Origin of the sequence: Mesorhizobium sp. CC13, assembly GCF_039907765.1 — a bacterium.
Classification (GTDB): domain Bacteria; phylum Pseudomonadota; class Alphaproteobacteria; order Rhizobiales; family Rhizobiaceae; genus Aminobacter.
On the sequence record NZ_JARDJI010000019.1, the window covers coordinates 1 to 55,037 of the forward strand.

The window sequence follows — 55,037 nt, forward strand, 5'->3', positions numbered from 1 at the left end:
ACCAGGACCAGCTTGCCGTCCTTGTTCTTGCGGGCATTGGCGATGAACTCGGCCGAGATTTTCGCCTTGTCGTGGCCATAGGGCAGCAGATGCTCCGACGGGATGCCGATCTTCGCCCCGATCTCCTGGATCGGCTTCTTCTTGGCCTCGCGGGCAATCTGGATATCGGTCTTGTACTCGGCCATCGCGGCTCCTCCGAAAATCATGTCGCAAACAAGCGGGGCTGTGCCCGTCCTATGACCCCATAGAAGCCCGACACCGGTTTCTGCCGCCGTCTCAAAACAGCCGCCCAATGCACGGATTGCGACAGGGTCGTGCGGTCGGAGCAGGCCCTTGCGATTGCGGCGCCGTCAAGGCGCCGCACACGTAGCTGGTCGGGAGACGGCTGATCGCCGTCAGCGGTCGAGCACGCTGCGGATCTCGACGATCTGCGAGCGGGCGCGCAACAGGTTGAAACCCATCGTCGCCAGGTGCGACGGGAACAGGAAGCTCGATTCGTTGCCGTTGGAGATGATCCAGGGCTGCATGTTGAGCGCGTCGCGCATCTGCGTCTGCATGGTGTCCCACAGCGTCGCCAGGTTGCGCTCGCGGATCACCGCCGAGAAGTCCGTATGTGTCGCGCTCAGTATGCCGTAATAGGCATAGAGCTGGCCGTAGGCGAACCAGAAGCGGTCGTCGGCGCGCGGGTCGAACCAGCCGGCATCCGAGGCCTCGATCTGGCTGCGCAGGATGTCCGAGGTGGAACCCATGTCGCCGGCGATGCGGTCGAGGAACTGCAGCAGGTTGTCGGCGCGGGCATCGAAGGTCGCCTGGCACTGTTCGAGGCTGGTGTTGAAGCCGCGCAGCTTGCCGATCGCCTCGCGGTAGACGCTCGGCGTCGGGCGCGTCGGGCCGCGCATGCCGATGTACCAGGCGTCCTCGTCCCAGGCGAGCGCGGTGCGCGCGTCCTGCAGGTTCTGGTCGATGCGCGAGGTGCCGCGGGCGCGGCCGAGCGTGTCCACCAGTTCCGTGGTCGTGCGGCGCAGCACCTGGTTGATGCCGAGCTGGAAGGCGGCCTTGTTGTCGAAGAAGGGCGTGTTGCGCCAGGATACGCCGAAGAAGCCGAGCTTCGAGGCCAGCATGGAGGAGATCCAGGCATTCTGGTTGACGTTGAAGTCGATCAGATCGGCGGCCACGGCGGCGATTTCGGAGCGCTTGCAGCTCTGCGGCGCGGGCGCCGTCTGCGCGGTCGTCCCGGCTGCCGCGGCGGCCGGCTGACCGCTGCCCTCGGCGGTCCCTGTCGTGCCGGCGATCGGGTCCCCTGCAACCGCGTTGGTGGCCTGGGCGGAGGCAGAATCCGCCGCGACGCGGGTCGGATAGTCCGGATCGAAGCTCTTCCAGAACTGCGTCACGTAGAAGAAATAGGCATAGAGGCCGACGATGCCGACGACGATCAGGCCAAGCACCGCCCGCAGCGTCAGGTTGCGGTTGCCGTACCAGCGGCCGACCCACATGAAGGGCCAGAGCAGGATGCCGATGACGAGGCCGATGCCGCGTCCGATCAGCTGGAATATCCGGGTGAAGAAATTCACGATCGGATCGAGCATTGTCAAAGGTCCCCTCAGTCGGTCAGGCCGTAGAGCTGTGCGCGGAACGCCGCCTTGTCCTTGAGATATGAGTTTTTCAACGTGTCGACAACGTTGGCGCGCCAGACCTCGTTGAGACTTTCATAGTCCTTGTAGAAGCCCTGCTTGTTGAAGACGTAACGCGACACGAAGTCCGCGGGCACGAATTCCGAGATCAGCCGGTTGGTCAGCCACGCGTCCGAATGGTCGGGCTTTGCCCGCACCACCAGGAAGCGGTGCAGCGGAAACACCTCTTCAAGCCTCAACTGCCCGAACTGCGCGACCTCGCGCTTGGCGCCGTTGAGGAAGGGGAAGGTGCCGTCGCTGGTGATGGCGTCGGCGTGGCTGTGGATCCAGGTCTGCAGCCACACCTTGTCGACCTTGTTGAGATCGCGTTTCGGCTCGGCCGCGCGGATCAGCGCGCGCACCGCCATCTCGGCGCGGTGCTCGAGGTAGCCGGAGCTTTCGATCCAGGAGGCGCGCGGCAGGTCGAGCCGGCCGGTGGAGGCCAGGAACTTGAACACCTTGTCGGCATCGCGGATCGACAGGTAGCTCACCTGCCACGGCCGCGAGCGGCGGAATCCGGGGGCGGACGGATCGGATATGACGGTCGTGACGTCGCGGTCGACGAATACGTAGAGCCCGCCGAAATGGCTGGTCCAGAAGGCGTTGTGGCGGAAGATCACCTGGTCGGGAACCAGCGCGTTCTCGCGGATGTCGCCGCAGACCTTGGCGAGTTCGACCATGCGCTGCAGCATTTCGTCGTCGCGCCAGGCATCCGGCTCCTGCTTCAGCCGGTCGACGAGCTTGCCCAACTCGGCGGCCTTGCCGAGCACGTCCTCGGCCGACAGCACGCGGAACTCGACCTGGTTGATCGACAACAGGTCCTCGATGTCCTCGACCTTGGAAACCGAATCCTCGATCTCGCCGTAGATCACGTCCTTGATCGTCAGCGCGTCGATGGCGCGCTGGTTCCTCGACATGAACTCGTAGACCAACTGCGAGGTGTTGGAAAACGCCGTGTGCACCACCGGCAGGTCGATCTGCGACGGGGTCAGGATGATGAAGCGGCGGTTGACCTCGTTGGGGTCGAGATACTGGTAGTCGCCGAGTTCCTCGGCCACCTGCGGCGAAAAGCCGGTGCGGTCGATGTCGAAGCTCTGGAGCTTCGTCGGCTTGAGCCCGAACGCCGTCAGCGCCTTGTTGTAGCGCCCGATCAGATGCGGCTCGTCGACCGGCAGCAACCGACCCCAGATCAGTTCGTTGTCGCGCAGGAGGTCCATCAGGATTGCCCCTCACCCTTACCCTCTCCCCGTGAAGGACGGGGAGAGGGGGGCGTCAGCGTCGCGGCCATCCTCCTTCTCCCCGTCGTTACGGGGAGAAGGTCCGGCAGGGGATGAGGGGCGCACCAGACGGTCAATGTCGTTTTTCTCCATATCCGGCATATCCGGCAGCGGCGACAAAACGAAGGTCGGTGGCAATGATTTCCGGGTCCAGTCGACCCTCCAGTGCTGCAAGGATTGTCTCGACGACAGGCTCGCGTTCCTTCAGTACATCCACGTTCCAGAAGCGCAGGACCGACCAGCCCTCAGCCAGCATTTGATCGTCCCGTATCCTGTGGGTGTTTCCTGCGTGCTGGCTGCCGTCAACTTCCACGACCAGGCGCGATTCCCGGCATGCAAAGTCCGCGTAGTACGGTCCGATCGGAAACTGCCTGTTGAACTTGTGGCCGCCCAGTCGCCGGTCGCGAAGCTCTGCCCACAGTGCCTGTTCGGCATCGTTGTCAGCCTTGCGGAGCGAACGCGCTCTGTTGGTCTTGGCGGGTTGCGGTCCACGCATCAGATCGCCTCTCATCCTTACCCTCTCCCCGTGCAATACTGGGAGAGGGGGGCGTCAACGTTGCCGCTTCGACCTTCTCCCCGCGTGCGGGGAGAAGGTGCCGGCAGGCGGATGAGGGGCAACTGGAACTCACGCATTCCACAGCCCCTTCGCCTTCAGTTCCTCCATCTCCTTCGCCGCCCGCTCGCGCAGCCGCGCGTCGCGCAGCAGCTTGGACACCGCCGCATCGTCCGACTTGTCGGAGTAGCGGAACTCGCTGTCGGCGTAGCGGTTGATCTCCTGCATGACCATCTCCATCGAGAACGGCCCGCGCAACTCCTCGATCATCGACTTCTTCTCGTCGTAGCCCTTGTGCATGAAGGCTTCGGGCTTTTCGAACCAGTCGTCCGGCAGCTCGATGTCCATGGCGCGCATCTTGATCGCGTCGGTGACGTTCTTTATGGCGCGGCCGGTGAAGCGCGGCTCGGCCTCCTTGATCATGTGCAGGTAGGTGCCGACGTCGGCCAGCGTCTTCGGCGCGCCGTTGTCCTTCATGAAGCGCTCGTAGACCTTGATCAGCCCGTCTTCCTGCGGCTTTTGGTGCTCCTCATAGGCCTCCGAGACGGCGCGCTGGATTTCCTGGGCGGCATAGAGCTCGTGCTCGCCCAGCGGGATCTTGTGGTTCTTGCCGGCCAACAGGACGAAGATGTCGATGTAGTCGTCGCGGGTCTGCGGCCCGTCGACGAGCCAGCGGGCGCCGGCGCGCTGGCGCAGCGCGTCGTCGACGTTCTCGGGGTAGTTGGAGAACATGCCGAAGGAGCAGTTGCCGCGCACCACGGTGCCGGCGCCGGCAAACGCATCCATCAGCACGCCGGTGATTTCCTGCTGGCCGGCGGACGCCCGGTCGTCGGAGCGCTTGGCCGCCACCTGGTCGATGTCGTCGATGGTGCCGAAGCCGATAGCGCGCGGGTTGAGCACGTTGTTGATGAACTGGCGGCAGTTCTGGCCCGACTTGCCCTGGTAGGACGAGATCTGGTCGACGCCGAAATTCTCGTAGGCGAAGGGATAGCCCGCGACCTGGCAATAGCCGTTGACCAGGCCGGCGATCATCTGGATCAGCGTGGTCTTGCCGGTGCCGGGGGCACCGTCCCCGATGAAGGTGAACAAGAACCCGCCGAGCTCGACGAACGGGTTCATCTCCCTGTCGAAGTCGTAGGCCATCAGCATCTTGGCGAGCCTGACCGACTGGAACTTGGCGATGTGGTTGCCGACGACCTCCTCGGGCTTCTTGAAGGTCATCACCAGCGGCTTCGACTTCCTGCCGGGCGCCACGTCGAAACCGTCGAGGGTGAAGTCGTCGGCGTCGATGCGGATGTGGGCGTTCTCGAAGGCGCCGAGCCCGTCGAAGCGGCCCTTGCGCTGCAGCAGGCCTTCGATGGCCGTGCGGGCGAAGGCGCGGGCGCGGGTCATCAGGTCGGCGTCGTCCTTGGTGCCCGACAGCGCCCGGTCGAGCCCGGCGATCAGCGACTTCACCGCGTCCTGCGGCGTATCGAACAGGAAGTCGGGCTCGGCGATGTCGTTTGACGCCTCGCCGTCGCTGTCGATCAGCTGGGCCAGATAGGAGGCGAGCGAAAACGCCGCGACATAGGCCGACGCCGACAGAAGCTTCTTGAAGTGCCCGGCCTCGTCGCCCTCGAGCGGGCTGCGCGCGTTCTTGGCCTGCAGCGCCTCGAGGTCGGTCGAGCGCGCGAACACGTCGGAGACGGCGAGCGCCACCGCGATGCCGCGGCGGGCACGGTAGAGCAGCGTGTGCTGCGAAATCGACAGCAGCTGGTCGTCGGGGCGGATGGCTGCGACGGTCTTCTGCAGCTCGACCTCGCGCGTCTTGCGGATCGAGCCGGTCGAGACCGTCGAGACGAAACGCCTGTTGGTGCCGGCAAGGGCCGTGCCCGACTGGCCGGAGCTGTCCTCCAGCACGACGATGCGGGTGATGAAGCTCTGCGCGGTTGAGCGATGCTTTTCGATGTCGGCTTCGGAAATCGTGGTCAGGCCGGTGTCCATCAGATTTCTCCCCGTGTCGAAACGTGCATCCTGTGAGAGCTTCCCCCACTCCGCCTCGCTGCGCGAGGCACCTCTCCCCCCTCCGGAGGGAGAGGAAGGGCGGCAAAGGCGCCGCTGTTCTTTCCTCTCCCCCGTCGAACGGGGGAGAGGTGTCGAGGCGAAGCCGAGACGGAGCGGGGGTCGATCATGCGTCCCTCATACATCCGATATCACCTGTCCCTTCGACAGGATGTGCACCTTGTAGCCGTCGAAGATCTTCTGCGCCTCGCCGGCGGCATAGAGCGCCTGGTAGGCCTCGTGCGGGATCAGCGCGTGCTTCTCGTAGCTCGACACGCCCTGGCGCGTCGCCTCGAGGTCGTCGGTGTTGATGTAGAACTCCTGCGTCGCCTTCTCGCTGGAGAACAGGCCCCTGCGGCCGGGTTTCTCGGCCTTGGAATAGACTTCCTGGATGGTCCAGGTGAGCAGCCAGGCGTTCTCCGCCTTGCGCACCTTGGACAGCACCTCGGCAACCGTCGAGTTGTGCTCGGTGATGCCGGCCGAATAGAACGGCCCGAGCACCAGGCGCCGGAGCTGCTTGGGGTGCAGCTCCTCGAAATCCTTGTCGAGATTGGTCGCCACCGTCAGCGGCGACAGCGTGTAGGCCGAGTTCTTCTCGGTGAAATCGTCGAAGCGATGCGCCAGGTCGGGGTTGAGCAGGCCGTCGACGGGCAGGGGGATATCGACCTTGTCGTTGAACTTGCCATTGCGATCGACCAGCTGGTCGATCATCGCCTCGGACGAATCCTCGACGGTCGCCATGTAGATCAGCGGCAGGTTGGCGGTGCCGTCGAAGCTGCCCCAGTGCACCAGGTAGTAGGGACGCCCGGTGTTGGGGTTGACCGAGACCTTGGCCGTCTGCGCCAGGATGAAGGGCGAGAAGGTTACGCCGTCCTTGACGTCCTCGAGATAGAGCCGTTCGGCCATCGAGCGCTGCAGCGCCTCGGGGAACTCCTTGTGGCGCAGGATGAAGTCGGCCATCTCCTCGCGCAACTCGCCGGGCGGCGGGATGCTGGCGAGCCGCTGCGCCGCGGACCTGCGGTCGTTCTCCAGTTCGAGCACGTTCTGGAACACCGGGAAGCCGCTTTCGGCGCGGCTGATCTTGAAGGTCTCCATGAAGCCCAGCCGGTTGCGCCAGCAGGCGAAGGATTTCTCCAGCCGGGAGATGTATTCGGCGGCGACCTTGGCGACGATGCCGTGCCGGTAGAGCGGCGAACGGTCGTCGCGCATGAAGATCTCGAGCCCGCTCAACGCCGCCTTGATGGCGTCGAAATAGCGGACCGCCGGGTCGTCGGTGGGGGTCATGCTGCCGTGCCTGCTGTGCTTGCGTTCCTTCCCACCCCCCTCTGTCCTGCCGGATGGCCTTCAGTACGGCCTCGGCCAATCTTCGGCGTTCGAGGGTGGGCGAGGCGGAGGCTACAGCTGATCTCCCCCCTTGCGGGGGAGATGTCCGGCAGGACAGAGGGGGGTGTCATAGAGCGCGAAGCTTCGTCTATGATGCCGCCTACGACTGCACGTAGTCCGAAGCGTTGTGCTTCTTCAACACTTCCTCGAAGCGGCGGGCGAAGGCGTCGTCGGCCAGCTTCTTGCGGCGCTGGATGTCGGCGGTCGCCACCATGTTCTTCTCGTGCAGTTCGAGCAGGTCGCCGATGTGCTTCTGGGCGGCGGCACCGATGCCGGCCATCGTCTCCTCGGCCGTGTTGTCGACCTTCGAGCCCAGCGTGTTGATCTTGTGGGCCACGTCCTGCTGGGCCGCCGTCTTCAGCGAATCCTCCAGCGCCTTGTAGAGCACGATGCGCTGCTCGGTATCGATGGTCAGCTTGTTGATCAGCGTATTCTGGGCCGCGATCTGGTTGTTGAGCGAATCGACGAAGGTCTGGAACATCGAGGTGTAGCGTTCGAGCGTCTGGCTCTCGGCCAGCAGTTCCTGCTCCTTGGCCTGCTTCTCGTTGTATTCGGTGGCGAGCTTGGAGCGCTCGGATTCGAGGTCGGTGCGCTCCTTCTGGCTGGTCGAGGCGGCAATCTTGTTCTCGATGTCGAGCAGCAGAGGGTTCAACTCCTCGATGCGCTTCTGGGTTGCCTCGAGGTTGGCCATCGTCGTCTTGCGGCGTTCGATCACCTGCGAAAGGCTGGTCTCCGAGGTCTTGTAGCGCTGGTCGAGCACCGCCTTCTGCGCCTTGAGGATGCCGACGATGGTGTCCGACTTGGTGAGCAGCTCCTGCAGATTGCCGGCCAGCGACATGTTGCGGACGCGCTCGGTGCGCATGCGCTGCTTGCTCTCGTCGGAGAAGATGCCGACGAAGCTCTCCCAGCCGGTGAAGCTCTTCATGTTCTCGAACTCGGCGCCGAACACGTTGGTGGCGTCCTCGAGGCCGATGATCAGGTCGGCGATGTTCGATTCCATCACCTTCTGCTGCTTCATCACGTCCTGGATGCGGGCGTTCTCGATGTCGAAATCGGAGGCGCCGATCTTCTCGTCGGTCTTGGCGATCTTGTCCAGCACCGTGCCGGACTGCTCGATCTTGCTGCGCATCTCCTCCACGACCTGCTTGGTCTTGGCGATCTCGGCATCGAAGTTCTGCAGCGTTGCCATTGAGTTCCTCCGGTCTCGAATACAGGGCACTGGCGGGGAATATATGTGGCGTATCTATCGATTGAAAGACGACACGCAGAATTCAGTTTTCATTGACGGCGCGCCGCAATCTTAACCAACTGCACCTTGATTTCCGCTATTGCCCGGTTGCCGAGGCGCTTCTGGGAGGTGCGCCCCGCGGCAGGTCCAATTCAGGCGCGTCATGAAGCTCGACTTCCCAACCCTCTACCTCGTCATCCTGCTGAACTCGCTGACGCTCACCGTCATCTGGGGGGCGATCGCATTTGTCCACGCCAACATTTTCGCCGCCAGGCACTGGCTGGGCGCATGCATCCTCACCACCATTGGCGGCGGGCTGCTCGCCATGCAGGGCGACGGCTTCAATCTGGCACTGGCCGTTGCCGGCAATGCGCTGGTCATCTTCGGTTTCGGCCTGGTCTGGATCGGCGTAAGGAGCTTCCATGGCAGGCCCGGCGGCTGGTGGACGAGCGCCCTGGTCACACTGATCGCGGTTTTGGTCCTGGCCGTCGTCCGCGACAGTTCCGAGGCGCGCAACGTCGTCTATGCCACCGGGCAGATCGTGCTCGTGTCATTGGCCGCGGTGCATCTGCTGTTTCGCGAAGAGCGCAGCCTCGGCGCCTGGGTGGCGGCGCTCGCCATGATCGTCGGCATGCTCGGGCAGGGCGCCGAGGCGGTCATGAACCTGATGCGCATCGCAGGCGTGCTCTCGGACGCTTCCTACTACGATTTCGCCGCCTTCTGCCTGCTGACCATCATCTTCGGCGCGGTGGTATGGAATTTCGGCTTCGTGCTCCTGGCGATCGATCGGCTGCGCAGCGAACTGGCGGTGCTGGCCGTCGCCGACGAGCTGACCGGCCTCCCCAACCGCCGCCGCTTCATGGAAGCCGCCGCGGCGGAGGCGTTGCGGGCCGACCGCACCGGCCGGCCGTTCTCGCTGTTGATGCTCGACCTCGACGACTTCAAGTCGATCAACGACCGGCGCGGCCATGCTGCCGGCGACGCGGCGCTCGAACATTTCGCCGGAACCGCCGCCGCCCTGATGCCGCCGCAGGCTATGCTGGCCCGCCTCGGAGGCGACGAATTCTGCGCGCTCCTGCCCGAGACGTCGGCCGGGGAGGCGGAGGCAGTCGCGGGTGCGCTGGTGCAGCGCTTCCGCGCGGCGGCTTTCGGCTGGAGGGGGGAGGCCGTTCCGCTGACGGTCAGCATCGGGGTCGCCGAGTGGCTTCCGGCCAATGGCACTGCTCTCGCGACCGTCATCGAGGCCGCCGATGCCGCGCTCTACGAGGCCAAGAAGCGTGGCCGCAACGGGTATGCCGTCTTCCGACCAGTGCCCAAGGTCGCCTCGAACAGCAACCAGGCGGCCGGCCAGGCCGAGCCCGCGGATGCCGCAAAGCGCCTCATCTGCCAATGAAGCCGACGAGGTCGTCGGGCTGGGCCCGGCCCATCTCCTCTTCCCAGTGCCTCCGGCACAGAGACACGTAGACGTCCTTGCCGATCGCCACCTGTTCGCCCTGCTTGGCCACCTTGCCGTCGGGTCCGAGCCGCACGACCATGGTGGCCTTGCGGCCGCAGCGGCAGATGGTGCGCACTTCGCGCAGGTCGTCGGCGATGGCGAGCAGCGCCCGCGAGCCGGAAAACAGGTTGCCCTGGAAGTCGGTGCGCAGGCCGTAGCACATCACCGGGATGCCGAGCCGGTCGGCGACCCGCGCCAGCTGCCACACCTGCTCTTCTTCCAGGAACTGCGCCTCGTCGACGAAGACGCAGTGCACCGTCGCATGGTCGTGGTGTTCGGCGATTCGGGCATAGAGGTCGTCGCCGTCGCGGAACATCCCGGCTCCCGCCTCCAGCCCGATGCGCGACGAAATGTAACCCGTGTCGCCCTTGCGGTAGTGGCCGGCCACGAACAGCATCGTGTTCATGCCGCGCTCGCGGTAGTTGTAGGACGCCTGCAGGAGCATCGTCGTCTTGCCGGCATTCATGGTCGCGTAGTGGAAGTAGAGCTTGGCCATGGCGTCCTTCTATGCCGAACCTTCCCGACGCGGGGAGGGAAGACTTTCTCCGTCCACCGCAAAAAACCGGATTCATGTCGCGGATGGCACAGCCGGCGGCGTCTGTCGTTGGGTCATGTCACTTGAATCCAAAGAAAAATGGTGTTTGGCTCGCGACCAAGACCAACAACCATACGCGTCGCCAACTATAATACCGATTGGGAGATTCTACATGTTGCGCATCAAATCACTCGCCGCCGCGATCGGCGTGTCGGCGGTTCTTGTTTCGGGTGTCGCCTTCGCCGGCGATGCGGAAAGCTGCAAGGTCGTGCGTCTGTCGGACGTCGGCTGGACCGACATCCAGGCCACGACTGGCGTGGCCTCGGTACTGCTCACCGCGCTCGGCTACGAGCCGCAGGTGATCCAGCTGTCCGTGCCCGTCACCTACGCCTCGCTCAAGAACAACGATCTCGACGTCTTCCTCGGCAACTGGATGCCGTCGATGACCAACGACATCAAGGACTACACTGCCGAAGGCTCGGTCGAGACCATCAGCCAGAACCTCGAAGGCGCCGGTTACGGCCTCGTCGTGCCGACCTACGTCGCCGAAGGCGGCGTCAAGACGCTCACCGACCTCGGCAAGTTCAAGGACAAGTTCGACGGCAAGATCTACGGCATCGAGGCCGGCAACGACGGCAACCGCATCATCCTCGACATGATCTCGAAGACCGAGAACAACCTCGGCGGCTTCGAACTGGTCGAATCTTCCGAGGCCGGCATGCTGACCCAGGCCGAGCAGGCGATGAAGGACAACCAGTGGATCGTCTTCCTCGGCTGGACGCCGCATCCGGTCATGGGCGAGATGAAGATCACCTATCTCGACGGCATGGGCGACAGCGGCTTCGGCGCGGCCACCGTGCACACCAACGTGCGCAAGGGCTACCTGCAGGAGTGCCCGAACGTCGGCAAGTTCATCTCCAACTTGAAGTTCGACCTGTCCATGGAAAACACCATGATGGATGCGATCCTCAAGGGCGGAAATGCCAATGACGTCGCCAAGGACTGGCTGAAGGCCAATCCGGACGCAGCGACCAAGTGGCTGGACGGCGTCACCACCTTCGACGGCGGCGACGCTGCTGCCGCGGTGAAGACGGCTCTGGGAAGCTGATCCGGCATCTTGCCGACCAAGTGAAGCGATTGAGGGCAGCAATGCGAGAAATGGCTGCCCTTTTTCGTATCTTTGATCGACGGGTGAGCGCCGGTGGCGACCGGCCGCCGAAAAGGAGAGGGGAGAGATGGATCCTATTTCGCAATTTCTGGCCGCCTACAAGATTCCGATCGGGGCCTGGGGCAAGGCCTTCTTCACCTTCCTGACGGACAACTTCAACGCCATCCTGCGTGGCTTCTCCAACGGCCTCAACTTCCTGCTCGACGGACTGGTCGACACGTTGCTCCTGCTGCCGCCGGTACTTGTCGCCGTGCTCATTGCCGGGCTGGCATGGTACCTGCAGCGCTCGCGCGCGCTGGCCGTCGGCGTGCTGCTCGGCCTGCTCTTCATCATCAACCAGGGCCTGTGGAAGCAGACCGTCGAGACTTTGGTGCTCGTGGTCGCCGCCTCCGCCGCGTCGATGGCCATCGGCGTGCCGCTCGGCATCTGGGCCGCGCACAACCCCAAGGTCTACCGCGTGCTCCTGCCGGTGCTCGACCTGATGCAGACGCTGCCGACCTTCGTCTATCTCATACCGGTGCTCACCCTGTTCGGCCTCGGCAACGCGCCGGGCCTCATCGTCACCATCATCTTCGTCATCCCTACCGCGGTGCGCCTCACCCATCTCGGCGTCGTCTCGGTGCCGACATCGATCATCGAGGCCGGCCAGGCCTTCGGCGCCACCAAGCGCCAGCTTCTGTGGAAGGTCGAGCTGCCGGCCGCACTCCCCACCATCATGGCCGGGCTCACCCAGTGCATCATGCTGTCGCTGTCGATGGTGGTGTTCGCCGCCCTCATCGGCGCCGGCGGCCTCGGCACCGAAATCAACCGCGCGCTCGGATCGCGCAGGATCGACCTCGGGCTCGAGGCGGGCCTGGCCATCGTGGTGCTCGCCATCGTGCTCGACCGCATGACCCGCATCGGCGTGGGAGGCAAGAAATGACCGTTGCCGTCGATTTCAAGAATGTCGACATCGTTTTCGGCTCCGATGCCGCCGCCTCGCTCGCCATGATCGATGCCGGCGCAAGCCGCGCCGAGATTCTGGAGAAGACCGGAAACGTGCTCGGCTGCGCCGGCGCCAATCTCACCGTCAACGAGGGCGAGATATCGGTGCTGATGGGCCTGTCGGGCTCCGGCAAGTCCACGCTGCTCAGGGCGGTCAACCGCCTCAACATCGTCTCGCGCGGCCAGGTCATGGTCAAGGACGGCGACAAGATGGTCGACGTGGTCAGCTGTAACGAGGCGACGCTCCGCCGGCTGCGCCAGCACCAGGTGGCCATGGTGTTCCAGCAGTTTGGGCTCCTGCCCTGGCGCACGGTCGAGGAGAATGTCGGCTTCGGCCTCGAACTCGCCGGCATGCCGGAGGCCGAGCGCAAGGCGCGCGTCGGCAAGCAGCTCGATCTGGTCAACCTGACGCCGTGGGCGAAGAAATATGCGCACGAGCTGTCGGGCGGCATGCAGCAGCGTGTCGGCCTCGCCCGCGCCTTCGCCACCGAGGCGCCGATCCTGCTCATGGACGAGCCGTTCTCGGCGCTCGACCCGCTGATCCGCACCAAGCTGCAGGACGAGCTGCTGCTGCTGCAGAAGAAGCTCAAGAAGACCATCATCTTCGTCAGCCACGATCTCGAGGAGGCGCTCAAGATCGGCAGCCACATCACCATCATGGAGGGCGGCCGCATCGTCCAGACCGGCGCGCCCGAGGACATCGTGCTGCGTCCGGCCAATGACTATGTCCGCGACTTCATCGCCAACGTGAACCCGCTCTCGGTGCTGACCGCCTGGAACGTCATGCGCGACCGCCGCGACCTCGAGGATGCCGGCGACGGCTGGCTGTGGCTCGACCGGCGCAAGACGACGCGCTTCAAGATCGACGGGCAGGGGATGGTGACGGCGGCGGAACGCAACGGCAAGCCGGCCATCTGGGTTTCCTGCGACGAGATCGACGGCCAGCCCGAGGACGTGGCGCAGGTGTTCTGGGCCAAGCCCGGCACCTCGCTCAAGCTGGTCATGCTCGCCATGCACCGCTCGCAGACCTCGCCGGTGGCACTCTTCGACGACCAGTCGCGCTTCGTCGGCGCCATCGGCGTCCGCGACGTCTTGAGCGCGGTGCTCAGGCGCTAGTCTGGACATCGCGACGACCGGTCCGCCCGAACCCAGGCGGGCGGCCGGTCAAATCGTCGTGACCTCGACGCATTGCGCATGATTCCGACATGCGGCCGGGCTAATCCGGCGGCATGAATCGCCGTCATTTCCTCGCCCTTGCGGGCATGCTTCCTTTCGCGCCTCCGGCGTTCTCCCAGCAGCAGGCACCGTCATCCACGCCGCGGCCGCTGCCGACCTTGCTCGACGAGGCGGCAAGGCTGGAAAACCTCAAGGCGGTCATCGTCGCCCGCGGCGGCGAGGTGCTGGCCGAACGCGGCTATCGCGGCAACTCGCCGGATACGTCCACCAACATCAAGTCTGCGTCCAAGACGGTGGTGTCGCTGCTGGTCGGCATCGCCATCGACCGCAAGGTCCTCGACGGCGTCGACGAGAGGATCGCGCCGATCCTCGCCCGCGACCTGCCGGAGAAGCCCGATCCGCGCCTCGGCCGGATCACCGTCGGCAACCTCCTGTCGATGCAGGCCGGGCTCGACCGCACGTCGGGTCCCAACTACGGCCGCTGGGTCTCCAGCCACAACTGGGTCCGCTTCGTGCTGGCCCAGCCCTTCGTCGACGAGCCGGGCGGCGGCATGCTCTATTCCACCGGCTCCTCGCACCTGCTCTCGGCCATCCTCACCCGCAAGACGGGCCGCCCGACGCTCGAGCTCGCCCGCGACTGGCTGGCGCCGCTCAAGGGGTTCCGCATCGGCGGCTGGGACCGCGACCCGCAGGGCATCTATCTCGGCGGTAACCAGATGGCCATGAGCACCCGCTCGCTGCTGGCCTTCGGCGAGCTCTACCGCAACGGCGGCACCACGCCGGAGGGCGGCCGGATCGTCTCGCCCGGATGGATCGAGGCGTCCTGGATGCCGCGCACCACCTCGGTCTTCAACGGCGACGGCTATGGCTACGGATGGTTCCTACGCCGCATCGGCGGCGAGGAGGTGCGCTATGCCTGGGGCTACGGCGGCCAGATGCTCTATATCGTGCCGTCGCTCGGCCTCACCGTCGCAATGACCTCCGACGACGGCAATCCGTCGGCGCAGTCCGGCTATCGCGACCAGCTGCACGACCTCCTGGCCAACGTCGTTGCCTCCGTGCGGGATGGCGGCGGCGTGCCGCCCGCCGCGCGCGACGGCTGACGGGCCGGCCGCGCCGCCTCTCGATGCCCCCGGGCCGCTAGCGCAATTCCAGGAAAAGTGCGCAGCGGTTTTCCGTTCGGAATTGCGCAAAAACAAAGAGATAGAGCGTTTTCCGCGATTCGAAGAAAAGCGGAAATGCTCTAAGGCTCGCCGAGCGCCGCATCCAGGAGGTCGGCATAGGGCCGGACCATGTCGAGATACTGCCGGCCTTGCTGGCGCAGCGCCCGCGTCTCGGCCCGTTCCTCCTCGAACATTTCCCGCATCGCCGCCTTCTGTTCGGCCGTCAGCGTCGAGCTGGCCTCGAGCCTCGCCTCGATGTCGGCAAAGCGGCCCTCGAACTCAGCCTCCGGGATGGTCGCCAGATAGCCGCTGAACGTGGCGTCCAGCGCCTCCTTCCAGCTCTCGCGGCTGAAACCGGCCTTCTCGATGCGACCCTCGCTGTCCTGGTCGCGGTCGAACCATTCGTCGGCCGCCCCCTCGTCATAGGCGAGGCTGCCCAGTTCCGGCTGCAGTTCGCCGAGCAGCCGGGTCACCGCGCCGGCCTCTTCCTCTGTCAGGGCCGCGGCCGGCGAAACCAGGGCACCGAAGGCCAGGACTGCCGCAAATAGTCCGGCTGCGAGCCGGCATCCTGCCGCGACCGTCATCCCATGCACTCCGCCTGCATCGCTTTGTCGGCGTCGCCCTGCGCCTTGGCCTGCACCAGCGAACCGCCGACCGAGGCGGCCTGCGCGGCGATCGCCCCGCCACGGCCGCCGAAGCCCCCGAAGCCGCCGACCATCGACAGGGCGCCGCCAAGCATCGCGGCATTCGTCTGCGCCTGGGTCGCCTTGCGCATGGCTTCCTCGCAATTTGCGGCGGCTGTCTGCCGTGTCGTCGCCGGCGCCTTCGCGCTCGTCCTTGACGACGCCTTGGCCGCCTGGCCGGGGCTGGAAGTCGTCGCAGTCTGGGTGCACGCGGCGGCGAGGCCGCAAAGAATCAACAGGATTGTCCGTTTCATGCTTCGCTCTCGATTTGAATGAAGGTTGGCCGCGCCGGACAGGAACGCGTGGACCGCCGGCTCTGCCCAGCCGGCGGTCCGTTCGTGGCGATCTCGGTCATCGTCTTGCGGGAGCCCCCCCGTCGATCCCATGCACCGGTCCGCCACGCCGCCGCTCTACGACGGGCGGGCCAAGGCCGTCTTGGCCGAGGACGAACGGATGCGGACTGGGGCGAACCCGCGGCGGAATTTACTGCCGGCCGAGCGCGGCCGCACGGACGTCCCTGGGCGTCGCGCCGAAGCGCCGGCGGAAGACGCGGTTGAAATGGGACAGGTCGCCGAAGCCGGCGTCGAAGGCGATCGCCGAGACGGTCGCCGTTCGGGGGCTGGAGCCTTGCAACGCCTTCAGCGCGAGGTCGAGGCGCGAATCGCGGAGGAACTCGGAAAAGGTCAGCCCCTCCTGGCCGAACAGGCGCTGGATGTAGCGCGGGGTCACCCCCTGGCGCCGGGCAACGCCCGCAATCCCGAGCGCTGGGTCGGTCAAATGGCGCAGGATGTCGGTCTTCACCAGTTCGAGCCGTGCGCCGGCCAGGCTCGGCCGTGCCTGCTCGGCAGCGGCGGCGCTGCCGCCCTGCAGGGCCAGTGCCGCGAGGTCGTAGAGATGGTTGCCCGCCAGCCGGCGCCCGGCCTCGCCGTCCGGAGCGGCCGCGCGCAACAGATCGGCGTAGCCCGACAGCAGGGCGGCACCCGCCGCACCCGAGGAGATGTGGTGAAAGGCCTGCATGCGTACGCGCGGGGCCAGGGTCGCAAGCCGTGCCTCGTCGAGCGAGACGACCTTGAGCAGCGTCGCGGGCAGGGCGAAGGCCATGGGCGTGGCCTCGTTGACGAGGGTGATGTCGCCGGCCCGGATGACGAGCGGGCTCCTGCCCTCGATCGCCACCTCGTAGTCCGAGGTGTGGATGGTCATGAGATAGTCCTGCCGGCCGTCGACAGCCAGCAGGTCCCTGGGGCGCTCGCCGGCAACCGCCGAATAGCAGGCGGTGCCCACCGTCGTGCGCGAATCGAGGAAATAGGCCGCGAGGTCGAAGGTGAAGGTCTCGCTGTCCATCGGCCTGAAGCGCAGTCCGGCGACATGGCGGGCGACGAAGTCGTGCAGATAGGGCAGGCGGTCGCGTGCCGGGACGTCGCGTGTCGACAGGCGCTGCATCGGGGCCGATCCATTTGAAGCCGGTCGCCCCACCTGCGACCTATGCGGGAATTATTGCAACCATGCACGATATGCGGGTTGTCGCCCTTATCCGCGCAAACGGCCTTTTGGTCAACCGGGGCTGTGGAGGGGAACGGCAACCTCTAAGGAAGCATGCAGCGTGAGCGAACATCAAATGAAGCGTCGCCAGTCATGGGCGCGGCATGTGCATCCTTCCTGCTTTGGTAGAGTTCAATTGTACCTAGACCTTGCAAAGCCAAGTTTCGGGTACTTTGATTCAATGCGCGACAGATCGCTTGATTGGCGGAATCAGAGAAGCTTCGCTGAAGCTAAGTTCGTCAACCGTATCATGGCAGTGACAGATTGAGATCATTCATTGCCTGTTGGTGCTTTGTTGTCGATCATGTAGACACAGGAGAGACAACTTTCTGGTGCATGGTATTGCAAAGATACACGCATTGTGTTTCCCTAAGTTGACAGTCTTGGGAGGGGCTATGCGTGCGATTTCTGGATCTGCAGCCGTTTTTGCTGCGGCTGTACTTATTGCCGGCTGCGCCGGTAGTGCAAGGACCGTAAACGGCAACGCTACGGGCGGAAACGTCAGGGCAGACGTGGACATAAGGAACTGTGTAGGTGTCTATGCCCCGGCCAATTGCACGCCGGAGGCAGCCAAGGCGGCTGAGCAACCTGCTGCCGAAGAAAAGACCCAATGAGGTCGCCTCGCGTCCTCCTGCTGGGCTGCTCGCTCCTCGTAGGATGCACGGCTGGGGATGCGAGGTCGGTAAACGGAAATGCACGGGGCGGGGACTTCGTCGTCTCGCCAAATATTACCGTGGTTCAGAACCCAGGCATGCAGGTCGGCTACGCTTGTGTGAACCCCTACGGCCAGCCGATGTGTACGGGATCGGCAACCCCGATAAACACGCCATGCTACTGTGCAACGCCGATGGGGGCGGTGTGGGGCGTGGTTCGCTGAACCCGGGCAACGGATACAGCTCCGCGGGCACACCCGGTGGCGTGCCCGCGGGCGGGGTCGTCAGTTGGCGGCAAGCGCCGTGGCGATGGCGTCCTTGAGCACCAGCCGGCGCTTGCGCAGCGATGCCTCATGATCCGCGCTGACCGGTTCGATCCTGGTCTCGGCCCGGTGGATCCGGTCGTTCACCTCGTCATATTCCGCGAGCGCGCGTGCGAAGGTCTCGTCCTGCGCCTTGAGCGCGTGGATGGCTTCTAGCTTGCCGGGGAATTCCTCGCCGAGCGTGTGGGGCGTGTTCGACATTCGTCGTCTCCTTGCGTTATGTCGAATCAAGCCTAGACGGTCCGATCGGCCCCGGACTTGACCGAGGTCAAGGTTCGAGTGACTGGCGGTTAGGGCGTCGCAATCGAACAGGCTACAGCTTGAGGAACGCCTCGAAACCGCCATAGATCATGCGCCTGCCATCGAAGGGCCACGACTCTGGATCGCTCTTCAGGCGCGGGTCGGCCATCACCTTTTTCATGATCTCGTCGCGCTCCTCGCGCGAGCGATAGGCGGCCCAGGAAAAGACAACGATCTCGTCCTCCTTGGCCTGTACCGCGCGCGGGAACGACGTCACCTCGCCATAGGGTACGTCGTCGGCAAGGCATTCGACATAGTCGATCGCGCCGTGTTCCTTCCACACCTCGCCGGCCGTCCTGGCCATGGCCTTGTAGGCCTCGATGTTGCTCTTCGGCACTGCGAGCACGAATCCGTCGACATAGGTCATCTTGTTCTCCTCGTGGTTTGGACTTGGCTTCCCAAGGACGAACGGCAGGGCGGGAATCCGACAATGGTCCCTCGAATTTTCGCCGCGCGCCCCGGCGGCTGTTCAATGAACGAGCGGCGAAGCGGTTCCCATGCGTTGCGCGCGGCGCTCGCCGATCCCATAATATTTGCATGAGCGCATGAGGCACGAGCGCCATGCCCGCAACGATCACCGTTCCGCGCACGCAGACCCGCCCCAAGACCGAGCGGCCCCGGCTGCACAAGGTCATTCTCGTCAACGACGACTATACGCCGCGCGAGTTCGTCGTCACGGTGCTGAAGGGCGAGTTCCGGATGAGCGAGGACCAGGCCTATCGGGTGATGATCACCGCCCACCGGCGCGGCGTCTGCGTGGTCGCGGTGTTCACAAGGGACGTCGCCGAGACCAAGGCCACCCGCGCTACCGAGGCCGGCCGCGCCAAGGGCTATCCGCTGCAGTTCACCACCGAGCCGGAGGAGTAGGGGGCGTGCAGTCCCATCGACGCACGCCTCGTGTTGGGCGCGTTGAAAGATACCCCCACCCCTGCCCCTCCCCACAAGGGGGAGGGGATCGGGTCTCGCCTGACCTCGGCGTCGGGCTTCAACTGCCCCAGCACTTCGTCATGCTGAGGAACTGTCCTCATGGCGCAGCGGTCAGGAGTTCCCCTCCCCCTTGTGGGGAGGGGTCAGGGGTGGGGGTATGAAGCCGGCGGAGTTGGAAAAATCCGGGCTTAGTGCGCGAAGCTGGCGCAGGCCAGCTACCGTCCCTCACGATACCACATGGCTCCGAGCGCCAGAAGCAGCAGGCCGAGGCCGAGGAAGCCGCCGAACAGGGGCACCCGCGACACCGATTTCAGCACGCTGTCGTCGGTGGTGCGGAAGCCGATCCAGTCGCGCCCCGAGGCATCGGCCGAGCCGCGCACCGGCACCACGTTGGGCAGCGCGATGCCGTCGCCCATGATGCCCGACGAGGCCAGTCGGCGCACGTCGCCGCCGGTCGCCTCCGCCGCCGGCCGCAGCACGTTTTCGGTGGACACCACGTCGGCGAATTCCGGCGCGTTGACGGGGCCGACATGGGCGAGCGCGGTCAGATCGCCGTTGCCGACCTGGTAGAGCCCGATCTCGCTGGTCTCGACGCTGCCCGAGAAGATCCCCGGCTCGCTCTGGGTGAGCGGCACGTCCAGCGTCTTGCCGGAAGGGGTGATGACGCGGGCCGAGCCGGCCTCGTCGCGCATCGTCTGGCGGCGGATGTCGAGCACCATGCCGCGGCCCTCCGCCGTCAGCCGCTCTTCCTCGAGCTCGGGCTCCTTCATCAGCCAGTGGGCTATGCGGCGGTAGAGGGCCACGTGCGGGCCGCCGCCCTCGAAGCCGCGTGCCCAGAGCCAGCCCTGGTCGGACAGGAACATGCCGACGCGACCTTCGCCCTTGCGGTCGAGCAGGAGCAGCGGCTTGTCGTCGGCGCCCTTCATCACCACCTCGCCCTCCGGCTGCTCGATGCCGATCTGGCGGAACCAGCGGCTCCAGCGCGGCGGCTCCTGCGCCGAACCTTCCAGGCCGCGGGTCACCGGGTGGCGCTTTCCGAGCTCGGTCAGGCGCGGGTAGAACGCCTTCTCGATCACCTCGCCGTTCGGCATGGCGGGCAGGGCGGAGATCAGCGGCGTGCGCGCGATCGACTGGTCGCCGGCATATTCGGGGCCGGCCGCGATCAGCAGCGCGCCGCCCTTTTCGACGTATTCGGCGATGTAGTCGTAATAGAGGATCGGCAGCACGTCGCGGTGCTGGTAGCGGTCGAAGATGATCAGGTCGAAGTCGTTGATGCGCTCGACGAACAGCTCGCGCGTCGGAAACGCGATCAGCGACAGCTCGTTGATCGGCGTGCCGTCCTGCTTCTCCGGCGGGCGCAGGATGGTGAAGTGCACGAGGTCGACCGAGGCGTCCGACTTCAAGAGGTTTCGCCAGGTCCGCTCGCCGGCATGCGGTTCGCCCGAAACCAGCAGCACGCGCAGGTTCTCGCGGATGCCGTCGACCAGCGCGATCGCCCGGTTGTTGGTGTCGGTCAGCTCGCCCTCGACGGGGTCGATGGCAAGCTCGACGATGTTGCGGCCGGCGCTCGGCACGGTGATCTGGAGCGGCATCTCCTGGCCGACGAAGGCGCGCTCGACGGCGACCTGCTGCCCGTTGATCGACACGCGCACGTCGACCTCGCCGGCCGCGCCGCCGGTGTCGATCACCCGGTAGGTCATGTCGAGCGGCTTGCCGACGATGCCGAAGCGCGGTGCGCTCTCGAAGCGGATGCGGCGGTCGCGTTCGTGCGCCTGGCCGGTGATGAGCGCGTGCAGCGGCGCGCCGATGGCAGGCGCGCCCGGAACGTCGTGCACCTGGCCGTCGGTCACCATGACGGCGCCGCCGATGCGCGAGGGCGGCACGTCGCGGAAGGCGCTTTCGAGCGCCGTGAACAGCCGCGTCTGGGTCCTGTCGTCGGCGGCATCGGCGCGTCCTGCCTCCACCACCCGCACCTCGAACTGGCGGAAGCGCGCCAGCCGTTCCTTCAGCCCCTCGACGGCCGCATTCGTCTGCGCGTTACGTTCGCCGATGTCCTGGCTCTGGCTGCGGTCGACGACGATCGCCACCACGCTCTTCAGCGGCTCGCGTTCCTCGTCGAGCAGCACCGGGTTGACCAGCGCCGCGGCCAGGGCGGCGACGGCGACGAGGCGCATCCAGGCACCGCGCTGGCGGGACCAGAGGCCGGCGAGCGCGAGCAGCGCCAGCGGCACGAACAGGACCGCCAGAAGCGGCCACGCCAGCAGCGGTTCGAAGGTTGCGGACCAGTTCACGAGCAAAGCTCCGAACTATGGCTGTTGCCCCTCATCCGCCTGCCGGCACCTTCTCCCCGCCGGCGGGGAGAAGGATGAAGCTCCAGCGTTGATGCCCGCCGCTTCCCGCTTGTGGGGAAAGGGTAGGGGTGAGGGGCAGTTTTTCCAGTGGTGCGCATCACTGCCCCAACCTTTCGAGCAGCACGGGCACGTGCACCTGGTCGGATTTGTAGTTGCCGGTCAGCATGTACATCATGATGTTGACCCCGGCGCGGAGCGCGTAGACGCGCTGCATGGGATCCGACGGCACGGTCGGCAGCAGCGGCTCGCCGCTCTCGTCGATCGCCCAGGCGCCGGCGAAATCGTTGGCGGTGATCATGATCGGGGTCACGCCGTCGCCGGTGCGCACCGGCCGGCCCTCGGCGTTCGAGGCTTCGAGCGAAGCCTCCACCCACAGCGGGCTGCCGTTGAAGCGGCCCGGAAACTCCGGAAGGATGAAGAAAGCCTTGGTCAGCACGTGGTCCGGCGGCACCGGTTCGAGCGGCGGCACGTTGAGGTTGGCGAGGATGTCGCGCAGGCGTTCGGTGGCGGGGCTCGCCGAATCGGCGCCGATGCCGTTGGCGAACTGGTCGCGGGTGTCGAACAGCACGGTCCCGCCCTGCTTCATATAGGCGTCGAGGCGGGCGATCGCCGCCTCGCTGGGCATCGGGGCCGCCGGATCGATCGGCCAGTAGATCAGCGGATAGAAGGCCAGTTCGTCCTTGGCGAGGTCTACGCCGGCCGGCTCGCCCGGCTCCAGCGCGGTCTTCTCGATCAGGAAGCGCGTCAGTCCGGCGATGCCGGCGCGGCTGACCGCGTCGACCGAGGCCTCGCCGGTAATGACATAGGCGATGCGGGTCTTGGAGATCGCCTCGACTGCTTCCTGGTCGCCCGGCTTGGAATCATCGGCCCGTGCCAGGCCGGGCTGCATGAGCACGGCACCGAGCGCGAGCAGCAAGGCTGCCGCGGTGCCGGTCATCCTGGCGCCTCGGCCGCCACGGCGCGAGAACATGCCGCCCATCCACAGGACCGCCAGCGTGTCGAGCACCATCAGCGCAAGCGCCGCGGCGACCAGCGTGCCTTTGAGGTCGCGCGATTCGTCGAAGGCGTAGCGGATTCCGGTCACCGGCACGCTGACTTCGGGCCGCACCAGCGGCTTGAGCGTGCTGTCCGTCTCGAGCAGGTTGTGGGCGAGCACGCCCTCCGCGGTGCCGTAGAGGCCGGGCGGGTTCTCGATCGTCACCGGCACGGCGCCGCGGCCGGCGACCAGCGGCCGCGCGTCCGGCGTCGGCGGAACCAGCCTGCCGTCGGCGGCGATCATGCGGTAGGGGGCGAGCGAGGCCGGCTGGCCCTCGACGCCTGCGGCGGCGGTCCCCTGGTTGCGCGACAGCTGCACGATGCGGCGCAGCATCTCGACGAAGCTGCCTGAGATCGGCAGGTTCGACCAGGTCGCCTGCGGCGCGATGTGGAACAGCGCCAGCGTCCCCTTGCCGCGGCGCGCGCCGGTCACCAGCGGCGTGCCGTCGGCGAGATTGGCCCAGGTGCTCTGCGCGAGGTCCGGCGTCGGCTCGGCCAGCACCTGCCGGCTCACCGTCACCTCGTTGGGGGGCGAGAGATCCGCGAAGGGGCCGGTTGGCGGGAAGTCGGAGACCGGCTGCGGCGCGGTCCAGGACAGCGCCCCGCCGAGCGAGCGTTCGCCGAGCCGCAGCCGCACCGGCAACAGCTCCTCGTCGTTGCCGGCGGCGGCCAGCCGCGAACCGGCGAAGCGCACCAGCGTGCCGCCCTCGTTCAGCCAGGCGACCAGCTTCTCGCGGGCGGCGGGCGGAATGGTGCCGACATCGGCCATGATGATCATCGCCGGCTTCTGCTCGATCAGCTGCGGGATCGCTTCGGCGAGGTCCGACGTCGACGGCTCGATCAGGTCGGCGAAGGGCTCGATGGCCCGGCGGATGTAATAGAGCGGCGCCAGGAGCGGCTGCGATTCCTCGGAATCCGCCTGCGACAGGAGCCCGACGCGGCGGCGCTTTGAGCTGTCGTCGAGCACCCGCACCGCGCCTGCCTGGGGCTGGCCGTCGAGGGCGATGGAGGCGAAGTCGTTGCGCAGTTCGAAGGGCACCGCCATCGTGCCCTTGGCTACCGTCGCGCCGGGGGCGAAGGAAAGCGTGGCGTCGGCGATGCGCCGGCCCTTGTCGTCGAAGGCGCCGGCGGTGACCGCGCCCGGCGCCGGGCCGCCCGGTGCGCGGATGGCGGTCAGGGCGAAGCCGTCCATCTCGTTTTCGGCCGCCGTCAGGCCGGCGACGTCAATCCGGTCGGGCGAAGCCCATAGCAGGTTTGCCGGGTTCTGCCCAAGCAGCGCGGCGAAGGCCTGCTCGTCGCCCTCGCTGGCCAGGCCGTCGTCGAGGATGGCGAGGCTGGCGCCGGGCAGCGTGGCGAGCACGCCGGCGACGCGGGCAAAGACGGCCCGACGGTTGGTGGGTATCGGCCGGGGCTCTGCGGCGCGCAGCCGGTCGAGTGCCGCCTGGGCGTCGAAGGGGCCGACCTCGGCGTTCGGCTTCTCGGCGGTCAGCGCCAGCACCACGGGCTGGCCGGCTGCACCCGCATCGGCGATCAGCCTTTCGGCGGTGGCGACGCGGAGCTTCCAGTCGGGCGCGCTCGCCCAGCCATTGTCCAACACCAGCGCCAGGGCCGTGCCGCCGGTCGGCAGCCTCTCGCGCGGGTTGAAGATCGGCTCGGCCAGCGCCAGCACCACCAGCGCCGCCATCAGCAGGCGCAGCAGCGTCAGCCACCACGGGCTGCGGTGCGGCGTCTCTTCCTTCCTGAACACCCGCGCCAGGATCTTCAGCGGCGGGAAGATCTCCGCCTGCGGCTTGGGCGGGGTCAGCCTGAGCAGCCACCAGATCACGGGCAGCGCGAGCAGGCCCCACAGCACCGCCGGTGCGGCGAAGGAGAGCGGTAGCCAGCTCATCGGCGGCCTCCCGGCCCGTGGCCCTCTGCGGTCATCGCCATATGGACGTGCACCAGCGCCTCCGAGGCCAGCCGGTCGGTGTGGTTGACCGTGTAGCTCCAGCCGAGCCGCTTGCACCAGGTGCCAAGCTCGTGCCGGCGCGCCTGGTAGAGGTTGCGGTAGTCGGTGGCGAGCTGCTCGGCCCGCCCGGCGGTCAGCTTGTCGCCGGTCTCGGGGTCGGTGAACTCGGTGCGCCCGGAATAGGGGAAGGTCTCCTCGGCCGGATCGGCCACCTCGACCAGGTGCGCGCGCGCGCCATGGCGCGCCAGCGTGTCGAGCCAGGCCATCGTCTCCTCGGCCGGGTCGAGGAAGTCGCCGACGAGGATGACGTCGGAGAAGCGGCGGATGCCGGCGAGGTCCGGCCGCGCCGGCATGCCGATCGCCTGCGACAGCTGCGAGGCGAGCCGCTCGGCGCCGTTGCGCGCCGAGAACGGGTCGGTCAGGCCGGGCCAGGCGATGCGCTCGCCGCTGCGCGACAAAAGCTCGGCCAGCGCCAGGATCAGCACCAGCGCGCGCGATTCCTTCGACACCGAGGCGGTCTTCGACCTGTAGAGCATCGACGGCGAGAGGTCCGCCCAGAGCCAGACGGTGTGAGCCGCCTCCCATTCGCGGTCGCGCACATAGGTGTGGTCGTCGCGGGCCGAGCGGCGCCAGTCGATGCGGGCCATGGATTCGCCCTGCACGTAGGGGCGGAACTGCCAGAAATTCTCGCCGATGCCGCGCTTCTTGCGGCCGTGCCAGCCGGCGATCACGGTGTTGACGATGCGGCGGGCCTCGACCAGAAGGTCGGGTACCAGCGAGGCGCGCAGCCGCCCGCGCGCGAGCGCGTCGCTCGTCGCGACTGGTGCGGATGCCTCGCCGATGCGTGCCATCACACGTCCTTGGCCAGCCTTGCGATTACGTCGCGCACGCTCATGCCTTCGGCGCGGGCGGCAAAGGTCAGCGCCATGCGATGCTGCAGCACGGGCTCCGCCAGTGCCTTGATGTCGTCGATCGACGGTGCCAGCCGCCCGTCATAGAGCGCGCGGGCGCGGGCGCACAGCGTCAGCGCCTGGCTGGCGCGGGGGCCCGGCCCCCACGACACGTGCTTGTCGGTGTCTGAATTGCCCTGGCCGGGACGGGCCGAGCGCACCAGCTTCAGGATCGCCTCGACCACGCTTTCGGGCACCGGCATGCGGCGGATCAGCCTCTGGATATCCTTGAGCCGTTCCGGATCGAGCACGTTCTGCGCCCTGGCGTCTTCGATGCCCGTCGTTTCGAGCAGGATGCGCCGCTCGGCCTCGATGTCGGGGTAGAGGATGTCGATCTGCATGAGGAAGCGGTCGAGCTGCGCCTCGGGCAGGGGATAGGTGCCTTCCTGCTCGAGCGGGTTCTGCGTCGCCAGCACGTGGAACGGCGCGGGCAGGTCGTGCCGCTCGCCGGCCACCGTCACGTGGTATTCCTGCATCGCCTGCAGCAGCGCCGACTGGGTGCGCGGGCTGGCGCGGTTGATCTCGTCGGCCATCAGGAGCTGGGCGAAGATCGGGCCGGAAATGAAGCGGAAGGAGCGCTTGCCCTGATCGTCCTGCTCCATCACCTCGGAGCCGAGGATGTCGGACGGCATCAGGTCCGGGGTGAACTGGATGCGGCGGGCGTCGAGCCCGAGCACCACGCCCAGCGTCTCGACCAGCTTGGTCTTGGCGAGACCGGGCACGCCCACCAGCAGCGCATGGCCGCCGGCGAGCAGCGCCACCAGCGCGCGCTCGACCACGCTTTCCTGGCCGAAGATGACGCGGCCGACGCCCTGGCGCACTTTCGATATGTCGGCCAGCGCGCGCTCGGCCGCGGCGATCATGTCGCGTTCGCTGACAGCTGTTTCCTTGATCATCACGCTCATGCGGGGCCCGATCCTTCTACTCGCGCATCGATCCCAGAATCGCTTCCGACAGCGGAAGGAAGCATGCGCCAACTCAAACTATCGAAGTGCCAGGCTCAAGACCATCCGCCCCTTCGGTCTACCGCGCCGTCCGTTCGGACGTGGCGCCTGCCGCCCAATCCCCGAAGGTCAAACGTCCTGGGCGTCGCAACTCCCGACTCGCACCTTGGTGAGGTCTTCATGTTCAACTTAAATCACACGCCTATGCTGACAAGCGCAACAACAGTGACTATTTCGTGACCATGACCGCCGACCTGGACCATAGCCGCGAGGCCATCGCCGAGACCGGGCTCGCCCGGGCCGGGGACACAGCCGGGCTCGAGGCGCTGATTTCGCGCGCAGCCCGCGCCGGCAAGGGCCTGCCGCCGGTGGAGCGCTGGGATCCTGATTTCTGCGGCGATCTCGACATGGAAATCCGCGCCGACGGCACCTGGTTCTATCTCGGCACCCCGATCGGCCGGGCGCCGCTGGTGCAGCTCTTTTCCACCGTCTTGCGCAAGGACGCCGACGGCAAGACCTATCTGGTCACCCCGGTCGAGCGCGTCGGCATCCGCGTCGTCGATGCGCCCTTCGTCGCCGTCGAGATGAACGTCACGGGCGAGGGCGCCGGCCAGGTGCTCACCTTCCGCACCAATGTCGGCGACGTCGTCGAGGCCGGCCCCGGCCATCCGCTGCGCTTCGTCGACGAGCCGGAGACCGGCGGGCTCAAGCCCTATCTCCTGGTGCGCGGCCGGCTCGAGGCGCTGGTGGCGCGGCCGGTGATGTACGAGATGGCGGGCATCGGCGAACGCATCGACATCGGCGGCGAGGCGATGTTCGCGGTCCGCTCGAAGGGCGAGATCTATCCGGTCATGCCCTGGGAGCGGCTGGAGCGGTTGAGCGCGTGATGGTCCATGCCCCTGCAGCGCATTATTCGGCGCAGGATTTCCGCCAGCGCGCCGCCCAGGAGCATCTCAACGATGCTGCTGCCGACTATGGCGATCACACGCTCAATCCCGGCCTGCGCGAGGTCTTCGTCCACGACCGGCTGCGCGACGCAGCGGTGCTGATCCCCGTCGTCGACCATGGCGATGCCTCGACGGTCATCCTCACCAAGCGCGCCGACAAGCTGAAGAGCCATTCCGGCCAGATCGCCTTTCCCGGCGGCCGCATCGATCCGGGCGACGTATCGCCCGAAGCCGCCGCGCTGCGCGAGACGGTCGAGGAGATCGGGCTGACGTCCGAATTCATCGACGTGATCGGCCGGCTTCCCGACTATGTCACCGGCTCGGGCTATCGCATCGCGCCGGTGCTCGGCATCGTCCGTCCCGGCTTCGAGCTCGCGCTCAACGCCGACGAGGTCGACGACGCCTTCGAGGTGCCGCTCGGCTTCCTGATGGACCCGCTCAACCACAACCGCGCCAGCCGCGTCTGGCAGGACCAGGAACGCTTCTTCTACGCCATGCCCTACGAGGAGCGCTACATCTGGGGCGTCACCGCCGGCATCATCAGGGCGCTTTATGAAAGGCTCTACGCGTGAGCGCTTCGATCGCCGGCAAGGCCGGCTGGCTGGCCGATTCCCATCTGCAGAAGCTGCTTGCGGCGCTCGAAGCCGACGGCGAGGAGGCGCGGGTCGCCGGCGGCGCCGTGCGCAACGCGCTGCTCGGCGAAGCGGTCGCCGACGTCGACATCGCGACCACCAATCTGCCCGCGCAAACGGTGCTTCGCGCCGAGGGGGCGGGTTTCAGGACGGTGCCGACGGGAGCCGAGCACGGCACCATCACCGTGATCGCCGGCGGCCGGCCGTTCGAGGTCACCACGCTGCGCGCCGACGTCGAGACCGACGGCCGCCGCGCCAAGGTCGTCTTCGGCCGCGACTGGAAGCTCGACGCCGAGCGGCGCGACTTCACCATCAACGCGCTCTACGCCCGGGCCGACGGCACGGTGGTCGATCTCGTCGGCGGCCTTGCCGACCTCGAGAGCCGCACGCTGCGCTTCATCGGCGACGCCGAGACGCGCATCCGCGAGGACTATCTGCGCATCCTGCGCTTCTTCCGCTTCTTCGCCTGGTACGGCTCGGGACGGCCCGATGCCGAGGGGCTCAAGGCCTGCGCCCGCCTCAAGGACGGGCTTTCCCGGCTTTCGGCCGAGCGCGTCTGGTCGGAGCTGAAGAAGATGCTCTCGGCACCCGACCCGTCGCGCGCGCTCCTCTGGATGCGCCAGGTCGGCGTGCTGACGGCAGTGCTTCCCGAAACCGAGAAGTGGGGCATCGACGCCATCCACGCGCTGGTCCGCACCGAGGCCGATCTCGGCTGGCCGGCCGATCCGCTGCTCAGGCTGGCGGCGATCGTGCCGCCGGATGCGGCGCGGATGAAGGCGCTGGGCGAGAGGCTCAGGCTGTCCAACGCCGAAACGGAGCGGCTGGTGCAGTGGGCCTCGACGTCCAGGGTCGAGCCGACCGTCACCGAGGGCGGGCTTGCCAAGCGGCTCTACCGCGGCGACCTCCAGGGCCATGCCGATCGGCTCCGCCTCGACCTGGCTGCGGCGCGCGGGCGCGCCGTGCAGGACGACAAGGCAATGGTCGAGGCCGGCGGCTATTTTCGCCTGCTCGCATTCGCCGGCAAATGGCAAAAGCCGCAGTTTCCGTTGCGCGGCGGCGACGTCGCGCCGCTTGGGGTCGAGGGCGCGCGCCTTGGCGCGCTGCTCAAGGCGCTGGAGGCGGAATGGGTCGAGGGCGGGTTCCTGATGGAGCGCGACGCGCTGCTCGAACGCGCCGCGGAATTGGCCAAGGCCTGAGGCGTCAGGCCGCGTCAGGCACTTTCTCGATGCGCGAGCGGATCGCTTCGATCATCGTCTCGCGGATGACGGTTTCGCCATGCGTCTCGCGCATGTGCTCGGCCACGCGGCGCATGATCTCGGCTTCGTCCTCGTGGCGGGTATGCCATTGGCAGCCGGGGACCAGCGACCCGCATTGAAATTCTTTCATCGGAGGTCTCCTTTCCTCGCGTCCTCGCTCTGTTCGGCGCGAACTATAACACGCGAGGCGGCGATTGGTTGCCCGGCTCGCCGGAACGGCGACAAATCGCCGTGAAGAGGCCGGTAAACCTGGCAAAAGCAAAGCGTTTTCAGATGCTTGCACCAAGTCGCCGACAATATGATTCCGCTGGCTCGGGCGATGCACGAAAAAGGGGCGGAACAACCCGTTCCGCCCCCCTTTGGCATGCTTTCGCCGCAGCGGCGCTACTTGAGGATCTTGACGACCTCTGCAACCTTGTCCTTGCCGCTCGTGTCCCAGGTCACCGCGACCTTCTCGCCGGCCTTCAGCCCGGGGTCCTTGAACTTCTTGGACAGGACATAAGTCGAGCCGTCGTCCAGCACCAGGCTCATGGCCTTCATGTCGAAGGTCTTGATCGTTCCGTTGGTGTGCTGGGCCGAGGCTGCGAAGGCGAGGGCGGAGGAGGCGAGGACGGCAGCTGCTGCTGCCGGGACAAGAAGCTTGCGCATGGCAATGCTCTCCGGAGGTGCGGGCACCATTTGGGCCTGGTGCCCGCCTGGGTGTTGGGCCGTCCGGTCACGTCGGGTCGCGGCTCTGGAGTGTAGGGAGCCGCCGGCGTTTCCCGGCCCGGCGATAGAGATAAACCTGCCCCCGGCCGGGAGTATTAGACGAAAAAGATATTTATTCGCAGTCGGTTAGCCACAATCTTCGCCGAAATCGCACATTGTGGCGTCGATTGTGGCGGCGGGGGGATGCAGCCAAAAGTCGCATCCACCGGCATGTCCTACCGGTCGAATTTCGCCGGCTTCTTCTTCGGCTTGAACTTCTTCGCCGGTCCGTCGCCCTTCGGCTTGTCGCTCCAGGGCTTCTCGCCGCGAGGCTTGTCGAAGCCGCCCTTGTCGGTGCCGCGCTTGTCGAACCTGTCGCCCGAACGCTTGTCGAAGGGCGCCTTCTCGAAGGCCTTCTTCTTGAACGGCGGTTTGGCAGACGGATCGAACTGGCCCTTGCGATGCGGTTTCTTCGGGCCGCGCGGTGCCTCAGGCGCCGGCGGTCCGTCGACGCGGCGGATGGTGACACCCTTCTCCAGCGTGCCCTGTTCCTCGACCGCCCGTGCAAAGGCGTCGGCGCGCTCGCTGATCACCTCGAAATGCGAATCCGTGTCGAAGATGCGGATCGAGCCGATTTCGCGCTTGGTGACGCGGCCGGCCTTGCAGATCAGCGGCAGCAGCCAGCGTGGCTCGGCGCGGTGCTTGCGGCCGACCGAGACCGAGAACCAGACGCCGCTCTCGAAGCGGTTGTCGGGACGCTCCGCCTTGGCCGCGTCGAAAGTGGGCGCTGGGCCGTCGGACAGTTCTTCCGCGGCCGGGCGCAACGTTGCCTGCTGGCGCAGCCAGGCGAGCGCCAGCGTCTCGGGCGAATGTGCTGCGAGCAGTTCGGCCACCTGTGCGGCCTCGTCCTCGGCCGCGGCTTCGATGCCGGCAAGCTCGGCCAGCATGCGTTCATGGTTGCGCGCGTCGATCTCCGCCGGGCCGGGCGCGGCTTGCGTCTCGGCCTGGAGCTTGGCGATCTTCAGGAGGCGCGCTGCGCTGCCGCGGCGATGGAACGGCACGATCAGGGCGCAGACGCCCTTGCGTCCCGCGCGGCCGGTGCGGCCCGATCGGTGCAGCAGCGTCTCGGGGTTCGACGGCAGGTCGGCGTGGATGACCAGGTCGAGATTGGGCAGGTCGATGCCGCGCGCGGCGACGTCGGTCGCCACGCAGACACGCGCGCGGCCGTCGCGCATCGCCTGCAGCGCATTGTTGCGCTCGGCCTGGCTCAGCTCGCCCGACAGCGCCACCACGTGGAAGCCGCGGTTGGCGAGACGCGCCGCCAGATGCTTCACCGCCTCGCGGGTCGAGCAGAACACCATGGTGCTCGGCGCGTCGAAGAAGAGCAGCGAGTTGATGATGGCGTTCTCGCGGTCGGCGGGCGCCACCAGGATGGTGCGGTATTCGATGTCGTCGTGCTGGCGGCTCTCGCCGGCGGCGGTGATGCGCAGCGCATCGCGCTGGAAGCGCTTTGCCAGCTGGGCGATCTGCGGGGGAACGGTGGCCGAGAACAAAAGCGTGCGGCGCTCTTCGGGCGCTGCCGCCAGGATGAATTCGAGGTCCTCGCGGAAGCCGAGGTCGAGCATCTCGTCGGCCTCGTCCAGCACCACGGCGCGGAGCGAGGCGATGTCGAGCGAGCCGCGGGTGATGTGGTCGCGCAGGCGGCCCGGCGTGCCGACGACGATGTCGGCGCCTTCATCCAGCGCCCGGCGTTCCTTGCGCATGTCCATGCCGCCGACGCAGGAAGCGATGCGCGCGCCGGTGCCGGCATAGAGCCATTCGAACTCGCGGCGCACCTGGATGGCGAGCTCGCGCGTCGGCGCGATGATGACGGCACTCGGGGCGCTGCCCGGCTCGAAGCGTTCGCGGCCCGCAAGCAGCGTCGGCGCGATCGCGATGCCGAAGGCCACCGTCTTGCCCGAGCCGGTCTGGGCCGAGACCAGCAGGTCGACGTCGGCTGCCTCCGGGGCCAGTACCGCCGTCTGCACCGCGGTCAGCGTTTCGTAGCCACGCGCGGCGAGTGCCCCGGCCAGCGCCGGAACCATGTTGTCGAAAATCGTCACCGAATTCTTCCAATGAGAGCAAGGCCCGTCTCATGGGGAGGGCCAAGGAAAGGGCGCTCTCTAAAGGCTCGCCGCCGCCGCGTCAATGCGAAGCGCACCTATGCAGCGTTGCGCCGCAGCATTCGTGCCCGCATCTCCTTGGGGTCGTCATAGATCAGGTCGATCAGCGTCCGCGCCACCGCATCCGGTTCGGTGCGGCGCTGTTCCCAGTTCTGCAGGGTAGCGACAGGGATGCCGAGCAGGGTGGAGAAATCGCCCTGGCTCATCTCCAGCAGTCCGCGCACGAGCTTCAGCTTGGCGGCCGCATCGAGTGCGCGTGTCTTCGCTTCTGTCCAGTCGCGGCTGTCGGCATCATCGACCATATCTGGCTATCTCCCGGTCGTTGGCCTTCCGCACCGAAATGATGTGGAAGACCGTATCGCGCATCGTGAACACGCAGACATAGAGCCGCGCCTCGACATAGCCGAAGGTGACGAAGCGATCCTCGCCATAGTCTTGCCGGTCATCGAGGAAGGTGGTGACCTTGTTGCGGATCACCTCCGCCCCGAGTGCCAGCGAGAAGCCTCGCTCGGCCCGGGTCCATTCGTCCTTGCCTGGGTCGAACGAAATCTTCATGCGGCATCCGTCGGCTGCCGCATATATACGCTTTCAGCGTAGTCGACGCAACGCGCTGCTTACGGCCACCTGACCTCAGGCGGCAGGCTCGACAGGATCGAGGCGATGTTGCCGCCGGTCTTGAGCCCGAAGATCGTGCCCCGGTCGTAGAGCAGGTTGAACTCGACATAGCGGCCGCGGCGCACCAGCTGCTCGTCGCGGTCGGCGTCGGTCCAGTTCGAGTTGAAGTTCTGGCGGACCAGGTGCTGGTAGGCGACGAGGAAGGCGCGGCCGACATCCTGCACGAAGCGGAAGTCGGCGTCCCAGCCGCCCTTTTCCTCGGGCGAATGCTGCCAGTCGAAGAAGATGCCGCCGGTGCCGCGCGGCTCGTTGCGGTGCGGCAGGAAGAAATACTCGTCGCACCAGTCCTTGTACTTCTGGTAGTCGGCGACGCCGGCGTGTTTGCCGCAGGCGAACTGCATGGCCTTGTGGAACGCCACCGTGTCGGTGTCCTCCTGGGTGCGCCGGCGGTCGAGCACCGGCGTGAGATCAGCGCCTCCACCGAACCACCAGCGCGAGGTGGCGACCATGCGCGTGTTCATGTGTACGGCCGGCACGTTGGGGTTCTGCGGATGGGCGATCAGCGAGATGCCGGAGGCCCAGAAGCGCGGGTCTTCCTCGGCGCCGGGCATCTGCTTGCGGAACTCGGGCGAGAACTCGCCATGCACGGTCGAAGTGTGCACGCCCACCTTCTCGAACACGCGGCCGTGCATCATCGACATGACGCCGCCGCCGCCCTTGCCTTCGTCGCGCTGCCACGGCGTGCGCTCGAAGCGGCCGGGCGCCCAGCTCGCCAGCGGTCCCTGCACTTCGTCTTCCAGCGTCTCGAAGGTCTGGCAGATGCGATCGCGAAGTTCCTCGAACCAGGCGCGGGCGCGCAGTTTGCGGTCTTCTATGTCGGCCGGAAGTCCAACCGGTATTTCTGGGCGCTGCAATTTGGGCTCCGCACAAATGACTCGTAATTTTCCGGCGCGATCCCTAATCTCCTTCTCGACAGGGTCAAGGAGTTCTTTATGGGCACCCCGACCAGACCGCCGCTGGACGACCTCAGGAAGCGGCTGCAGCGCAGCCGCGCCGAACGTGCCGGCAAGCCGCGCGACGGGTTCCTGCGCGAGACGTTCGTGCTGCCGCGCAACGATGCGCGGGCCAAGGCGCAGGAGTGGTTCACCCGCTGGCCGAAGCAGGCCTACTGGACCGAGATCGAAAGCTGGTTCGAGCGCCCCGGCGACGTCATCGAATTCACCATCCGCCGCCTGCCGACGTCCGACTAGCAAGTCTTCAGGTGAGGCCGGCACTCGAATGCAGGCTCCGTTCCGGTTCCCGGAACCCAGCATTCCCAGTTCGACCTGGCTTGAATCTCGACACGCCCTAGTCCTTCACGATCAGCCTTCTCGGTCCCGGGCCCTGGCGCGCCAGCCTGTCCTCGCGGTTGCGCAGCGGGCACCTGTCGATCGACATGCAGCCGCAGCCGATGCAGTCGGTCAGCCCGTCGCGCAGCTTCTTCAGCTGCTCGATGCGGTGGTCGAGGTCGTGCCGCCAAGCCGTTGAAAGCAGACTCCAATCCTCGCGCGTCGGCGTGCGCCCGTCGGGCAGGGTGGCAAGGGTGGCCGCGATGTCGGCGAGCGATATGCCGACCTCCTGCGCGATGCGGATAACGGCCACGCGGCGCAGCACGTCGCGCGAATATCGGCGCTGGTTGCCCGCCGTGCGGTGGCTGTGGATCAGCCCGCGCGTCTCGTAGAAATGCAGCGCCGACACCGCCACGCCGCTGCGCCGCGCCACCTCGCCGACAGTCAGTTCCTGGCCCATGGAAATTCCCGCTTGACCTCAAGTTTAGTTGAGGTTGTACGGAATAGGCCATGACGTTGCAAGAGAAGGAAATCGAGCATGGCGACATACTGGAACCGGAGTTCATGCGGCGGGGCGCCGGGCGATCTTGCCGCGCTGGCCGCCAGGCTGGGGGCGCTGGTCTCAGCCGATCTGGCGCAGCGCTTCGCCTGCCACCATCGCGGCAGCCAGCGCGACGTTGAGGCTGCGGCCGCCGCCGGGCATCGGGATGATCAGCCGCTGGTCGGCGAGATCGTGGACGTGGTCGGGCACGCCGGCCGATTCGCGGCCGAGCAGGACGACGTCGCCGGTGCGGAAGCTGAAATCCGCATAGGGCAGGGCGGCTTTGGTCGACATCAGTATCAGGCGGCGGCCTTCGCCTTGGCGCCAGTGCTCGAAGCGGTCGAAGTCGACGTGCCGGGTCAGGGCCGCCATTTCGAGATAATCCATGCCGGCGCGCCTGAGCGCCCGGTCGGAGATATCGAAGCCGGCGGGCTCGATCAGGTCGACGCCGAGCCCTAGGCAGGCGGCCATGCGGAGAATGGTGCCGGTGTTTCCGGCGATGTCCGGCTGGTAGAGGGCGATGCGCAGCTTCTCGTTCATTTGGCCTTCCTAATCTGTGGCTGCAGGGCAACAGCAAGTTCCGCCAAAGAAGAAAGTGAACGGGCTCATGTGGCGTTCTGTCGCGAATGGGAGTATACGGCCGCCATTGTCAACTCGAACCGAAGGAGGAGGGCATGGGACACATGATGGCCATAGACATTCACCGCCCCCTCTGTGGGCGACGAACTGCCTGAGCGGCGGCCCGGTTCGACGACATTCCTGACATATACAGGCATCCTCGCATCGCGATCCGCCGAATTCCTGTTCCGGTTTTCGAAGGACAATTCCGATGTTTGCCAACATCTTCAACGGGCAGGTAGCCCGTAGCCAACACGACTCTGCAAGTCCGGTCAGGCCGAACGCGCTCGCTGAAGCGAAGCATGCGGCCTGGGCGCTGTCGATGGGCGAAGTCCCGCAGGCGCCGGCCGCGCCGCGGCGTCCGCATCGAGGCATGCTGCCCGACGTCGACATGTCGCGGGCGGTGCCCGACCCCAACCACCGGCCGCTGCTCAAGCGGCTGGCAAGGCTGATCGGTCGGCTCGCCGGCCGGTCGGGGGCGGCCCGGCCTGCTGCCAGGACGATGTCAGGAGGCAACCGCTGAGGATTCGCCGAATCCTCAGCGGCCACCTACATTCGGGTGGCCGTACCAGCGGCCCTCCGACGCACACACCCCACGCGGATCCGCCGCGTTCCACATACCGAATGAGAGACTGAAATGTTCCGCTGGTTTGAAAACAGACTGAATCCGTTTCCGGCCGAGGAACCGGTCGAGCCGCCGAAGACGCTTGTCGCCTTCTGCCTTCACTACACCAGAGGCGCGTGGCCCTACATCATCGTTGCGGCGCTGCTGACCTCGCTGATCGCGCTCGCCGAAGTGTGGATGTTCGGCTTCCTCGGCAACATCGTCGACTGGCTGTCGGCCCAGAACCGCGAGACCTTCCTCGAGAACGAAGGCTGGAAGCTGGCCGGCATGGCCTTCATCGTCATGGTCATCCTGCCGGGCATGGTGGTGCTGCAGTCGCTGGTCAACCAGCAGACGCTGATGGGCAACTATCCGATGCGCATCCGCTGGCAGGTGCACCGCTACCTGCTCAAGCAGTCGATGAGCTTCTACCAGGACGAGTTTGCCGGCCGCATCGCCACCAAGCTGATGCAGACCGCGCTCGCCGTGCGCGAATGCGTGGTCAAGCTGATCGACGTGCTCAACTACGTCATCGTCTATTTCATCGGCGTGCTGATCATCGTCGGCTCGGCCGACCTGCGCCTTGCAGCGCCGCTGGTCGTCTGGCTCGTCAGCTACGTGCTTCTGCTGCGCTATTTCGTGCCGCGCCTGGGCAAGCTCGCCGAAGAGCAGGCTGATGCGCGCTCGACCATGACCGGCCGCGTCGTCGACAGCTACACCAACATCCAGACGGTCAAGCTGTTCTCGCATTCGCGTCGCGAGGCATCCTTCGCCAGGGAAGGCATGTCGCTGTTCATGGGCACCGTCTACCGGTCGATGCGGCTGGTGACGTCGCTCTACGGCGCGCTCTACCTGCTCAACTCGACGCTGCTCCTGTCGGTCGGCATCCTGTCGATCTGGCTGTGGCTCGACCAGGTCGTCACCATCGGCGCGGTTGCCGTGGTGCTCGGCCTCGTCCTGCGTCTCTGGGGCATGTCGCAGTGGATCATGTGGGAGGTCTCGGGCCTGTTCGAGAGCATCGGCACCGTCCAGGATGGCATCACCTCGATCTCGATGCCGCGCCTGGTCGAGGACCAGCCCGACGCCAAGGCAATCGTCGTCGACAAGGGCGCCATCTCGTTCGACGGCATCGGCTTCCACTATGGCAAGCGCAAGGGCGTGATCGAACAGCTCACCCTCGACGTCAAGCCGGGCGAGAAGGTCGGCATCGTCGGCCGCTCGGGCGCCGGCAAGTCGACGCTGGTCAATCTCTTGCTGCGCTTCTACGACCTCGAGAAGGGCCGCATCCTGATCGACGGGCAGGACATCGCCAAGGTCACGCAGGACAGCCTGCGCGCCCAGATCGGCATGGTCACGCAGGATACGTCGCTGCTGCACCGCTCGGTCGCCGACAACATCCTCTATGGCCGTCCCGACGCATCCGAGGCGATGATGATCGAGGCGGCGCGGCGTGCCGAAGCGCTCGACTTCATCAGCGCCCTGGCCGACCCCAAGGGGCGAAAAGGCTTCGAGGCGCATGTCGGCGAGCGCGGCGTCAAGTTGTCGGGCGGCCAGCGCCAGCGCATCGCGATCGCCCGCGTCATGCTCAAGGACGCGCCGATCCTGATCCTCGACGAGGCGACCTCGGCGCTCGACAGCGAGGTCGAGGCGGCGATCCAGGAAAACCTCTATCGCCTGATGGAGGGCAAGACAGTCATCGCCATCGCCCACCGGCTCTCCACCATCGCGGCGATGGACCGCCTTGTGGTCATGGACAAGGGCCGCATCGTCGAGCAGGGCAGCCATGACGAGCTGGTCGCCAAAGGCGGGCTCTATGCCTCGCTGTGGCAGCGCCAGTCCGGCGGCTTCCTGCTCGAAGAGGCCGATGGCATCGAGGCCCAGGCGGCGGAGTAGGGAGCGAAACGCCGAGGTCTCCCTCCCTCTTGTGGGGAAGGATTGAGGGTGGGGGTGCCCCTTTCACGCGCCGTCTCCAATTGCGCCTGTGACATACTGCCTGCGTGTACTGATCACCCCCACCCCTGACCCCTCCCCACAAGGGGGAGGGGGACTTTGCCGCGCGGCTGCCCAACGCCGAACATCAACGGTCTTGGTGTCGCCCGTCGGTGAAGTCGCCTCCTCCCCCTTGTGGGGAGGGATTGAGGGTGGGGGTGCGGGCGTGGGGTACGACGACAGGACAGGATGGGCCGCAACCGGTTGCCTTCGAATTGCTTCGATCCCAAAATGCCGAGTCTTTACCGGTGGATGGCCCAGCGTGCTCATGAACAGAATCTACGACTGGTTCGAGAACTGGGTCTTTCCCTTCCGGGAACCGAAGAACCTCCGCCCGCCGTCGACCGTGCGCGGCTTCCTCTGGCACTATGTCGGCCAGGCGCGGCTCGCCTTCTTCGCCATGCTGGTCATCGGCGGCATCGCCCCGCTGGTCGAGGCGGGGCTGTTCTATTTCGTCGGCCGGCTCGTCGACATCCTCGACCAGATGCCCGCCGACCGCAGCTGGGCCTCGCTCTGGGCCCATGCCGGCCCTGAGCTTTTGTTCATGGCGACGACCGTGCTCGTCATCCGCACCGTCATCGTCGGGCTCTCCGCGCTGGTCGACGAGCAGACGATCACGCCCGGCTTCTACAACCTCGTGCGCTGGCAGGCCCACCGCCACGTCTCGCGTCAGTCCTATTCGTTCTTCCAGAACGACTTCGCCGGCCGCATCGCGACAAAAGTCTGGCAGGCGGGGCAGGCGACCGGCGACCTGATGGAGAGCTTCATCGAGGTCGTCTGGTTCATGCTCGTCTACACCGTCACCACGCTCGCGGTCGTTGCCGGCCTCGACTGGCGGCTGGCGGCGCTGGTGGTGGTCTGGATCGTCGCCTTCGGCTTCCTCGCCAGGCGCTACCTGCCCACCATCCGCAAGCATGCCGAGGCGACCGCCGAAGCCGGCTCGATGATCAACGGCCGCATCGTCGACAGCTATTCCAACATCCAGACGCTCAAGCTCTTCGCCTCCGACGGCGACGACCGCTACATCCGCTCCGGCTTCGACATCTATCTCGGTGCGCTCAGGCCCTTCACCCGCAAGCTCACCGGCGTGCGCATGGCGCTCACCGCGCTTTCGGGCGTCATGATCACGCTGATCGGCTGGTATTCGATCCAGCTCTGGGTCGAGGGCGCGATCTCTGTCGGCGCCGTCGCCTTCACGCTTTCCCTGGTGCTGCGCCTCAACATGCTCCTCGGCCGCCTGATGATGCAGCTCAACGGCATCCTCCGGAACCTCGGCGTGCTCGAAAACTCCAAGGCGCTGATCTCCCAGCCGCTGGGGCTCACCGACAGGCCCGGCGCCGGCGAACTCGCGGTCGAGGGCGGTGAGATCAAGGTCGACCGCGTCGTCTTCCACTATGGCAAGGGCGGCGGCGTGCTCGACGGCATCGAGCTCACGGTCAGGCCGGGCGAGAAGGTCGGCATCGTCGGCCCCTCGGGCGCCGGCAAGACCACGCTCGCCAACCTCATCCTGCGCCTCTACGATCTCGAGGGCGGGCGCATTCTCGTCGACGGCCAGGATGTCTCATTCGTCACGCAGGATTCGCTGCGCAGCCAGATCGGCGTGGTCAGCCAGGACACGGCACTCTTCCACCGCTCGCTGCGCGACAACATCAAGCTCGGCAAGCCCGACGCCTCCGATGCCGAAGTCTTCGCCGCCGCCCGCAAGGCGGAGGCCCACGAATTCATCGGCGCGCTCCAGGACAATCGCGGCCGCGCCGGCTACGACGCCTATGTCGGCGAGCGCGGCGTCAAGCTCTCGGGCGGCCAGCGCCAGCGCATCGCCATCGCCCGCGTCTTCCTCAAGGACGCGCCGATCCTCATCCTCGACGAGGCGACGTCGGCGCTCGACAGCGACATCGAGGCTGCGATCCAGGAAAACCTCACGGCCCTCATGCAGGGCAAGACCGTGCTCGCCATCGCCCACCGGCTCTCCACCATCGCCGCGCTCGACCGGCTGGTCGTGCTCGATCGCGGCCGCATCGTGGAACAAGGAACGCACGAGGAGCTTCTTGCTCTCGACGGGCTCTATGCGCGGCTGTGGAAGCGCCAGTCCGGCGGTTTCCTGTTCCACGAGGAAAGCCCCCTCGAAGAGACGAGGCCGGCGTGATGAGGGCAATGATGGTGCTACGTACCTGTCTTTGTCGCGCGGGCCATCGACCCCACGAGGGCAGGCCAGGTGCATATGGGTGCTTTGACGGGCTTGAGCGGCCCTGTACCCCCACCCCTAACCCCTCCCCACAAGGGGGAGGGGGACCATTTCGTCGCTTTTGCCACCAAAATCGCCGAAGATTGGCGCTGGCCGGCCATGCCTCCGGGTCTCCCTCCCCCTTGTGGGGAGGGGTTGGGGGTGGGGGTAATTTCATATGCGGTTGGCCTGCCCTCAGGGAGGGAGATCGGCGGTTGCAGCTTTCACTCAATACGGGGCCATCCCGATGACCCCCGATCCGTTCCAGGAACGCCTCTGGCGCCGCTTCGAGGGCGCCATCGACCCGTTCCAGGACACCGACCGCGAGGTGCTGCCGGAAAGCGCCTGGGCCTTCATCCTCTATTTCGCCCGGCAGGCGAAGGGGCCGTTCATCCTTCTCCTGATCACCGGCTTCCTCGCGGGCGCGGTCGACGCCGCGCTCTACTGGTCGGTGGGCTGGCTCATCGACCTGCTCGATTCCAGCTCGCCGCAGCGGCTGTTCACCGACCACTGGCCGGCGCTCGCGGGCCTGCTCGTGCTGATCCTGGTGGTCCGCACCGTCGTGATCGTCGGTTCGGCGGTGGTCGAGCAGCAGATCGTGGTGCCCGGCTTCTTCTCCATGGTGCGCTGGCAGGCGTTCCGGCGCGTCATCGAGCAGCCCTACGACTTCTACCAGAACGACTTCGCCGGCCGCATCGCCACCAAGATCATGCAGGGCGGCGAGGCCGTCGGCGACTTCATGGTCAGCGTGCTGCAGACGATGTGGGGCTTCCTCACCTTCGTGTTCCTGTCGGTCACCATCCTGGTCTCGCTCGACCCGCTGATGGGCGCCGTGGTGGGGCTGTGGTTCGCGGGCTACGCCTCGATCATCTATTACCTGTTGCCGCGCATGCGCCAGGCCGGCCGCGCCACCGCCGACCAGCGCTCGATCTTCAACGGCCGGCTCGTCGACGCCTTCACCAACATCATGGCGGTCAAGCTGTTCGACAGCGGCAGGCACGAGCATGCCTATGTCCGCGACGGGCTCGAGAGCTACCTCGGCGCCGTCGTCCGGCTGACGCGCTCGATCACCACGGTGCGTTCGACGGTCGCGCTGCTCAACGGCTTCATGATGGCGGCGGTGGCCGCCATCTGCCTCGTCAACTGGAGCCAGGGCCAGATATCCACCGGCGCGATCGCCGCGGCGCTGGGCCTGGTCTTCCGCCTCAACCAGATGTCGGGCTGGATGATGTTCAACATCAACGGGCTGGTGCGCAACTACGCCACCGTGCAGGACGCCACCCGCACCATCTCCGTCCGCCCGGCGATCCGCGACGCGGCCGATGCCCGGCTGCTGCCGCGCGCCATGGGCGACATCGTGTTCGAGAACGTCTCCTTCCACTACGGCAAGGGCGGCGGGGTGATCGACAGTCTCGACCTGCATATCCGCCCGGGCGAGCGCGTCGCGCTGGTCGGGCCGTCGGGCGCCGGCAAGACCACCATCGTCAACCTCGCGCTGCGGCTGTTCGACGTCGAGGCCGGCCGCATCCTGATCGATGGTCAGGACGTGCGCTCGGTCACCCAGGCGTCGCTGCGCGCCCAGTTCGGGGTCGTCAGCCAGGAGGCGATGCTGATGCACCGCTCGATTTCCGACAATATCGGCTACGGCCGGGCAGGGGCCTCGCAGGCCGAGATCGTCGAGGCGGCGAAACGCGCCGCCGCCCATGATTTCATCGTCGGCGTGGCCGATCCGCGCGGCCGCCGCGGCTACGACGCCCATGTCGGCGAGCGCGGCGTGAAACTCTCGGGCGGCCAGCGCCAGCGCGTGGCGATCGCGCGCATGATGCTCAAGGACGCACCGATCCTCATCCTCGACGAGGCGACCTCGGCGCTCGACAGCGAGGTCGAGGCGGCGATCCAGGAAAATCTCTACAAGCTGATGGAGGGCAAGACCGTGATCGCCATCGCCCACCGGCTGTCGACCATCGCGGCGTTGGACCGGCTGATCGTGCTCGACGAGGGGCGCATCGTCGAGGAGGGCAGCCACGATGCGCTCATCGCCAAGGGCGGGCTCTATTCGCAATTGTGGAAGCGCCAATCCGGCGGGTTCCTCGCCGATCGCCTCGCGGCGGAGTAGGATCGCCTCATGTCCGTGCGCCCGCCCAGCCTCTTTTCCAGCCGCCAGGAGCAGAGCCTCAACGTGCTCGACTACGAGCTCCTGGCCGAGAAGGCGGCAGCTCTCGGCCGGGCCGGCGAACGGGTCGGCGAGGCACTCGCCAGGCTCGACGCCCATTCGGGCGATGCCGAGTCGCGCCGCGGCCTGGTCAAGGCCGCCGCCGACGCCGTCTACGGCTATTTCGTCCAGCGCGAGCTCTGCGGCTACCGGCGCCACGACGACGCCATCCGCCACTACGGCATCCCGCGCGAGGTGCTGGCGCGACTCGGCGCGGCGTGAACGGCGCAGGGGAAAACCTTGCTGGCACTGGAGGGGGTGGCGGCCGATGCCGTCGCGCAGCTGCAGCCAAGGCTGCGCAAAGATGCGAAAAAAGGCCGGAAACCGCCCGATTGCCGGGGTTTTCCACGAATATCACCATCCCCGCGACAATCTGCCCACGTCGCCTGTCTTGTCTGGACAAAAACTGGCTTCACGCATAAACCGAACTCCAAATGCCGGAGGAATTTCGCTAGCCTGGTTGCCATGCGCTGTCGGGCCAGCGGCGTTGAGCGGGGACACGTGCTCGGCCTCCGGTGGAATTGAGGCAGAAGGATCAGGTCCCGTGAGCGCAACCGATACGAGCGAGCCCAATCGCCGCGATTTTCTCTATGTGGCCACCGGCATGGCCGGCGTGGTCGGCGCTGGCGCCGTGGCGTGGCCCTTCATCGACCAGATGCGCCCGGACGCTTCGACCCTGGCCGCTTCCTCGATCGAGGTTGACGTCTCGTCGGTCACGCCGGGCATGTCGCTGACGGTCAAGTGGCGCGGCAAGCCGGTCTTCATCCGCAACCGTACGCCCGAAGAGATCAAGGCCGCCCAGGAAGTGCCGCTCGCCGATCTCAAGGATCCGGTCGCGCGCAACGCCAACGTCGCGCCGGACGCCCAGGCGACCGACCTCGACCGTTCCGCCGGCAAGGACAAGGAAAACTGGCTGGTCATGGTCGGCGTGTGCACCCATCTGGGCTGCGTGCCGCTCGGCCAGCAGGGCGATTTCGGCGGCTGGTTCTGCCCGTGCCACGGCTCGCACTACGATACCGCCGGCCGCATCCGCAAAGGGCCGGCGCCGGAAAATCTCGCAATTCCGACATTCCAGTTCATTTCCGATTCCATGGTCCGGATAGGCTGAGGCAGGGGGACTTATTTCCATGAGCGGACACTCGACCTATTCGCCCAAGACCGGCATCGGCCGCTGGTTCGATGCGCGCATGCCGCTGCCGCGGCTGGTGCACGATTCCTTCGTGTCGTACCCGGTCCCGCGCAATCTGAACTACGCCTACACCTTCGGCGGCATCCTTTCGATCATGCTGGGCGTGCAGATCCTGACCGGCATCGTGCTCGCCATGCACTACGCCTCGGACACCTCGCTCGCCTTCCAGTCGGTCGAGAAGATCGTGCGCGACGTCAATTCCGGCTGGCTGCTGCGCTACCTGCACTCCAACGGCGCGTCGTTCTTCTTCATCGCCGTCTACGTCCATATCATGCGCGGCCTCTACTACGGTTCCTACAAGGCGCCGCGTGAGCTGCTCTGGATCCTCGGCTGCATCATCTACCTGCTGATGATGGCCACCGGCTTCATGGGCTACGTGCTGCCGTGGGGTCAGATGTCCTTCTGGGGCGCGACCGTCATTACCGGCTTCTTCACCGCCATCCCGCTGGTCGGCGACTGGATCCAGCAGCTGCTGCTCGGCGGCTTCGCCGTCGACAACCCGACGCTGAACCGCTTCTTTGCGCTGCACTACCTGCTGCCGTTCATGATCGCGGGCGTCGTCATCCTGCACGTCTGGGCGCTGCACGTGACCGGCCAGACCAACCCGACCGGCATCGAGGTCAAGTCGAAGACCGACACCGTCGCCTTCACGCCCTACGCGACCATCAAGGACGCGTTCGCGATGATCGTGTTCCTCGCCGCCTTCGCCTACTTCGTGTTCTACATCCCGAACTATCTCGGCCACCCCGACAACTACATCATGGCCGACTCGCTGAAGACGCCGGCGCACATCGTTCCGGAATGGTACTTCCTGCCGTTCTACGCGATCCTGCGCGCCGTCACCTTCAACATCGGGCCGATCGACTCGAAGCTCGGCGGCGTGCTCGCCATGTTCGGCGCCATCGCGGTGCTGTTCGTGGTGCCGTGGCTCGACACCTCGAAGGTGCGCTCGGCCGTCTACCGTCCGTGGTACAAGCTGTTCTTCTGGCTCTTCGTCGCCAACGCCATCTTCCTCGGCTGGCTCGGCTCGAAGCCCGCGGAAGGCATCTACATCCCGCTGATGCAGATCTCGACGCTGTACTACTTCGCGTTCTTCCTGATCGTCATGCCGGTGCTCGGCCTCATCGAGACGCCGCGCCGCCTGCCGAACTCGATCACCGAAGCGGTGCTCGAGAAGAACAAGGGCGGTTCGGCCCATCCGGCCGGTGCCACCGCAGCGCCCGAAACCCGCGGCTGAGCCAACGAGAATCTGAGAGGGATTTTTCGAATGAACAAGATTCTCAAAGGCCTGGCTGCCATCGGCCTGCTGCTCGCCGCAACCACCGGCGCAGCGCTGGCTCAGGAGAACGCGCCCGCGACCCAGCCGCACGACATGTCCAAGATGGGCGCCGGCAGCACGGGCGGCATGGCCGGCATGGCCGGCATGGAGGCCCCGTCGGAGCACAATCTCGCGGAGCCGACGCACTTCCCGATCAACGCTCCCAAGGAGATGGACTGGTCGTTCGCGGGACCGTTCGGCACCTACGACAAGGCCCAGCTGCAGCGCGGCCTGAAGATCTACAAGGAAGTCTGCGCGGCCTGCCACTCGATGAACCTGGTGGCCTTCCGCACGCTCGAGGACCTCGGCTACACCGAGGCGCAGGTCAAGGCCTTCGCCGCCGAGTACGAGGTCCAGGACGGTCCGAACTCCGACGGCGAGATGTTCACCCGCAAGGCGCTGCCGGGCGACCGCTTCCCGTCGCCGTTCCCGAACAGTGCCGCTGCGGCCGCCGCCAACAACGGCGCGGTGCCGCCGGACTTCTCGCTGATCGCCAAGGCGCGCGGCGTCATCCGCGGCTTCCCGACCTTCGTCTTTGACATCTTCACCCAGTATGCCGAAGGCGGTCCTGACTACATCCACGCGCTGCTGACCAGCTACGACCAGCAGCCGCCGGCCGGCATGGAGATCCCGGAAGGCACGCACTACAATCCGGCCTTCATCGCCGGCAAGTCGCTCGCCATGGCCAAGCCGCTCTCGGACGGCCAGGTGACCTACGAGGACGGTACGCCCGAGACGGTCGACCAGTATGCCAAGGACGTTGCGGCGTTCCTGATGTGGGCGGCCGAGCCGCACCTGCCGGAGCGCAAGCAGACCGGCTTCCAGGTTCTGCTGTTCCTGGCGCTGTTCGGCGGCCTGCTCTATGCGACCAAGCGCAAGGTGTGGGCGAACGTCGCGCACTGAGCGGGTGTGATTGCCAAGAAATGAAAGGGCGCTGCGAGGCGCCCTTTTCTTTTTATGCGCTGATCATCTTGCCGATCGCTTCCGTCAGCCGGTCCTGATCGCCGCCTGACAATGTTCCGAGGCGGCCGATGATGAGGTCGTCGGCGACGGTGAACAGCTTCATTCGGGCAACGCACTGGGTTCGCAATCCGGCGTCGGCGAAGTCGATGATCGGCAGGTCGCTCGGCCATTTCGTGTTGCTGGCCGTCGTGACCATCGTGGTCAGTGAATGGCCATGCGCACGATTGAAGGAGCCGTTGCTTAGGATGATTGCCGGACGCTGCTTCTGGCCGCGCTTTTCGGTGAAGGGGAAGTTGACCAGGATGATGTCAAATCGGTCGTAGGTCACCGAAGGCCTCTTCGTCCTCAGCTGAGTACCATTCATCGAAGGTCATGTCGGCGAGACGCAGCAAGGCATCCGTGTCGTCGTCGGGCCAGGTCAGTTGAACTTTCTGGCCACGCCGTTCCTGCAGGCGCTTCCATACCGTGGCCATGGCGCCGACCGGCTTCAGCCCGAGTGTCGGGCGTCCGTCCGCACCACTTCTCATCCTGGCCCATTTGCCGACGATGCCGTCGACCGAAAGGCTGATCGTCTCTTCGGGAGCAAGGCTGACTACGGTTTCGTACAGGGCCGGGCTTGCCTTCAAGTGCTTTGCCCAGATCACATCGTCCTTGATCTCGATAAGCATGGCTGCCTCCAGATATCGCGGAATGCCGAGGTGAGGATATGGGTGGGGTGGGGGTGGCGTCAAGCATTCGCTCCGGGACGACTTTTCATCCCCTGAGCGAGCATCTAGAAGAAGAGAACTCTTCACAAGGCGCCCCATGAACACCTCTCTCGAACAGACGTTGCTTTCGTCGATCCGCACCATCCCGGACTATCCTCGTCCCGGTGTCATGTTCCGCGACATCACGACCTTGCTCGGCGATGCGCGCGCCTTCCGCCGCGCCATTGACGAACTCGTCCACCCGCATGCGGGATCGAAGATCGACAAGATCGCCGGCATCGAGGCGCGCGGCTTCATCCTCGGCGGCGCCATTGCCCACCAGATGTCCGCCGGCTTCGTGCCGATCCGCAAGAAGGGCAAGCTGCCGCACGAGACGGTGCGCATCGCCTACAGCCTGGAATACGGCCTGGACGAGATGGAGATGCACAAGGACGCCGTCGCGCCCGGCGAAAGGGTCATCCTGGTCGACGACCTGATCGCCACGGGCGGCACGGCGGAGGCTGCGGTGAAGCTCCTGCGCCAGATGGGGGCCGACATCGTCGCGGCCTGCTTCGTCATCGATCTTCCCGACCTCGGCGGCCGCAGGAAGCTCGAGGCGCTCGGCGTCGAGGTCCGCACCCTCATCGCCTACGAGGGGCACTGAGGGGCGGCCGCCGAAGCTGCAATCTCCCCCCTTGTGGGGGAGATGCCCGGCAGGGCAGAGGGGGGGTGGGAAGGAATGAAACGGTACCTTCCTGAAAGAGAAGGACCCGCCGCTACCCGGCCTTCACCAGCACAGCGCTGTCGAACTCGATGACCTTGTCGCCGGTGCTGTCGAAGCCCTCCGAGTGCAGGGTGAGGATGCGCCATCCGGGGCGCGATGCCAGCGGCCGGAGATCCTGCGCCATGCGCGTGAAGGTGACGGTTTCGCCGGCATAGACCGGCTTGAGCCATTTGAGGTTCTTGAAGCCCGGCGAGGGGCCGAATTCGGGCGCCGGGCCCCGGCCCGCCCACGCCTCGCCGCGGAAGGCGAGGTTGAGCTTCATCCACACCGCGGTGGTGTGCCAGCCCGAGGCGCAGAGGCGGCCGAAGACGCTGTTGCGGGCGGCCTCCTCGTCGACATGGAACGGCTGCGGATCGTATTTGCGGGCGAACGCCTTGATCGCCTCGGACTCGAAGAGGTAGCTGCCGAGGGTGATCGTCCTGCCGATGCCGAAATAGTCCTCGAGGGTCATGCCGCGGCCGCCTCCCGGGTCAGGAACATGCAGGTGTTCTGGAATTCGAACACCATTTCTCCCTTCTGGTTCGCGAGTTCCGCCCGCCAGGTGACGAAGCCGATGCCCGGCCGCGTCCTGGACAAACGGCTGGACAGGACCGTCAGCCGGCCGGCGAGCACGTCGCCGGCGAGCACCGGCTTCTTCCACTTCACGAAGTCGACGCCCGGCGCGCCCTGCGAGGTCGAATTGAGCAGGAAGGCATCGCACAGCATGCGCATGAACATGGCGCAGGTGTGCCAGCCCGATGCCGAGAGCCCGCCGAGGATGCTCGCCTTGCCGGCCTCCTCGTCGAGGTGGAAGGGCTGGGCGTCGAACTCGCTGGCGAATTCGACGATCTCGCCGGCCTCGACGGTCTTGGTCCCGAGGTCGATCTCGACGCCCTCGGCGAAGTCCTCGAAAGCCCATTTTCTGGCGGTCATCGGCATTCCTGTTCAAGCTTGTACGATCCACCATGGACCGGCCCGGCATGCCGCACAAGGCCTGTCAGGGGCCGGCCGGGGGAGATCGATTGGCTCAGAGCCACCACCGGAACGGCACTATGCCGAGACCACCATCGGCCCGCGCGCCATCGGGTAGCCGAGCATCCACCTCGGCTCCGGCATGGGCCGGCCAGCGGCCAAACAAAAGCGCGCGACTGGTCGAGCCAGCCGCGCGCTGATGGATCGCCTCCCGATGCGTCGCCGCATCGGCACCGGGATCAATAGTTGCCGTTGTAGTAGCGGTCGTCGCAGCGGTCGACATAGATGCTGCCGTCCGGCGCGCGGTAGCGGCACATCTCTTCGCCGCGCCGCACTTCGCCACCTTGCCGGGGCGCCGTCGACGAGCCGACCACCGCGCCGAGCAGGGCGCCGCTGGCGGCGCCGATCACGGTGCTCTTGGTGTTGCCGCCGATGGCCTGGCCGACCAGCGCTCCGCCGGCCGCGCCGACGAGGGCGCCCGTCCCGGCACCCTGCTGCTGCGGCGTCTGTGCACAGGCTGCCAGCGTCACGAGCAGCGCGGTAGCGAGAGCTATTCCATTGAATTTCACGATCAAATCCTCTCCTTGAGTCCCTATGGCTCAAATGCCGGCGCATTGCGGCGGAACATGGGCGGTCTCCCAGCCCCGCGGGCGTGGGCCACGAAGGGTGCCGCGCAAAGTGGATGGACCTCGCAACAAAAAAGGCCGGGCTAACCCGACCTTTCTCTACATCTCGACATCCAGTGCCAGTACATCCGTGGTCAAAGGAGGAGACGATCTGCAATCTCCATGACGGTGTATATGGGGATGGTTAACGAATGTTTAAAGGGGCGACGCCGGCCTGTCCAAGGCTGTTCCGGCCGCCGGCGGCAGAATTTGCCGGCCCCTGCTTGACCGCTGCCGACGCATCCGCGCCGCCCCGAGACCGGTCTCGGGGCACGCAGCTTGCGCAACCAGCCTGCCAAGGCCTCAGGTGTTGAACTTGAACAGCATCACGTCGCCGTCCTGGACGACGTATTCCTTGCCTTCGTCACGCGCCTTGCCTGCCTCCTTGGCCGCCACCTCGCCGCCGAGGGTGACGAAATCGTTGTAGGCGATCGTCTGGGCGCGGATGAAGCCTCGTTCGAAGTCGGTGTGGATCACGCCTGCCGCCTGCGGCGCCTTGGCGCCCTTGTGGACGGTCCAGGCGCGCGTCTCCTTCGGACCGACGGTGAAGTAGGTGATGAGGTGCAAGAGCTCGTAGCCGGCGCGGATCAGCTTATCGAGGCCCGGCTCGTCGAGGCCCATGTCGGCGAGGAATTCCTGCGCCTCTTCGTCGGGCAGCTGTGCCACCTCGGCCTCGATGGCAGCCGAGATGATGACCACTCCGGCGCCCTGCGCCTCGGCCATCTTCTGCACGGCTACGGTGTGCTCGTTGCCGGTCGCGGCATCGCCCTCGGCGACGTTGCAGACGTAGAGCACCGGATGCGAGGTCAGAAGGTTCAGTCCCTGCAGGATGGCGAGGTCCTCGGCGGCGATGCCCTTGAGCAGCAGGCGCGCCGGCTTGCCGTCCTGCAGAAGCGCGAGCGCCTGCTCCATCATCGGCAGCACCGTGGAGGCTTCCTTGTCCTTGCCCTGGGCGCGCTTGCGGATCTGGACGATGCGGCGCTCGAGGCTCTCGAGGTCGGCGAGCATCAGTTCGGTCTCGACGGTCTCGGCGTCGGCAACGGGATCGATGCGGCCCTCGACGTGGGTGATGTCGTCGTCCTCGAAGCAGCGCAGCACGTGCACGATGGCGTCGACCTCGCGGATGTTGGCGAGGAACTGGTTGCCCAGGCCTTCGCCCTTCGAGGCGCCGCGGACGAGGCCGGCGATGTCGACGAAGGAGATGCGGGTCGGGATGATCTCCTTCGACTTGGCGGTCGACGCGAGCAGCTTGAGGCGCGGATCGGGAACCGCCACCTCACCGGTGTTCGGCTCGATGGTGCAGAACGGATAGTTGGCCGCCTGAGCGGCAGCCGTGCGCGTCAGCGCGTTGAAAAGCGTCGATTTGCCAACGTTGGGCAGGCCAACGATGCCGCATTTGAAACCCATGGTCTTGTAGTCCTATCGGGAGTTCAGAATTTGCTCAGGGCTATGGGCGAAAGGGTTGACGATCGTCAAGCCTTCGATGGTCTGGCCGTCCTGCAAATCCTCGGAAAGGAAGAAACTGCAAGCGAGTTCGCTTGCGGAAGCCAGTAGCAGGCAGTCCCACCACGAATATCCGAATTCGGAATGAATGTCGCGGGCGCGGTGGACGGCCCAGTATGTCAGCGGACTGTCCCCGAGTTCGGAGAATGCATCGACCACGACATAGGCGGCTTCTACCGTTCCGAACCACTTCTTGCGAAGCAACACATACGTCAGCTCGTTCAGCACCTGCAGATTGATGCAAGCCGAGCGTCGCCCTGCAAGCTCGTTGAGCCAATGCTTGGCGAGGCGCTCCTTGTCACCGCTTTGGCGGTCATGGGAGTAGAGCAGCACATTGGAGTCGATGAAGAACCTAGCGCCTTGCATTGCGCTCGTCCGCAGTGGGCATGCGGCCGTTTTCCATCACGCTCCACTTGGGCCCACTGAAGATGCGTTCAAGGGCCTCCAGTTGACGATTTCGTTCTGCTTGTGCTGCTGCGGCGCGGTCGTTTTCGACTTTTTCGCGCGCCGCGTCCGCAAGATAGCGCGACACGCTCTTGCCAGCCCTTGCCGCCTCGACCCGCGTCTGCACGAGCAGGTCATCATCCATCGAGATGGTAACATTTTTCATGGCACGATCTCACGAACTCACGAACTTCGTGTAAGGAAGATAGTGCGGGAGGCCTTTGGTCGCAATGGCGGTCTGCGCTCCGCGACCGGCAGGCGGGAGTGCCCTCACTCCTTGCCGAGCAGCTTCTTCAGCATTGCGGCCATCGGACCGGTCTCGGGAACCTTGACCGCCGGCTGGCTGGGGCGGGCCTGGCGGATGTGGCTCTGGGCCTTTGGCGCCTGTGCCTTGGGGGCCTTCGGCGGCGGCCGGTCGTCGTCGCCAGTCGGTTGAAGCGTGTCGCGCAGTCCGACGGTCACCTTGTTCATGAAGCCGCTGTCGTCGCCCTTGGCGACGAAGCCGGCATTGTCGGCGATGGCGTCGAGCAGCGCCTCGAGCCAGGCCTTGTCGGCCTTGGCGAAGTCGCCGAGCACATGGCCGTGCACCATCTCCTTGACGCCCGGATGGCCGATGCCGATGCGGACGCGGCGATAGTCCTTGCCGACATGCTGGTCGAGCGAGCGGATGCCGTTGTGGCCGCCGGCGCCGCCGCCCACCTTGACGCGCACCTTGCCGGCGACGAGGTCGAGCTCGTCATAGAAGACGGTGAGATCGGAAGGCGCGAGCTTGTAGAAGCGCATGGCTTCGCCGACCGACTGGCCGGACAGGTTCATGAAGGTCTGCGGCTTGATCAGGATGATCTTTTCGCCGGCGATGTTGCCTTCGGCGACCAGCGCCTTGAACTTTTTCGTCCAGGGCGAAAACGAATGGCGGCGGGCAATTGCGTCCGCCGCCATGAAGCCGACATTGTGCCGGTTGTTCTGGTATTGCGCACCCGGATTGCCGAGACCTGCAAACAGCAGCATGTTCGGGTCCTCCGGAAGTGCTGCCGATTATGCCTCGGCGGTAGCCTCGGCTGCGCCTTCTTCCGACTTCGATGCCGAGGTGCCGGCGATCGTGGCGACGGTGAAATCGCGGTCGGAGATGACGGGCTTCGCACCCTTCGGCAGCTTGACGGCCGAGATGTGGATCGAATCGCCGATGTCGGTGCCGTCGAGGTCGACGGTGATGAACTCGGGGATCGCGTTGGCCGGGCAGTGCAGCTCGACTTCGTGACGGACGATGTTCAGCGTGCCGCCGCGCTTGATGCCGGGCGACTTCTCTTCGTTGATGAAGTGAACCGGAACCTGGACGTTGACTTCGGTGTTTGCGCCGACGCGCAGGAAGTCGACGTGCATCGGGAAGTCACGGACCGGATCGAGCTGGTAGTCCTTCGGCAGGACCTTGATCTTCTTGCCGTCGACGTCGATCGTCGCCACGGTGGTCAGGAAGCCGCCGCCATGGATCTTGTAGAAGACGTCCTTGTAGGACAGGGCGATGGCCAGGGGAGGCTGCTTGTCGCCGTAGATGACTGCAGGCACTTTGCCGTTGCGGCGAACTTCACGGGCGGACCCCTTACCGACCAGTTCGCGTGCTTCGGCCTTGAGCTCGTAAGTTTCGCTCATGGCATTTCCTTTCGGTTGTATGGAGCGCCTACGGTTGGCTTGACGCCATGTCCGTAAACGTCGAAAGCCGCCGGATCGGGCGGCCTTCCGCCGCGTTGCCTCCAAGGGTGTCTACGCGGGTGGCGGCTCTATAACGGAAGGTGGCAAAAAGTGCAACCGTCGGGGCAGTCCGGGGCTGGCTCCGTCTTGGCGCCGCCGTGGCTGCTCGCGCAGGCGCTGCCGAGCCTGTATCACGCCGCTCGAAACTTTCGCGAGCCTAATGTCAGCCATGTCAGACCTTTTCCCGCTCGACTTTCCGGCAGGCACCATCCTGGTGCTGGTCGTGGCCGCCTTCGTCGCCGGCTGCGCGCGCGGTTTCTCGGGCTTCGGCGGCGCGCTGATCTTCGTGCCGGTGGCAAGCTCGCTGATCGGCGCCAAGCTTGCGGTGCCGCTGCTCCTGATCGTCGACCTGGTGCTGACCCCGGGGCTGATCCCCAAGGCCTGGCACAATGCCGACCGAACCAATGTCGGCGTCATGGCGCTTGGCGCGGCCGTCGGCGTGCCGACCGGCACCTACCTGCTCACCCATGTCGACGGGGTGGTGATCCGCTGGGCCATCGTCGCCATCGTGGCGGCGCTGCTCGCGCTCTTGATGTCGGGCTGGCGCTATCACGGCCGGCCCCATGCCAGCCTGACCGCGGCCGTCGGTATGACTTCGGGGCTGTTTTCGGGGGCTGCCCAGGTCGGCGGGCCGCCCGTCGTCGCCTACTGGCTCGGCGGCGCTATCCAGCCGCAGACGGTGCGGGCCAACATCGTGCTCTACTTCGCGATCTCGAGCGTGCTGTCGATCTCGAGCTACCTCGTTGCCGGGCTGCTGACCTGGGAGACGGTAGGGCTGTCGCTGACGATCGGGCCGACCTTCGCCCTCGGCCTCTACATCGGCTCGCGCCTGTTCAGCCGCGCCAACGAGGCCACGTTCCGCCGCATCTGCTACGGCCTCATCGCAACTGCGGCGATCATCGGCCTGCCGGTTCTGGACGGCGTGCTGCGGTAGCGCGTTGCCAGACGACGTAACTCTTTTCGTTGAAGCCCGGGCCGCTTTCAAATAGAATTCGCAGATCGGGGGCATGGTGGACTCCCCGTGAGGCCAGGTGGCCCAAGTTCCGCCTTCGCACCCTTGCGCGGAGGAAAGACCATGCCCCGTATGATTTCATCTGAAAACCTGATCCGCCTCATGGGCACCGATCGCTGCCCGCTGATCGTCGACGTGCGCCGGGAGGCCGTGTTTGCGGCCGCGCCGACGAGGATCGCCGGCGCTCTGTGGCGTAATCACATGAAGGTAGACGAGTGGCTGCCGCAGCTGCCTCGGCACAGCACGATCGTCGTCTATTGCGCACACGGCCACAATGTCAGCGAGATCGCGCTTGCCCGCCTGCTCGCCGCCGGCGCCGACGCGGTCATGCTCGAAGGCGGCATCGATGCCTGGCTGGCTGCCGGCGGCCCCGTCGTGGCGCGCGAGGCGCCCGGCCTCGAAACGGGCCTGCCGCGGCCGAGCGTCTGGGTCACGCGGGCGCGGCCGAAGATCGACCGCATCGCCTGTCCGTGGCTCATCCGCCGCTTCATCGATCCGCTGGCGGTCTTCCACTTCGTCACGGCCGAGTGGGTCAAGGACATCGCCGACGAGACGGGCGCCATTCCTTTCGACATCAAGGACGTGCACTACTCGCATCGGGGCGACGAATGCACCTTCGACACGCTGATCTCGGAATTCGGCCTGACCGATCCGGCCCTGCTACAGCTGGCGCGAATCGTGCGCGGGGCCGATACTGCGCGGTCTGATCTCGAACCGCAGGCGGCGGGACTGCTTGCCATATCGCTCGGCCTTTCGGCCATCGAAGAAGACGACCTCGTCCAGCTGGAAAAAGGCATGCCGATCTACGATGCGCTCTATGGCTGGTGCCGTTATGCGACGGCCGAAACCCACAACTGGCCAGCAAAGGCGATCTGACATGGACACCACGCCGACCGCGGCGGCGTATCCCTCGTTCGGGGAGGCGACACGGACCTTCGCCAAGATCGGGCTCCTGTCCTTCGGCGGGCCGGCCGGCCAGATCGCCCTGATGCACAAGATCCTGGTCGACGAGAAGCGCTGGCTCGACGAGCCGCGCTTCCTGCATGCGCTCAACTACTGCATGCTCCTGCCCGGGCCGGAGGCGATGCAGCTCGCCACCTATGCCGGCTGGCTGCTGCACGGCGTGCGGGGAGGGCTCGTCGCCGGCCTGCTGTTCGTCCTGCCGGGTGCCGTGGTCATCACCGCACTCTCGGCGATCTACCTCACGGTCGGCCACGTCACGCTGGTGCAGGGGCTGCTCTTCGGCCTCAAGGCTGCGGTGCTTGCCGTCGTGCTCGAGGCGCTGATCAAGGTGTCGAAGCGTGCGCTGAAGAACGGCTTCATGGTGGCGCTCGCGGTCGCGGCCTTCGTCGCCATCGCGTTCCTCAAGCTGCCGTTCCCGCTGATCATCTTCGCGGCGGCGGTGGTCGGCGCGCTGATGCACCTGGCGGGCCTCGGCAACAGCGGAATCGCGAAGTCGGAAACCGACGCCGACGCCGGATACGTCATGCCGGAATGGACCAGGCCGAGCGCGCGGCGCTTCGTCACGACGCTCACCGTGTGGCTCGCCATCTGGCTGCTGCCGCTGGCGCTGCTCTGGCAGTTCCTCGGCGCGGGCCACGTCTTCACGGCGGAGGCGGTATTCTTCTCCAAGATG

General features: G+C 66.2%; 57 protein-coding genes (1 of these 57 running past the window's edge). 22 read left to right on the forward strand and 35 right to left on the reverse strand.

Annotation, left to right across the window (positions count from 1 at the left end; genetic code table 11):
- The 7 genes from PV773_RS20480 to PV773_RS20510 form a co-directional block, all read right to left on the reverse strand.
- The coding region (locus PV773_RS20480) for a formate--tetrahydrofolate ligase (protein WP_347968137.1) at window positions 1–185 on the reverse strand (185 nt) is incomplete at its 3' end.
- Between the two features lie 210 nt (window positions 186–395).
- Window positions 396–1,586 (reverse strand): DUF2333 family protein, encoded by a 1,191-nt coding sequence (locus tag PV773_RS20485; RefSeq protein ID WP_347968138.1) that lies wholly within the window; start codon window positions 1,584–1,586, stop codon window positions 396–398.
- Between the two features lie 14 nt (window positions 1,587–1,600).
- On the reverse strand, window positions 1,601–2,887 hold the full coding sequence (locus tag PV773_RS20490) for a DUF6638 family protein (protein WP_347968139.1): 1,287 nt from the start codon (window positions 2,885–2,887) through the stop codon (window positions 1,601–1,603).
- Window positions 2,888–3,020: 133 nt separating this feature from the next.
- Window positions 3,021–3,443 carry a DUF559 domain-containing protein gene (locus PV773_RS20495; RefSeq protein ID WP_347968230.1) on the reverse strand — a complete coding sequence of 141 codons (423 nt, stop codon included), beginning with the start codon at window positions 3,441–3,443 and terminating at the stop codon, window positions 3,021–3,023.
- A gap of 129 nt (window positions 3,444–3,572) precedes the next feature.
- Window positions 3,573–5,483 carry an AAA family ATPase gene (locus PV773_RS20500; protein WP_347968140.1) on the reverse strand — a complete coding sequence of 637 codons (1,911 nt, stop codon included), beginning with the start codon at window positions 5,481–5,483 and terminating at the stop codon, window positions 3,573–3,575.
- Between the two features lie 195 nt (window positions 5,484–5,678).
- Window positions 5,679–6,824 carry a hypothetical protein gene (locus PV773_RS20505; protein ID WP_347968141.1) on the reverse strand — a complete coding sequence of 382 codons (1,146 nt, stop codon included), beginning with the start codon at window positions 6,822–6,824 and terminating at the stop codon, window positions 5,679–5,681.
- A gap of 199 nt (window positions 6,825–7,023) precedes the next feature.
- Window positions 7,024–8,112 carry a hypothetical protein gene (locus tag PV773_RS20510; protein WP_340038363.1) on the reverse strand — a complete coding sequence of 363 codons (1,089 nt, stop codon included), beginning with the start codon at window positions 8,110–8,112 and terminating at the stop codon, window positions 7,024–7,026.
- A gap of 202 nt (window positions 8,113–8,314) precedes the next feature.
- On the opposite strand from PV773_RS20510, the gene PV773_RS20515 reads away from it, so the two are divergent.
- The gene (locus PV773_RS20515; protein WP_347968142.1) at window positions 8,315–9,544 is read left to right on the forward strand and encodes a GGDEF domain-containing protein; all 1,230 of its coding nucleotides are present in this window, start codon (window positions 8,315–8,317) and stop codon (window positions 9,542–9,544) included.
- Here PV773_RS20515 and PV773_RS20520 read toward each other — a convergent pair.
- Window positions 9,531–10,142, reverse strand: a complete 612-nt coding sequence (locus PV773_RS20520) for a thymidine kinase (RefSeq protein ID WP_347968143.1) — start codon at window positions 10,140–10,142, stop codon at window positions 9,531–9,533. The genes PV773_RS20515 and PV773_RS20520 overlap by 14 nt on opposite strands.
- Before the next feature lie 211 nt (window positions 10,143–10,353).
- Here PV773_RS20520 and PV773_RS20525 point away from each other — a divergent pair, with 211 nt between their 5' ends.
- From PV773_RS20525 to PV773_RS20540, 4 genes are all read left to right on the forward strand, one after another.
- Complete coding sequence (locus PV773_RS20525; RefSeq protein ID WP_347968144.1) at window positions 10,354–11,289, forward strand: choline ABC transporter substrate-binding protein; 936 nt, start codon at window positions 10,354–10,356, stop codon at window positions 11,287–11,289.
- Between the two features lie 127 nt (window positions 11,290–11,416).
- On the forward strand, window positions 11,417–12,271 hold the full coding sequence (gene choW / locus PV773_RS20530) for a choline ABC transporter permease subunit (RefSeq protein WP_347968145.1): 855 nt from the start codon (window positions 11,417–11,419) through the stop codon (window positions 12,269–12,271).
- Complete coding sequence (choV, locus tag PV773_RS20535) at window positions 12,268–13,449, forward strand: choline ABC transporter ATP-binding protein (protein ID WP_347968146.1); 1,182 nt, start codon at window positions 12,268–12,270, stop codon at window positions 13,447–13,449. Before choW ends, choV begins: the two co-directional genes overlap by 4 nt.
- A gap of 113 nt (window positions 13,450–13,562) precedes the next feature.
- A complete protein-coding gene (locus PV773_RS20540) occupies window positions 13,563–14,612 on the forward strand; it encodes a serine hydrolase (protein WP_347968147.1) in 1,050 nt (349 codons plus the stop codon).
- A gap of 140 nt (window positions 14,613–14,752) precedes the next feature.
- On the opposite strand, the gene PV773_RS20545 is transcribed toward PV773_RS20540, so the two are convergent.
- From PV773_RS20545 to PV773_RS20565, 5 genes are all read right to left on the reverse strand, one after another.
- On the reverse strand, window positions 14,753–15,256 hold the full coding sequence (locus PV773_RS20545) for a hypothetical protein (RefSeq protein ID WP_347968148.1): 504 nt from the start codon (window positions 15,254–15,256) through the stop codon (window positions 14,753–14,755).
- A complete protein-coding gene (locus tag PV773_RS20550; protein WP_347968149.1) occupies window positions 15,253–15,609 on the reverse strand; it encodes a hypothetical protein in 357 nt (118 codons plus the stop codon). The genes PV773_RS20545 and PV773_RS20550 overlap by 4 nt, the downstream gene beginning before the upstream one ends.
- 229 nt (window positions 15,610–15,838) lie before the next feature.
- Entirely contained in the window at window positions 15,839–16,795 is a 957-nt protein-coding gene (locus PV773_RS20555) for a helix-turn-helix transcriptional regulator (protein WP_347968150.1), read from the reverse strand.
- A 1,036-nt stretch (window positions 16,796–17,831) separates the two neighbouring features.
- Window positions 17,832–18,071, reverse strand: a complete 240-nt coding sequence (locus tag PV773_RS20560) for a YdcH family protein (RefSeq protein ID WP_347968151.1) — start codon at window positions 18,069–18,071, stop codon at window positions 17,832–17,834.
- A 112-nt stretch (window positions 18,072–18,183) separates the two neighbouring features.
- Entirely contained in the window at window positions 18,184–18,537 is a 354-nt protein-coding gene (locus tag PV773_RS20565) for a DUF1428 family protein (RefSeq protein WP_347968152.1), read from the reverse strand.
- 194 nt (window positions 18,538–18,731) lie between these two features.
- Here PV773_RS20565 and clpS point away from each other — a divergent pair, with 194 nt between their 5' ends.
- On the forward strand, window positions 18,732–19,037 hold the full coding sequence (gene clpS, locus PV773_RS20570) for an ATP-dependent Clp protease adapter ClpS (RefSeq protein WP_347968153.1): 306 nt from the start codon (window positions 18,732–18,734) through the stop codon (window positions 19,035–19,037).
- Between the two features lie 275 nt (window positions 19,038–19,312).
- On the opposite strand, the gene PV773_RS20575 is transcribed toward clpS, so the two are convergent.
- The 4 genes from PV773_RS20575 to PV773_RS20590 all read right to left on the reverse strand — a co-directional run bounded on the left by PV773_RS20575 (window position 19,313) and on the right by PV773_RS20590 (window position 26,286).
- The gene (locus PV773_RS20575; protein ID WP_347968154.1) at window positions 19,313–21,388 is read right to left on the reverse strand and encodes a hypothetical protein; all 2,076 of its coding nucleotides are present in this window, start codon (window positions 21,386–21,388) and stop codon (window positions 19,313–19,315) included.
- A gap of 157 nt (window positions 21,389–21,545) precedes the next feature.
- Window positions 21,546–24,371 (reverse strand): DUF4159 domain-containing protein, encoded by a 2,826-nt coding sequence (locus PV773_RS20580; protein WP_347968155.1) that lies wholly within the window; start codon window positions 24,369–24,371, stop codon window positions 21,546–21,548.
- Window positions 24,368–25,282 carry a DUF58 domain-containing protein gene (locus PV773_RS20585; protein WP_347968156.1) on the reverse strand — a complete coding sequence of 305 codons (915 nt, stop codon included), beginning with the start codon at window positions 25,280–25,282 and terminating at the stop codon, window positions 24,368–24,370. The genes PV773_RS20580 and PV773_RS20585 overlap by 4 nt, the downstream gene beginning before the upstream one ends.
- Window positions 25,282–26,286 (reverse strand): MoxR family ATPase, encoded by a 1,005-nt coding sequence (locus PV773_RS20590; protein ID WP_347968157.1) that lies wholly within the window; start codon window positions 26,284–26,286, stop codon window positions 25,282–25,284. Before PV773_RS20590 ends, PV773_RS20585 begins: the two co-directional genes overlap by 1 nt.
- Window positions 26,287–26,567: 281 nt before the next feature.
- Between PV773_RS20590 and PV773_RS20595 the strand changes: the two genes are divergently transcribed.
- From PV773_RS20595 to PV773_RS20605, 3 genes are read left to right on the forward strand one after another with little or no spacing between them, the layout of a single operon-like run.
- Window positions 26,568–27,212, forward strand: a complete 645-nt coding sequence (locus tag PV773_RS20595) for a DUF1285 domain-containing protein (protein WP_347968231.1) — start codon at window positions 26,568–26,570, stop codon at window positions 27,210–27,212.
- Window positions 27,212–27,844: a CoA pyrophosphatase gene (locus PV773_RS20600; protein WP_347968232.1), complete on the forward strand. Its 633-nt coding sequence runs from the start codon at window positions 27,212–27,214 to the stop codon at window positions 27,842–27,844. The genes PV773_RS20595 and PV773_RS20600 overlap by 1 nt, the downstream gene beginning before the upstream one ends.
- The gene (locus PV773_RS20605) at window positions 27,841–29,100 is read left to right on the forward strand and encodes a CCA tRNA nucleotidyltransferase (RefSeq protein WP_347968158.1); all 1,260 of its coding nucleotides are present in this window, start codon (window positions 27,841–27,843) and stop codon (window positions 29,098–29,100) included. Before PV773_RS20600 ends, PV773_RS20605 begins: the two co-directional genes overlap by 4 nt.
- A 4-nt stretch (window positions 29,101–29,104) precedes the next feature.
- Here PV773_RS20605 and PV773_RS20610 read toward each other — a convergent pair whose 3' ends face one another.
- The 6 genes from PV773_RS20610 to hemF all read right to left on the reverse strand — a co-directional run bounded on the left by PV773_RS20610 (window position 29,105) and on the right by hemF (window position 33,538).
- Window positions 29,105–29,290: a DUF1059 domain-containing protein gene (locus PV773_RS20610; protein WP_340038348.1), complete on the reverse strand. Its 186-nt coding sequence runs from the start codon at window positions 29,288–29,290 to the stop codon at window positions 29,105–29,107.
- A gap of 254 nt (window positions 29,291–29,544) precedes the next feature.
- On the reverse strand, window positions 29,545–29,808 hold the full coding sequence (locus PV773_RS20615) for a DUF1344 domain-containing protein (RefSeq protein ID WP_347968159.1): 264 nt from the start codon (window positions 29,806–29,808) through the stop codon (window positions 29,545–29,547).
- Between the two features lie 275 nt (window positions 29,809–30,083).
- Window positions 30,084–31,949 (reverse strand): DEAD/DEAH box helicase, encoded by a 1,866-nt coding sequence (locus tag PV773_RS20620; RefSeq protein WP_347968160.1) that lies wholly within the window; start codon window positions 31,947–31,949, stop codon window positions 30,084–30,086.
- 98 nt (window positions 31,950–32,047) lie between these two features.
- Window positions 32,048–32,311: a helix-turn-helix domain-containing protein gene (locus PV773_RS20625; RefSeq protein ID WP_347968161.1), complete on the reverse strand. Its 264-nt coding sequence runs from the start codon at window positions 32,309–32,311 to the stop codon at window positions 32,048–32,050.
- Window positions 32,301–32,564 carry a BrnT family toxin gene (locus PV773_RS20630; protein ID WP_347968162.1) on the reverse strand — a complete coding sequence of 88 codons (264 nt, stop codon included), beginning with the start codon at window positions 32,562–32,564 and terminating at the stop codon, window positions 32,301–32,303. The genes PV773_RS20625 and PV773_RS20630 overlap by 11 nt, the downstream gene beginning before the upstream one ends.
- Before the next feature lie 59 nt (window positions 32,565–32,623).
- Complete coding sequence (gene hemF / locus PV773_RS20635; RefSeq protein WP_347968163.1) at window positions 32,624–33,538, reverse strand: oxygen-dependent coproporphyrinogen oxidase; 915 nt, start codon at window positions 33,536–33,538, stop codon at window positions 32,624–32,626.
- A 78-nt stretch (window positions 33,539–33,616) separates the two neighbouring features.
- On the opposite strand from hemF, the gene PV773_RS20640 reads away from it, so the two are divergent.
- Window positions 33,617–33,874, forward strand: coding sequence for a hypothetical protein (locus PV773_RS20640; protein WP_340038341.1), 258 nt, complete (start codon window positions 33,617–33,619; stop codon window positions 33,872–33,874).
- 97 nt (window positions 33,875–33,971) lie between these two features.
- On the opposite strand, the gene soxR is transcribed toward PV773_RS20640, so the two are convergent.
- Window positions 33,972–34,418, reverse strand: a complete 447-nt coding sequence (gene soxR / locus PV773_RS20645; RefSeq protein ID WP_347968233.1) for a redox-sensitive transcriptional activator SoxR — start codon at window positions 34,416–34,418, stop codon at window positions 33,972–33,974.
- A gap of 156 nt (window positions 34,419–34,574) precedes the next feature.
- Window positions 34,575–35,033: a tRNA (cytidine(34)-2'-O)-methyltransferase gene (locus PV773_RS20650; protein WP_347968164.1), complete on the reverse strand. Its 459-nt coding sequence runs from the start codon at window positions 35,031–35,033 to the stop codon at window positions 34,575–34,577.
- A 289-nt stretch (window positions 35,034–35,322) separates the two neighbouring features.
- Between PV773_RS20650 and PV773_RS20655 the strand changes: the two genes are divergently transcribed.
- The 8 genes from PV773_RS20655 (at window position 35,323) to PV773_RS20690 (ending at window position 45,550) form a co-directional block, all read left to right on the forward strand.
- Window positions 35,323–35,634, forward strand: coding sequence for a hypothetical protein (locus PV773_RS20655; protein WP_347968165.1), 312 nt, complete (start codon window positions 35,323–35,325; stop codon window positions 35,632–35,634).
- Between the two features lie 114 nt (window positions 35,635–35,748).
- Window positions 35,749–37,608 carry an ABC transporter ATP-binding protein gene (locus PV773_RS20660; protein ID WP_347968166.1) on the forward strand — a complete coding sequence of 620 codons (1,860 nt, stop codon included), beginning with the start codon at window positions 35,749–35,751 and terminating at the stop codon, window positions 37,606–37,608.
- A 364-nt stretch (window positions 37,609–37,972) separates the two neighbouring features.
- The gene (locus PV773_RS20665) at window positions 37,973–39,850 is read left to right on the forward strand and encodes an ABC transporter ATP-binding protein (protein ID WP_347968234.1); all 1,878 of its coding nucleotides are present in this window, start codon (window positions 37,973–37,975) and stop codon (window positions 39,848–39,850) included.
- Between the two features lie 325 nt (window positions 39,851–40,175).
- Entirely contained in the window at window positions 40,176–42,044 is a 1,869-nt protein-coding gene (locus PV773_RS20670) for an ABC transporter ATP-binding protein (RefSeq protein ID WP_347968167.1), read from the forward strand.
- Window positions 42,045–42,053: 9 nt separating this feature from the next.
- Complete coding sequence (locus PV773_RS20675) at window positions 42,054–42,362, forward strand: DUF6665 family protein (protein ID WP_347968168.1); 309 nt, start codon at window positions 42,054–42,056, stop codon at window positions 42,360–42,362.
- Window positions 42,363–42,684: 322 nt separating this feature from the next.
- Window positions 42,685–43,248: a ubiquinol-cytochrome c reductase iron-sulfur subunit gene (petA, locus tag PV773_RS20680; protein WP_347968169.1), complete on the forward strand. Its 564-nt coding sequence runs from the start codon at window positions 42,685–42,687 to the stop codon at window positions 43,246–43,248.
- Window positions 43,249–43,267: 19 nt separating this feature from the next.
- On the forward strand, window positions 43,268–44,566 hold the full coding sequence (locus tag PV773_RS20685; protein ID WP_347968170.1) for a cytochrome b N-terminal domain-containing protein: 1,299 nt from the start codon (window positions 43,268–43,270) through the stop codon (window positions 44,564–44,566).
- 168 nt (window positions 44,567–44,734) lie between these two features.
- Window positions 44,735–45,550 (forward strand): cytochrome c1, encoded by an 816-nt coding sequence (locus tag PV773_RS20690; RefSeq protein ID WP_347968235.1) that lies wholly within the window; start codon window positions 44,735–44,737, stop codon window positions 45,548–45,550.
- 52 nt (window positions 45,551–45,602) lie between these two features.
- Here PV773_RS20690 and PV773_RS20695 read toward each other — a convergent pair whose 3' ends face one another.
- Together PV773_RS20695 and PV773_RS20700 are read right to left on the reverse strand one after the other, a co-directional pair.
- Entirely contained in the window at window positions 45,603–45,938 is a 336-nt protein-coding gene (locus PV773_RS20695) for a type II toxin-antitoxin system PemK/MazF family toxin (protein ID WP_347968171.1), read from the reverse strand.
- Window positions 45,919–46,278, reverse strand: a complete 360-nt coding sequence (locus tag PV773_RS20700) for a hypothetical protein (protein ID WP_347968172.1) — start codon at window positions 46,276–46,278, stop codon at window positions 45,919–45,921. Before PV773_RS20700 ends, PV773_RS20695 begins: the two co-directional genes overlap by 20 nt.
- 136 nt (window positions 46,279–46,414) lie before the next feature.
- Here PV773_RS20700 and PV773_RS20705 point away from each other — a divergent pair, with 136 nt between their 5' ends.
- Window positions 46,415–46,960, forward strand: a complete 546-nt coding sequence (locus PV773_RS20705; RefSeq protein WP_347968173.1) for an adenine phosphoribosyltransferase — start codon at window positions 46,415–46,417, stop codon at window positions 46,958–46,960.
- Between the two features lie 112 nt (window positions 46,961–47,072).
- Here PV773_RS20705 and PV773_RS20710 read toward each other — a convergent pair whose 3' ends face one another.
- The 8 genes from PV773_RS20710 to PV773_RS20745 form a co-directional block, all read right to left on the reverse strand.
- The gene (locus PV773_RS20710; RefSeq protein WP_347968174.1) at window positions 47,073–47,531 is read right to left on the reverse strand and encodes a MaoC family dehydratase; all 459 of its coding nucleotides are present in this window, start codon (window positions 47,529–47,531) and stop codon (window positions 47,073–47,075) included.
- Window positions 47,528–47,992: a MaoC family dehydratase gene (locus tag PV773_RS20715; protein WP_347968175.1), complete on the reverse strand. Its 465-nt coding sequence runs from the start codon at window positions 47,990–47,992 to the stop codon at window positions 47,528–47,530. Before PV773_RS20715 ends, PV773_RS20710 begins: the two co-directional genes overlap by 4 nt.
- A 278-nt stretch (window positions 47,993–48,270) precedes the next feature.
- A complete protein-coding gene (locus PV773_RS20720; RefSeq protein ID WP_347968176.1) occupies window positions 48,271–48,600 on the reverse strand; it encodes a YMGG-like glycine zipper-containing protein in 330 nt (109 codons plus the stop codon).
- Window positions 48,601–48,999: 399 nt separating this feature from the next.
- Window positions 49,000–50,103 carry a redox-regulated ATPase YchF gene (gene ychF, locus PV773_RS20725; RefSeq protein WP_347968177.1) on the reverse strand — a complete coding sequence of 368 codons (1,104 nt, stop codon included), beginning with the start codon at window positions 50,101–50,103 and terminating at the stop codon, window positions 49,000–49,002.
- A 12-nt stretch (window positions 50,104–50,115) separates the two neighbouring features.
- A complete protein-coding gene (locus PV773_RS20730; protein ID WP_347968178.1) occupies window positions 50,116–50,565 on the reverse strand; it encodes a PIN domain-containing protein in 450 nt (149 codons plus the stop codon).
- Complete coding sequence (locus tag PV773_RS20735; RefSeq protein ID WP_347968179.1) at window positions 50,552–50,809, reverse strand: hypothetical protein; 258 nt, start codon at window positions 50,807–50,809, stop codon at window positions 50,552–50,554. Before PV773_RS20735 ends, PV773_RS20730 begins: the two co-directional genes overlap by 14 nt.
- A 104-nt stretch (window positions 50,810–50,913) precedes the next feature.
- Window positions 50,914–51,651 (reverse strand): aminoacyl-tRNA hydrolase, encoded by a 738-nt coding sequence (gene pth / locus PV773_RS20740; RefSeq protein ID WP_347968180.1) that lies wholly within the window; start codon window positions 51,649–51,651, stop codon window positions 50,914–50,916.
- 27 nt (window positions 51,652–51,678) lie between these two features.
- Complete coding sequence (locus PV773_RS20745; protein WP_347968181.1) at window positions 51,679–52,290, reverse strand: 50S ribosomal protein L25/general stress protein Ctc; 612 nt, start codon at window positions 52,288–52,290, stop codon at window positions 51,679–51,681.
- Window positions 52,291–52,558: 268 nt separating this feature from the next.
- Between PV773_RS20745 and PV773_RS20750 the strand changes: the two genes are divergently transcribed.
- The 3 genes from PV773_RS20750 to chrA form a co-directional block, all read left to right on the forward strand.
- Window positions 52,559–53,323: a sulfite exporter TauE/SafE family protein gene (locus PV773_RS20750; protein ID WP_347968182.1), complete on the forward strand. Its 765-nt coding sequence runs from the start codon at window positions 52,559–52,561 to the stop codon at window positions 53,321–53,323.
- A 141-nt stretch (window positions 53,324–53,464) separates the two neighbouring features.
- Window positions 53,465–54,277: a chromate resistance protein ChrB domain-containing protein gene (locus tag PV773_RS20755; protein WP_347968183.1), complete on the forward strand. Its 813-nt coding sequence runs from the start codon at window positions 53,465–53,467 to the stop codon at window positions 54,275–54,277.
- Window position 54,278: 1 nt separating this feature from the next.
- Window positions 54,279–55,037, forward strand: partial view of a chromate efflux transporter gene (chrA, locus tag PV773_RS20760; RefSeq protein ID WP_347968184.1) — the 5' portion only. It continues 579 nt past the right edge of the window; the window shows 759 of its 1,338 coding nt (coding positions 1–759); the start codon lies at window positions 54,279–54,281; its stop codon lies beyond the right edge, outside the window.

Excerpts from the sequence above, each read along its gene's own strand:
- PV773_RS20735 (WP_347968179.1), bottom strand. The coding sequence starts at position 50,809 with ATGAAAAATGTTACCATCTCGATGGATGATGACCTGCTCGTGCAGACG.
- PV773_RS20560 (WP_347968151.1), bottom strand. The coding sequence starts at position 18,071 with ATGTCGAACACGCCCCACACGCTCGGCGAGGAATTCCCCGGCAAGCTA.
- PV773_RS20650 (WP_347968164.1), bottom strand. The coding sequence starts at position 35,033 with ATGAACGAGAAGCTGCGCATCGCCCTCTACCAGCCGGACATCGCCGGA.
- PV773_RS20590 (WP_347968157.1), bottom strand. The coding sequence starts at position 26,286 with ATGAGCGTGATGATCAAGGAAACAGCTGTCAGCGAACGCGACATGATC.
- PV773_RS20495 (WP_347968230.1), bottom strand. The coding sequence starts at position 3,443 with ATGCGTGGACCGCAACCCGCCAAGACCAACAGAGCGCGTTCGCTCCGC.
- PV773_RS20600 (WP_347968232.1), top strand. The coding sequence starts at position 27,212 with ATGGTCCATGCCCCTGCAGCGCATTATTCGGCGCAGGATTTCCGCCAG.
- PV773_RS20685 (WP_347968170.1), top strand. The coding sequence starts at position 43,268 with ATGAGCGGACACTCGACCTATTCGCCCAAGACCGGCATCGGCCGCTGG.
- choV (WP_347968146.1), top strand. The coding sequence starts at position 12,268 with ATGACCGTTGCCGTCGATTTCAAGAATGTCGACATCGTTTTCGGCTCC.
- PV773_RS20505 (WP_347968141.1), bottom strand. The coding sequence starts at position 6,824 with ATGACCCCCACCGACGACCCGGCGGTCCGCTATTTCGACGCCATCAAG.
- PV773_RS20615 (WP_347968159.1), bottom strand. The coding sequence starts at position 29,808 with ATGCGCAAGCTTCTTGTCCCGGCAGCAGCAGCTGCCGTCCTCGCCTCC.
- PV773_RS20585 (WP_347968156.1), bottom strand. The coding sequence starts at position 25,282 with ATGGCACGCATCGGCGAGGCATCCGCACCAGTCGCGACGAGCGACGCG.
- PV773_RS20580 (WP_347968155.1), bottom strand. The coding sequence starts at position 24,371 with ATGAGCTGGCTACCGCTCTCCTTCGCCGCACCGGCGGTGCTGTGGGGC.
- PV773_RS20625 (WP_347968161.1), bottom strand. The coding sequence starts at position 32,311 with ATGGTCGATGATGCCGACAGCCGCGACTGGACAGAAGCGAAGACACGC.
- PV773_RS20550 (WP_347968149.1), bottom strand. The coding sequence starts at position 15,609 with ATGAAACGGACAATCCTGTTGATTCTTTGCGGCCTCGCCGCCGCGTGC.
- PV773_RS20500 (WP_347968140.1), bottom strand. The coding sequence starts at position 5,483 with ATGGACACCGGCCTGACCACGATTTCCGAAGCCGACATCGAAAAGCAT.
- PV773_RS20675 (WP_347968168.1), top strand. The coding sequence starts at position 42,054 with ATGTCCGTGCGCCCGCCCAGCCTCTTTTCCAGCCGCCAGGAGCAGAGC.
- PV773_RS20705 (WP_347968173.1), top strand. The coding sequence starts at position 46,415 with ATGAACACCTCTCTCGAACAGACGTTGCTTTCGTCGATCCGCACCATC.
- PV773_RS20665 (WP_347968234.1), top strand. The coding sequence starts at position 37,973 with ATGAACAGAATCTACGACTGGTTCGAGAACTGGGTCTTTCCCTTCCGG.
- PV773_RS20700 (WP_347968172.1), bottom strand. The coding sequence starts at position 46,278 with ATGCTTATCGAGATCAAGGACGATGTGATCTGGGCAAAGCACTTGAAG.
- clpS (WP_347968153.1), top strand. The coding sequence starts at position 18,732 with ATGCCCGCAACGATCACCGTTCCGCGCACGCAGACCCGCCCCAAGACC.
- PV773_RS20565 (WP_347968152.1), bottom strand. The coding sequence starts at position 18,537 with ATGACCTATGTCGACGGATTCGTGCTCGCAGTGCCGAAGAGCAACATC.
- PV773_RS20545 (WP_347968148.1), bottom strand. The coding sequence starts at position 15,256 with ATGACGGTCGCGGCAGGATGCCGGCTCGCAGCCGGACTATTTGCGGCA.
- PV773_RS20745 (WP_347968181.1), bottom strand. The coding sequence starts at position 52,290 with ATGAGCGAAACTTACGAGCTCAAGGCCGAAGCACGCGAACTGGTCGGT.
- PV773_RS20490 (WP_347968139.1), bottom strand. The coding sequence starts at position 2,887 with ATGGACCTCCTGCGCGACAACGAACTGATCTGGGGTCGGTTGCTGCCG.
- PV773_RS20610 (WP_340038348.1), bottom strand. The coding sequence starts at position 29,290 with ATGAAAGAATTTCAATGCGGGTCGCTGGTCCCCGGCTGCCAATGGCAT.
- PV773_RS20750 (WP_347968182.1), top strand. The coding sequence starts at position 52,559 with ATGTCAGACCTTTTCCCGCTCGACTTTCCGGCAGGCACCATCCTGGTG.
- PV773_RS20690 (WP_347968235.1), top strand. The coding sequence starts at position 44,735 with ATGGCCGGCATGGCCGGCATGGAGGCCCCGTCGGAGCACAATCTCGCG.
- PV773_RS20670 (WP_347968167.1), top strand. The coding sequence starts at position 40,176 with ATGACCCCCGATCCGTTCCAGGAACGCCTCTGGCGCCGCTTCGAGGGC.
- PV773_RS20540 (WP_347968147.1), top strand. The coding sequence starts at position 13,563 with ATGAATCGCCGTCATTTCCTCGCCCTTGCGGGCATGCTTCCTTTCGCG.
- PV773_RS20630 (WP_347968162.1), bottom strand. The coding sequence starts at position 32,564 with ATGAAGATTTCGTTCGACCCAGGCAAGGACGAATGGACCCGGGCCGAG.
- PV773_RS20715 (WP_347968175.1), bottom strand. The coding sequence starts at position 47,992 with ATGACCGCCAGAAAATGGGCTTTCGAGGACTTCGCCGAGGGCGTCGAG.
- PV773_RS20555 (WP_347968150.1), bottom strand. The coding sequence starts at position 16,795 with ATGCAGCGCCTGTCGACACGCGACGTCCCGGCACGCGACCGCCTGCCC.
- PV773_RS20595 (WP_347968231.1), top strand. The coding sequence starts at position 26,568 with ATGACCGCCGACCTGGACCATAGCCGCGAGGCCATCGCCGAGACCGGG.
- pth (WP_347968180.1), bottom strand. The coding sequence starts at position 51,651 with ATGCTGCTGTTTGCAGGTCTCGGCAATCCGGGTGCGCAATACCAGAAC.
- PV773_RS20655 (WP_347968165.1), top strand. The coding sequence starts at position 35,323 with ATGTTTGCCAACATCTTCAACGGGCAGGTAGCCCGTAGCCAACACGAC.
- ychF (WP_347968177.1), bottom strand. The coding sequence starts at position 50,103 with ATGGGTTTCAAATGCGGCATCGTTGGCCTGCCCAACGTTGGCAAATCG.
- PV773_RS20515 (WP_347968142.1), top strand. The coding sequence starts at position 8,315 with ATGAAGCTCGACTTCCCAACCCTCTACCTCGTCATCCTGCTGAACTCG.
- PV773_RS20660 (WP_347968166.1), top strand. The coding sequence starts at position 35,749 with ATGTTCCGCTGGTTTGAAAACAGACTGAATCCGTTTCCGGCCGAGGAA.
- PV773_RS20755 (WP_347968183.1), top strand. The coding sequence starts at position 53,465 with ATGCCCCGTATGATTTCATCTGAAAACCTGATCCGCCTCATGGGCACC.
- PV773_RS20710 (WP_347968174.1), bottom strand. The coding sequence starts at position 47,531 with ATGACCCTCGAGGACTATTTCGGCATCGGCAGGACGATCACCCTCGGC.
- PV773_RS20525 (WP_347968144.1), top strand. The coding sequence starts at position 10,354 with ATGTTGCGCATCAAATCACTCGCCGCCGCGATCGGCGTGTCGGCGGTT.
- PV773_RS20520 (WP_347968143.1), bottom strand. The coding sequence starts at position 10,142 with ATGGCCAAGCTCTACTTCCACTACGCGACCATGAATGCCGGCAAGACG.
- PV773_RS20730 (WP_347968178.1), bottom strand. The coding sequence starts at position 50,565 with ATGCAAGGCGCTAGGTTCTTCATCGACTCCAATGTGCTGCTCTACTCC.
- PV773_RS20640 (WP_340038341.1), top strand. The coding sequence starts at position 33,617 with ATGGGCACCCCGACCAGACCGCCGCTGGACGACCTCAGGAAGCGGCTG.
- PV773_RS20485 (WP_347968138.1), bottom strand. The coding sequence starts at position 1,586 with ATGCTCGATCCGATCGTGAATTTCTTCACCCGGATATTCCAGCTGATC.
- PV773_RS20510 (WP_340038363.1), bottom strand. The coding sequence starts at position 8,112 with ATGGCAACGCTGCAGAACTTCGATGCCGAGATCGCCAAGACCAAGCAG.
- choW (WP_347968145.1), top strand. The coding sequence starts at position 11,417 with ATGGATCCTATTTCGCAATTTCTGGCCGCCTACAAGATTCCGATCGGG.